The following is a 56,780-nucleotide window of genomic DNA, read 5'->3' on the forward strand; positions in this document are numbered from 1 at the left end:
ATTGCAGGTCATCGCCCAACCGGTGCTGGCGCTGCATGCCGATGACCACGGTTACCAATTGCAGCTGGGCGATGGCCAAACGCTGCATGCAGCGCAGGCGGTGATCGCTACCGGCAACAGCATGCGGCCGCTGCCAGTGGACGGCGCCGACGCGCTGCCCGCCGATGACGTGGTCGAAGCCTGGGATTACGACGGCGTGCGCACGCTGGCCGGTGGCCATGCACTGGCCATCGTCGGCTCCGGGCTGAGCATGGCGGACACCGTGTTGGCGCTCGTGGCCGCCGGTCACAGCGGGCCGCTGCACGTGATCTCGCGCCATGGCCTGCTGCCGTTGCCGCATGCACACGGTGGCCTGCCGGCGTTCGACCCGCAGGAGCTGCTGACGATGACCCTGCGCCAGCGTCTGCGTGCACTGCGCCAGCACGCACGGCAGGCACAGGCCGATGGCATCCCATGGCAGGGCGTGATGGATCGCATCCGCCCGCATGGCCAGGCACTGTGGCTTAGTCTGGGCGAGGCCGACCAGCGCCGCTTCCTGCGCCACGTGGTGCGCTACTGGGATGTGCACCGCCACCGCATCGCTGAACCGGTGGCCGAGCAGTTGCAGGCGCTGCAGGCCCGCGGCCAGCTGCGCGTCCACCGCGCCCGCCTGCAACGCGTGTGGCGCGACGGGGACGCCCTGTGGCTGTCGGGTCGCGAGGCGGGCGGCGGCAACGTGCAGTGGACGATCGGCGCGGTGGTCAATGCCACGGGCGTGGAAACCCGCGCCTCGGCGCTGCGCAACCCCTTGCTGCAGCAGCTGCAGGCCGATGGACTGGCCCGTCCCGGTCCGCATGGGCTGGGCCTGGACAGCAGTGTGCCCGGCGACCGGCTGTGCGCAGCGGGCGGCCAGTCGCAGGCGCGCCTGGGCGTACTCGGCAGCCTGCGCATCGGCAACCTGTGGGAAAGCCTGGCGGTGCCTGAACTGCGTCAGCAGGCACAGGCACTGGCCGCACAGGTGGTCGCAGGAGCTGCGACGTCGATGCCGTAAAATGGAGGCATGGATGTCTCCCACTTGCTTGATGGCCTGAACCCGGCCCAGCGCGAAGCCGTCTCCGCTCCCCTCGGTCACCACCTGGTGCTGGCCGGTGCCGGGTCGGGCAAGACGCGCGTACTCACCCACCGCATTGCCTGGCTGCATGAAGTCGAAGGCGTGCCGACCCACGGCATCTTCGCGGTGACCTTCACCAACAAGGCCGCCGGCGAGATGCGCCATCGCATCGACGCGCAGCTGCCGCATGGCAGCCGCGGCATGTGGATCGGCACCTTCCACGGCCTGGCCAACCGCCTGCTGCGCCTGCACTGGCAGGACGCCAAGCTGCCGGAAAGCTTCCAGGTGATGGATTCGGACGATCAGCTGCGGCTGGTCAAGCGCGTGGTGCAGGCGCTGGAGCTGGATGACGGCAAGTACCCGCCCAAGCAGATTGCCTGGTGGATCAACGCGCAGAAGGATGAGGGCCGCCGCCCGCAGCACATCCAGCCCGAGCCGAACGACGCGTGGCTGGAAACCATGCGCCAGGCCTATGCCGAGTACCAGGCGCGCTGCGACCGCGCCGGCCTGGTCGATTTCGCCGAGCTGCTGCTGCGCGCGCACGAACTGCTGCGCGACAACCCGCCGTTGCTGTCGCATTACCGTGCGCGGTTCCGCGAGATCCTGGTTGACGAATTCCAGGATACCAACGCCATCCAGTACGCCTTCGTGCGTGTGCTGGCCGGGCATGAGGGCCACGTGTTCGTGGTCGGTGACGATGACCAGGCCATCTATGGCTGGCGCGGCGCCAAGGTCGAGAACGTGCAGGGCTTCCTGCGCGATTTCCCGGGCGCGCAGACCATCCGCCTGGAACAGAACTACCGCTCCACCGCCAACATCCTCAACGCCGCCAACGCGGTGATCGCGCACAACCCGGACCGCATCGGCAAGCAGCTGTGGACCGACAGCGGCGACGGCGATCCGATCGACCTGTACGCGGCGTACAACGAGATGGACGAGGCGCGCTACATCGTCGAGCGCGCGCGGCAGTGGGTGCGCGATGGTGGCAGCTACACCGAAGTGGCCGTGCTCTACCGCAGCAACGCGCAGTCGCGCGCGCTGGAAGAGGCGCTGCTGAGCGAACAGGTGCCGTACCGCGTGTATGGCGGCATGCGCTTCTTCGAGCGCGCCGAAGTGAAGGATGCGCTGGCGTACCTGCGCCTGTTGTCCAACCGCAACGACGACGCTGCATTCGAGCGCGCGGTGAACACGCCCACGCGTGGCATCGGTGACCGCACGCTGGACGAAGTGCGCCGCGAAGCACGCGCCCAGGGCATCTCGCTGTGGGAAGCCACCATGCTGGTGACCCAGGGCAGCGCACTGGCGGCGCGTGCGCGCAACGCGCTGGCCGGCTTCCTGGTGCTGGTCAATGAACTGCAGGCGCAGACCCTGCAGATGACCCTTGCCGAGCGCGTGGACCATGTCCTGGTGCGCTCGCAGCTGCGCGAGCACTGGAGCAAGGAGAGCCGCAACGCGCTGGATTCGGAATCGCGCACCGACAACCTCGACGAACTGGTGTCGGTAGCCTCGCGCTTCGTGCGCCGTGCCGACGACATCGAGGAAATAGGCGAGGACATGGACGAGCTGGTCGCGTTCCTGGCCTATGCCGCGCTGGAAGCCGGTGAAGGCCAAGCGCAGGCGGGCGAGGAGGGCGTGCAGCTGATGACGCTGCACTCGGCCAAGGGGCTGGAATTCCCGCTGGTGTTCCTGGCCGGCGTGGAAGAGGGCCTGTTCCCCAGCGCGCGGTCGCTGGAGGAAAGCGGGCGGCTGGAGGAAGAACGTCGACTGGCCTACGTTGGCATCACCCGTGCGCGACAGAAGCTGGTGCTGAGCTACGCCGAATCGCGGCGCATCCACGGCCAGGACAACTACAGCCTGCCGTCGCGCTTCCTGCGCGAGATCCCGCGCGAGCTGCTGCATGAAGTGCGGCCGAAGGTGCAGGTCTCGCGACCGGCCTCGATGGGCGCAAGCCGGGTGATGGGTCACGCCGCCATCGAAGCGCCGCCGATCAAGCTGGGTGCGCTGGTCAACCATCCCAAGTTCGGCGAAGGCATGGTGACCGACTACGAAGGCAACGGCGCCCATGCACGCGTGCAGATCGAGTTCGCCGACGCCGGCAGCAAGTGGCTGGTGATGGCGTATGCCAACCTGACGGTGATCTGATCGCTGTCAGGGGGCCGGGACATCTGTAGAGCCGAGCCATGCTCGGCTGCGGTTGGCCGGAAAATTCAGCCGAGCATGGGCTCGGCTCTACAAAAACGGCTGGGCGTCACTTGGTGGTGAACGTCTCCACTGCTGCCACCAGCCGCACGCGCTCCATCATTTCCTCATCCTGCCGGTTGCGGATCAACACATAGCTGCCTTTTTCCGGCGACAACACCTCGATCACCTCGTCGCGATAATTGGTGATCTCGATGAAGCCGTCGCCTACGCCGCTCAGATTGTCGATTTCAGCCAGGAGTACCCGCAACGGCACGAGGGCGCCGGACTCGTCTGTGCCGCCGCCGGTGCGGGGGTTGTCGAAGTACACGCTGACCTTGGGTTGCACGGTTCTGTCCCACTCGTAGATCGGAACGACATGCGTCGTGGCCAGCCGGAACTCCTCTGCTGATTCCTCGCCGCTGAACTCGCACTGGAAGATCGGCACGCACAGGAACAGGTTCGCACGACCCTCAATCTGGTTGAGGAACCCGTGATACGTGCTGGGCACCGCCATTGCGTGGGTGAACCCATAAGCATTGGAAGAAATAGTGAAGATCGTTGGCCTGTCGTGAGACAGATGGCGCGGTGCTTCCAGTACAACGCTGGAGGCGAGTTCCGGATCGTTGATGTTCTTTGAGACAACCATCAGATCCTGGCCATCGGTGGTCCTCAAACAGCAATGAAGATCGAATGTCGCCACGGTGTACTTGGCGAAGTAGCAGCCGTGGACCTCGGTTACCTCCCCGAACTCCTGCAACAGGTCATCTCTGGTAATCATGGGCGTGTCCAAGATGCGATAGCCCAATGATCGCTGATGAAGTCTGCGGCGGCCATGCAACGTCTCTGAAGGTACTGCGCAGGGCCAGAGCCCTTTTCCGTTGGAAAAGGGATCCGACCCCGATACGCTGCTGTCATGACCCGCAAGGTTCTCTTCCTCTGCAGCCAGAACCGCCTGCGCAGCCCGACGGCCGAGCAGGTGTTCGCCGAGTGGCCGGGCATCGAGACCGCCTCGGCCGGGCTGCTCGCCGACGCCGAAGAGATCCTCAGCCCCGAGCTGTTGCAGTGGGCCGACCTGGTGTTCGTGATGGAGCGAGCCCACCGCAACCGCCTCTCCAGCCGCTATAAGCCGTGGCTGAAGGGCAAGCGCGTGATCTGCCTGGATATCCCGGACGACTACGAGTACATGGACCCGGTGCTGGTGGAGCTGCTGAAACGGAAAGTGCCGCCGTTCCTGCGCTGACCGCGGTCTTGTAGAGCCGAGCCCATGCTCGGCTGCTTTCCGCAGCAAAGCCAGTCGAGCAGGCGCGGCTCTACAATAGCGGCCACATCTCCCAGGAACGCCCTCATGACCGAGCCCACGCTGCATGTCACCGTGAAGTTGAACGCCAGGCTGCAGCCCGAGCATCGCCATGAGCTGTTCGAGGATCCGCTGGATGCGCTGCTGCAGGCGGCCGAGCTGGGTGGGATCACCGGTGGCGGTACCGCCATGTCCGACGAAGGCGAAGTCGAATACGGTGATATCGAAGTGGCGCTGGTTGATGCCGCGGGCGTGCCGAAGCTGGTCGACCTGCTGGAGCAGCTGGGTGCACCGAAGGGTTCGCAGATACAGGGCGCAGGCGAGGCCGATCGCAGCTTCGGCGTGACCGAGGGTCTGGGCATCTACCTCGACGGCCTGACCCTGCCGGATGAGGTGTACGAGCAGTGCGATTCGAACCATGTATTCGAACAGCTGTCCGAGCGCATCGATGGCCTGGGCGAGATCTGCAGCTGGTGGCAGGGCCCGAGCGAGACCGCGCTGTACATGTACGGACAGTCGTTCGAGGCGATGCGTGAGGCGATCGCTGAATTCGTCAGCAGCTACCCGCTGTGCCAGAACGCACGCGTGGTGCAGATCGCCTGAGCGTAGGCCTCTACCGGTAGGTGCCAACCTTGGTTGGCACGATGTCGTCGGTCGCGGAGAGCAGCCGAGCATGGCTCGGCTCTACAGAAGAGCGTTACCGACTTGCGGCCCCGCGGGCGTTGTCGCGCAGCGCCATGTCCTTGCCGACTTGGTAGGCACCGAACAGCACCGCCAATGCGATGATCGCGGCGATCAGGATGGACTTCTGGGAGCTCCAGACGGGTGGTCTGTTGTTTTGCATGCCTGTCATCCTTGGAGGCGGCGCGGTGCCGCGCGCCCAGCATGCGCCGTGGGTGGCAGTCGGAGCAAGCTCGGCGCTAGGACATGGCCGGACCCTGCACCTGCTCCCAGTCCAGCCCGAACTTGGCCAGATACTTGCGCAGGCGGTCGGCGTCGTTGGTGCTGGCGCGCTGCGTGCGCGAGACCGCAAACAGCTCGCGACCCGCAGCGGACAGCGATTTCGAGCGCGCACAGACCCGCACCACTTCTTCCAGCTGCACGCGATCGAAACGGTCCAGCGTGTCCACGGCATCGCCCAACAGTGCATCCAGCGGTGAAGGCGCATCGCCGCCGCGCCACTGCGCCCGCAGGCGCACGATCTCGTCCTCCACGCCCTCGATCTGGATGCGCCCGGCACTCGCCAAGGTGGCCAGGCGCATGATCGACGCGCCCAGATCGCGGAAGTTGCCGCGCCACGCGGCTTCCGGGCTGGTGGCGAATGCCAGATAACGCGTGCGTGCCTCGACGTTGAAACGTACCCGCGCATGCTGGTCCTGCGACCAGCGTTCCAGCTCGAACTCGATGTTCGGTTCGATGTCCTCCATGCGCTGGGCCAGGCCCGGCAGGCGGTAGGTCCACAGGTTGAGGCGTGCCAGCAGGTCTTCGCGGAAGCGGCCTTCCAGCACCGACTGCTGCAGGTCGCGGTTGGTGCCGGCGATCAGCTGGAAGTCGCTCTCCACTTCGCGGTCGCTGCCTACCGGCAGGAACCGCTTCTCTTCCAGCGCCCGCAGCAGCATCGCCTGTTCGTCCTGGCCGAGTTCGCCGATCTCGTCCAGGAACAGCAGGCCCTGGTGGGCTGAGCGCAGCAGGCCGGCACGGTCGCTGGAAGCACCGGTATAGGCGCCCTTGGTATGGCCGAACAGGGTGCTCATCGCACCGTCGCCGCGCAGGGTCGCGCAGTTCACCTCGACGAAGCGACCCGGCAACTGGTGCTTGAGCTTCTTCAGCTCGAACACACGCTTGGCCAGCTGGCTCTTGCCTGCACCGGTCGGCCCCATCAGCAGCATCGGTGCGCGCGAGCGCGTGGCCACTGTTTCGATCTGTTCGATCATGCGGTTGAAGGCGGCGTTGCGGGTGGCGATGCCGCCCTTCAGCAGGTCGCGGTCCTGCAGCTGCTGCTGGGCAAAACGCTGGGCGATGTGGTCGTAACGCGATAGATCGAGGTCGATGACCGCGTACGTGCCGGCGGCGCCGTCCTGCTTGCGCGGCGGCGAGGTCTGCAACAGGCGGCCGGGGAAGTGCCGGCTCTCGGTCAGCAGGAACCAGCAGATCTGCGCGACGTGCGTGCCGGTGGTGATGTGGACGTAGTAGTCCTCCTCCTCCGGCTGGAACGGATAGCTGGCGAGGAAGTCATGCAGGGTGGCGTAGACCCCCTCGAATTCCCACGGATCCGCCAGGTAGGTGTCGTGTCGCTGCACGCTGATGCCCGGCGCCGCCTGCACCAGATCCTCGCAGACCACCCGCGCCAGCTTGCTGTAGCGGCGCTCATCCAACAGCAGTTCGATGCGGTCGGGCAGGAAATCCTCATGCATGCCCAGTGACACCGTCGGGCGCCACTTCTGCCAGCGGCCCGGGCCTTCGCCCGCGTCGAGCTGGGTGCCGAGCATGCCGAAGACCACCTGTCGACGCTTCATATCCATTCCTATAAAATTGGCGCGAGAAATATATATCTTTTCGCCACGTCTCGCTGGTCAAGATAGCTCGATTCAAAAGAAATTCCATGAAAATCAATCGCATGGATACTTGCGAGAAAAGTTGGCACGGCCATTGCTCTATGTCCGGCAAGACACGACGCGGGCTGTTCCCGCCGAGGACATCAGCATGGCCAACCTTTCGCTCTTCTCCTGGATGCGCACGCCGCAGCCGCCGCAGGCAGACACCGTCAATGAAGCTGGTGGCCTGGCCTACCGCCGCGACCCGCGTGCAGCGCTGGCGCTGTATGCGGCCACCGGGTGCCTGAACAACACCTTCTACAGCGACGCCGAGGCGCAGCTGCAGCAGGTGCTGGCGCTGACCGCGCAGGTCGAGCCGCGCTTCATCGCCCGCACCGCGCTGTACGCCCGCCAGGTCGCACATATGAAGGACATGCCGGCACTGCTGCTGGCGGTGCTCAGCCTGCGTGATCCGGAGGCATTCGCCCTGGCGTTCCCGCAGGTGATCGACAACGGCCGCCAGCTGCGCACCTTCGTGCAGATCATGCGCAGTGGCCAGGTGGGGCGTCGTTCGCTGGGCTCGCTGCCCAAGCGCAGGGTGCGCGAGTGGATCCAGCAGGCGTCGGCGGAAACGCTGGTGCGTGCGGCAATCGGCCAGCAGCCGTCGCTGGCCGATGTGATCCGCATGGTGCACCCGAAGCCCGCCAACGCCGAGCGCAAGGCGTTGTACGCATGGATCATCGGTCGTCCGTACGACGAGGCGCAGCTGCCGGCGGTCGTGCAGGCCTACGAAGCGTTCAAGCGTGACCCGCGCGGACTGCCGCCGGACCTGCCGTTCCAGTACTACAGCACGCTGCCGCTGGATGCGGCGCAGTGGTCGGCACTGGCCCGCAATGCATCGTGGCAGTCGATGCGGATGAACCTCAACACGTTCGCCCGCAACGGCGTGTTCGATGATCCGGCGATGGTGCAGGTGATCGCAGATCGCCTGCGTGATCCGCAGCAGGTGCGTCGTGCCCGTGTACTGCCGTACCAGCTGCTGATGGCCTTCCACGCGGGTGCTGGCTTGCCGTCGCCGATCCTGGAAGCGCTGCAGGATGCGATGGAGATCGCGACGGCGTCGGCGCCGGCATTGCCGGGGCGGGTGGTGGTGGCGGTGGACGTGTCCGGTTCCATGCAGTCGCCGGTAACCGGCTACCGCAAGGGCGCCAGTACCGCGGCACGCTGTGTGGACGTGGCGGCGCTGGTTGCAGCCTGCGTGCTGCGCGGACAGCCGCAGGCCAAGGTATTGCCGTTCGATACCGAAGTGCGCCACGTGCGGTTGAACCCGCGCGACAGCGTGATGACGTTGGCCCGCCAGCTGGCGATCAACGGTGGCGGTACGTCGGTCAGCGCGCCGCTGCAGTACCTCAACCTGAAGCGCGAGCCGGTGGACCTGGTGGTGATGGTGTCGGACAACGAGAGTTGGCGTGACACCCGCCAGGGTGGGCAGACGGCCACGATGCTGCAGTGGGATGCACTGAAGCGTCGCTGCCCGCAGGCGCGGCTGGTGTGCATCGACCTGCAGCCGGTGGCCAGCAGCCAGACCGTGCAGCGCGGTGACGTGCTGCACATCGGAGGCTTCAGCGATGCGGTGTTCGACCTGATCGCGCAGTACGCCGCTGCGGCCGAGGACGGCAGCAGCTGGGTCCAGCGCATCCAGGACATGGCGTTGTAAGGCGGCAAGGATGTCGCCACGGACCGCCCGGCTGGCAATGGGGCCAGCCGGGCAGGGCCAGGAATTCGTTTTTGCGGTGAATGCTGGTGGAACTACATTGGTTGTCCCTTCGGGGTCGGGTTCGAGTCCCGCGTTTCCTGCCTGTCGTGAGGAAGCAGACGTTCCACTTCCCTTGTCACCGCACCTTTTCAAACGGCACCGGCAACGGTGCCACCGATTCACCGCCGGCAGCGCGAATGCCGGAGGAACTACAGCCTCTTAAGCTCCAGGTCGCGGGTTCGACTCCCGCCTGCCGCGGCAACGCGGCGGTAGCTCAGTGGTAGAGCAGGATGTTCCTCCAGATTCTTGTCGTGCTGCCGGCACCTTCGCTTTCGTTGCGCGGGGAATGCAGGTGGAACTACATCGGAAGCCCTTCGGGGTCGGGTTCAAGTCCCGGCCGCCCCCCACGGCAACGTGGGGGACGGAATGTTCCACCACCTTTGTCACCGCACCTTCTTTGTTTTTGCTTTGGATGAAAGGAAACATCACCATGACCACCCTCAATTACGACGTGATCCAGCAGCCGGGTGCTGCACCGATCAAGCTGTGGACCCGCGGCGTGCCGCTGGAAGACCAGGCGCGCGAGCAGCTGCAGAACATCGCCAGGCTGCCCTTCATCCACAAGTGGATTTCGGTGATGCCCGACGTGCACCTGGGCAAGGGCGCGACCGTGGGTTCGGTGGTGCCGACCATCGGCGCGATCATTCCAGCGGCAGTGGGCGTGGACATCGGCTGCGGCATGATCGCGGTGCGCACCACGCTGGTTGCCAGCGACCTGCCGGACAATCTGTCCGCTGTGCGCAGCGCGATCGAACGGGCGGTGCCGCATGGCCGCAGCGTCACCCGCGGTGGCCGCGACAAGGGCAGCTGGGACACGCCGCCGGAACTGGCGGTGGAAGGCTGGGCGCAGCTGGTGGACGACTTCGCATTGATCTGCGAGCGTCACCCGCGCCTGAAGAACACCAACAACCTCAAGCACCTGGGGACGCTGGGTACCGGCAACCACTTCGTCGAGGTCTGCCTGGACCAGGAGCAGCGCGTGTGGTTCATGCTGCACTCCGGTTCGCGTGGCGTGGGCAATGCCATCGGCACCTACTTCATCGAGCTGGCCAAGCAGGAAATGCGTCGCTGGATGATCAACCTGCCCGACCAGGACCTGGCCTACCTGCCCGAGGGCAGCCAGCACTACGGCGACTACGTGTTCGCAGTGGACTGGGCACAGCGTTTCGCACGCATGAACCGCGAGGTGATGATGCGCAACGTGGTGGCCGCAGTGCGTACGGTGATCAGCAAGCCGTTCGAGGCCGAGGCCGAGGCGGTGAACTGCCACCACAACTACGTGAACCGCGAGACCCACTTCGGCAAGGAAGTGATGCTGACCCGCAAGGGCGCGGTGAGTGCGCGCAAGGGCGAGCTGGGCATCATTCCGGGCAGCATGGGGGCCAAGAGCTTCATCGTGCGTGGCCTCGGCAACGAGGACAGCTTCCACAGCTGCAGCCACGGTGCCGGCCGCGTAATGAGCCGTACCCAGGCGCGCAAGCTGATCACGGTGGATGACCACGCCAAGGCCACCGCGCACGTGGAATGCCGCAAGGATGCGGAGGTGGTGGATGAATCGCCGGCGGCCTACAAGCCGATCGAGGCGGTCATGGAGGCCCAGCGCGATCTGGTCGAGATCGTGCACACGCTGCGCCAGGTGGTGTGCGTGAAGGGATGAGGCAGCCCGTGCGCGGCGTACACTGCGCCGCGCACGGCAGCAGGGCCCGGCATCGACACAACGGGCATGGAGGAACAGACAGATGGACATGATTGAACTGGATGGCGGGCATGGTGGCGGACAGCTGCTGCGCTCGGCGTTGACATTGAGCCTGTGCACAGGCACAGGCTTCACGCTGCACAACATCCGCGCGATCCGGCGTAAGCCGGGATTGATGCGCCAGCACCTGACCGCGGTGAACGCCGCGGCGCGGGTCGGCAACGCGTGTGTGCACGGTGCAGAACTGGGCGCTACCTCGCTTCGCTTCGAGCCGGGTGCGGTGAGCGCTGGCGACTATCATTTCGCGACCGGCAGCAGCGGCTCGGCAACGCTGGTGCTGCAGACCGTGCTGCCGGCGCTGTGGCGCGCGCAGGGGGCGTCGCAGCTGCGCCTGGAAGGCGGTACCCACAACCCGCTGGCGCCCAGTGCGGACTTCATCGCCGACAGCTATCTGCCGGCGCTGCAACGGATGGGCGTGCAGGCGTCGATGCAGCTGCTGCAGCACGGCTTTCACCCGGCAGGCGGTGGCGTGATGGAGGTGCAGGTGCAGCCGTGCGGGGCATTGCAGCCGCCGTCGCTGGAGGTGCGTGCGCCGTTGCAGGCGATCGAGGCACAGGTGCTGATGTCCGGTCTGTCCAGCGGCATCGGCCTGCGCGAACTGCAGGTACTGGCCGAGACGCTGGGCGTGGACCCGCATCCGCGCAACGTGCAGTCGATACGGCCGGCGCTGGGACCGGGCAACGTTGCCCTGGTGCGCGTGCGGCATGGCGACCACGTGGAGGTGTTCAGCGGGCATGGCGAGCGCAGTGTCTCCGCCGAGCAGGTCGGCGCGCGCCTGGCCGGGCAGGTGAAGCAGTACCTGGACGGGGCGGGTGCCGTTGGCGAGTACCTGTCCGACCAGTTGCTGCTGCCGATGGCGCTGGCGGGCGGCGGTGCGTTCACCACCCATGTGCTGAGCGATCACCTGGTCAGCAATGCGCGGTTGATCGAGAAGTTCCTGCCGGTGGAATTCGACTGGCAACCGCACGAGGGTGGCTGGCGGGTGACGGTGCAGGCCTGAGTGCCCGCCGGTCATGGCCCGGCGCTACCGGCGTATCGCAGCCGCGTGTCGATCCTGGGCATGTTGCGCCGGGCGATGCCCGGCCGCGCATTGGCCGGTCAACCCGCGCTGCGCAGGCATCGCTGCGCGCTGCCGGATTGATCCTGCGCAAGGCACGATCTCCACATCGGGTATGTAATGGTGTCGTTCCCACTGGGTAGATCACCGCGGAGCCCCACCATGTACAAGCGCATCCTGATCGCCACCGACGGTTCGGAGCTGGCCGACAAGGGCCTGGCCAAGGGCCTGGAGCTGGCCAAGGACCTCAATGCCGAGGTCGACATCGTCACCGTCTCCGAGCCATGGGCCGTCGGCATGTACGACGCCATGGGCTGGAGCGTGGGTTACATGAACAGCCCGGAGTACAAGGCCGACCGCGAGGAAGGCGCGCAGAAGGTGCTGCAGCCTGCCCTGGCCAAGGCGGCCGAGCAGGGCATCACCGCCAATCCGGTGCATGTGCTGGACCGCTATGCGGCCGACGGCATCATCGAGACGGCGGGCCAGCGCAACAGCGATCTGATCGTGATGACCTCGCACGGCCGCCGCGGTGTCACCCGCGTGCTGCTGGGCAGCCAGACCGCCGAGGTGCTGGCGCGCAGCACGCTGCCGGTGCTGGTCATCCGCTGATACAAAGCGTTCCCGGGGAGGGGACCCGACGCCGGCCGCAGGATGCGCGCCGGCGTTGTTTTTTCCGGCGCCCGGCGGATAAGGCCACCGAAACATCCAGTAGATCCACCCCATGGGTGGATGGACATCGCCGATCGCCTTGATGGGGTCAGAGCCCTTTCCTGCGGAAAGGGATCCGACCCTGCCTACATCACCAGCTGTACAGCTTCCAGTACACCGGCGACACACCGTCCTTGTCGTTGTCGAAGCGGCCATCGCCGTTCTTGTCGTACATGTAGAACGGGGCGCCGCGCGCCGGGGTCACCTTGACCATGCGCAGCTGGCCGGACACCCGGTACTCCTCGATGGTGTCACCGTTGTCCATCGTGCGCTTGGAGACATCCGCGCCCTTGACGTCCACCGGGGGAGCGCCTGCGCCGCCCATGCTGGCGCAGCCAGCAAGCAGGAGCAGGGAAGCCAGCATCAGGGTCTTCATCGGCGGGGCCTTTGCCTGGAAAGAGCCTTGATTATGCCCCAACGCCGCGTCGCTGCCGTGTCGCCGCGATGCAGGAACAGGCGCGTAGAATCGACACATGAGCAGATTAGTCCTGATCGACGGGTCCAGTTACCTGTACCGCGCGTTCCACGCGCTGCCGCCCCTGTCCAATGCACAGGGTGAGCCCACCGGCGCGCTGTTCGGCGTGGTCAACATGCTGCGCTCGACGCTGAAGGAACGCCCGGCCTACGTCGCGTTCGTCGTCGATGCCCCCGGCAAGACCTTCCGTGACGACCTGTACGACCAGTACAAGGCCAACCGCCCGCCGATGCCCGACGAACTGCGCAGCCAGGTCGAGCCGATGTGCCGCATCGTTGAAGCGCTGGGCATCAGCATCCTGCGCATCGACGGCGTGGAGGCCGACGATGTGATCGGCACCCTGGCCCTGCAGGGCGTGGCGCAGGACCTGAAGGTCACCATTTCCACCGGCGACAAGGACTTCGCCCAGCTGGTCCGGCCGGGCATCGAACTGGTCAACACCATGACCGGCAGCCGCATGGATTCGGACGCGGCGGTGATGGACAAGTTCGGCGTGCGTGCCGACCAGATCGTCGACCTGCTGGCGCTGATGGGCGACACCGTGGACAACGTGCCCGGGGTCGAGAAGTGCGGGCCGAAAACGGCGGCCAAGTGGCTGGCCGAGTACCAGCATCTGGACGGGGTGATCGCGGCCGCGCCGACCATGAAGGGCAAGATCGGCGAGAACCTGCGCGCCGCGCTGGAGCGGCTGCCGCTGAACAAGGAACTGGTGACCATCCGCACCGACGTCGCGCTGGACGCCAGCCCGACCACACTGGCCCTGCGTGATCCGGACGTGCCCACGCTGGGCGAGCTGTACCTGCGTTACGGCTTCACCCAGGCGTTGAAGGAGCTGGGTGGTCCGATCGCCGCTCCGGCGCAGGTCAGCGAGGCTACCCCGAGCCTGCGCGGCACCGCAGCCGGCTTTGCCCGTGGCAGCGCCGAAGCGCCGCCGGCGGGCGAGCTCGATCCTGCGCTTTCAGCGCCTGGCGAATACGAGACCGTGCTGACCACAGAGCAGCTGCAGGCTTGGGTCGCGCGCGTGCAGCAGGCCGATCTGATCAGCTTCGATACCGAGACCGACGCGCTGGATGCGATGCGTGCGCGACTGGTGGGCATCAGCCTGGCGGTGGAGCAGGGCAAGGCCGCCTACATCCCGGTCGGCCATGACTATCCGGGCGCACCGGCACAGCTGCCGCTGGCACAGGTGCTCGATGCGCTGCGGCCGATGCTGCAGGACCCGGCGAAGAAGAAGCTGGGCCAGCATGGCAAGTACGACCTGCATGTGCTGCGCCGTCATGGCGTGGACGTGCAGGGCTACCACGACGACACCATGCTCGAGAGCTTCGTGCTCAATTCCACCGCCACCCGCCACGACATGGATTCGCTGGCCCTGCGTTACCTGGGCTACAACACCATCAAGTTCGAGGAGGTGGCCGGCAAGGGCGCCAAGCAGATCTCGTTCTCGCAGGTGGGCATCGACGAGGCCAGCCGCTACGCCGCCGAAGACGCCGACATCACCCTGCGCCTGCACCACGCGCTGCAGCCGCAGCTGCTGGCCGAACCGACCCTGGACAGCGTGTACCGCAGCATCGAGATGCCGCTGGTGCCGGTGCTGACCAGCATCGAGGCCAACGGCGTGCGGATCGACACCGACGAACTGCGCCGGCAGAGCCAGGACCTGTCCTCGCGCATGCTGGCCGCGCAGCAGAAGGCCACCGAGCTGGCCGGGCGCAGCTTCAACCTGGATTCGCCCAAGCAGCTGCAGGCGGTGCTGTTCGACGAACTGAAGCTGCCGGCGGTGGTGAAGACCCCCAAGGGCCAGCCCAGCACCAATGAAGAGGCGCTGGAGGCGATTGCCGAGCAGCACGAGCTGCCGCGGGTGATCCTCGACTACCGGGGCCTGGCCAAGCTGCGCAGCACCTACACCGACAAACTGCCGGAGATGGTCAACCCGGACACCGGCCGGGTGCACACCAGCTACCACCAGTCCGGCGCCGCCACCGGCCGCCTGTCTTCGTCCGATCCGAACCTGCAGAACATCCCGATCCGCACCGAGGATGGCCGCCGCATCCGCCGCGCGTTCATCGCCCCGGAAGGTTTCCAGCTGCTGGCGGCCGACTATTCGCAGATCGAGCTGCGGATCATGGCCCACCTGTCCGGAGACCCGGGCCTGGTGCGCGCCTTCGAGCAGGGCGCCGATGTGCATCGCGCCACCGCCGCCGAGGTGTTCGGCCGCACCCTGGAAGAAGTGACCAGCAACGAGCGTCGCGCGGCCAAGGCGATCAACTTCGGCCTGATGTACGGCATGAGCGCGTTCGGACTGGCCCGCAACCTCGGCATCGACCGCGGCCAGGCGCAGGACTACGTGGCGCTGTACTTCAGCCGCTATCCGGGCGTGCGCGACTTCATGGAGCGCATGCGCGAGCAGGCCCGGGAGCAGGGTTACGTGGAGACGCTGTTCGGTCGCCGCCTGTACCTGAACGACATTCATGCACGTAACCAGGGCCTGCGTGCCGGCGCTGAACGTGCGGCGATCAATGCCCCGATGCAGGGCACGGCCGCCGACATCATCAAGCGCGCCATGGTCGCGGTGGATCAGTGGCTGCGTGACAGCGGTGCCCCGGCGCGGATGATCCTGCAGGTGCACGATGAACTGGTATTCGAAGCCGAGACCGGATTCATTGAAGAGCTGCGCAGCAATGTCGTGCAGCACATGTCGCAAGCAGCACAATTGCGCGTGCCGCTGGTGGTTGATACCGGCACCGGCAGTAACTGGGATGAGGCGCACTGAGTCGCATTCAGGCCGAAAACGCCGTGAATTCGTTCATTTGCGTGATATTTCTGACTCGAACATGAATGTTCCCCTGAGGGGTGCTTATTAAATTGGGCCCCTTCACGAACCGTTAGTGTTCGGAGTGCTTCTATAACTCCCGACAGGCGCAATGCCTGTTGTGGATCTCTCCCATCCCCTGGAGCAGATCTCGGAACGGGGGCTCCTCCCCAAGCACCCGTTCCCCGGCCCCGTTGACCTCCCCCTGGTCAGCGGGGCTTTTTATTTGTGCGCTGCTGCGCCACGCTGGGCCATCGCTCAGCAGGGGAATCCGCAATGCCCGATCTGTTCGCCCTGGCGATGCCGTGGTGGGAGTTCATCCTGCGCGCGGTGGTGGTCTACGCGGTGGTACTGGGCATGGTCCGGCTCAGTGGCAAGCGCGCGCTGGGGCAGGTCACGCCGTTCGATGTGCTGCTGATCGTGCTGCTCGGCAACGCGGTGCAGAACGCGTTGCTGGGCACCGATACGTCGCTGGCCGGTGGCCTGCTGCTGGCCGCCACGCTGATCCTGCTGAACTACGGCGTGGGCTGGATCACCGCCCGCAGCCGCCGCATGGAACGGCTGATCGAGGGCGAACCGGTGGTGATCGCACGCAACGGCAAGCTCTTCGACAGCGTGCTGCGGCGCGAGCTGGTCAGCCGCGCCGATTTCGAGGTCGCCATGCGCCAGCAGAGCTGCATCGGCGTGGAAGAGGTGGAACTGGCGCTGCTGGAAACCAACGGCCACATCACCATCATTCCCAAGCGCAAGGACGATTGAGGCGCGCCACAGCGTGGGCACGGAGGCAGTATTCCTCCGGCCCACGGCACTACGGTTTACTGTTCGGCCGCCTGCGCCTTCATGCCCGCCCAGTCGCGTGTGGCGTCCACATCGCAGGCCACATGCGTGCCCTTGCCGTCCTTGGCGCAGATCGCCGCCATCGTCTGCGGAACCTTGGGGTCGGCGGTATGCGCATAGCCTGCGGCGAGCCCCAGGCAGCCATCGCGCACGCCGGCGCTGCACAGCTTGATGAAATAGGGCTGGGCCTGTGCCCACTTCTCCGCGCTGTGCAGTTCCTCACCCGCGACCTTGCAGCCGAGCAGCTTGCCGTCGTTGCAGCATGACGCGGCGCCGCCCTTGCGGGCCAGGATCGGGCAGTCCAGCGGCTGCGGGATCTCCACGAATGCCGGCGGCGGCTGGCAGCTCGTCGCGGACTTGTCCATGCGCTGGTAGTAGCCGTAGCGGTTGTCCTTGTCCATCCCGGCCAAGGTTCCGTTGCTCAGTGGCTGCAGCACGAAATCGCTGCCGACGTCACGACTGATCAGGATCCTGCCGTCCTGCACGCGTGCGCGCAGGCGGGTGCCAACACCCTCCACTTCGACCAGGCCGGCATCCAGGAACCGCAGCGACGACAGCAGGCCAAGCTCGGCCTCGAAGCGGCCGCAGGGAAGCGCGGTAGCTGCGACCGGGGTCAGCGCCGACGACGCCAGCGGAGTCAGCATCGCCAGGCCCTTGGCCGGGCCGCAGGCGTAGCTGCCCTCGCGCTGCGTGCACGAGCGCTGCAGGGCCTGCTGCGCCTGCTGCAGGCGTCCACCGTTCCACAGCGCCTCGGCCACATTGCTGCAGAACGACTCGCCCTGTTGCTGCGCGCACAGCGCCGCCAGTTCATCCAGTTGTGCTGCGGGCAGCGGTGCGTCCAGCGTCTGCTCCAGACCCATCACCGCCCTGCCCATCAGTTCGCCGGCCATGGCCTTCATGACGGCCATGCAGGCTTCCCCCTCCTCGGGCGATGCATCATCGCGGCAGTAGGCCGGCATCTGCGGCTCGGCCTGGGCACGCTGCGGTTGCGCCTCCTTGGCCTGGCGCTGGTAGGTCTCCTGCAGTTGGGTGCAGGCTGCCTCCACGCCCTCGCTGCACCAGGCGTGCAGCTGCAAGGGCGCGGCCTCAGGCAGTGCCTCCAGGCAGTCGCTGGTGTCGGCCATGCAGCTGCCTTCGACCATCTCCGGTACCGGCTTGCAGGCGGCCGCTGCTTTCAGGTGGAACGTGTGGTATCCGCCGGTGACCGTGCGGTCGTTGTCGCTGAACTCCCAGTTCTCCAGGCGGCCGGTGGACAGGTTGCCGGTACCCAGCAGGTTGTCCTGGCGTACCAGCCGCAGCCGTTCCGTGGCCTGGTAGGGGCCCGAAAGGAAGCCGTGGGCTTCGCTCTCGATGGTCAGGCTGGCGTTGCCATCGTCCTGCAGGTAGGTGCCGCAGGCCATCGACTGCGCGGCCACCGGCAGGCTGGGCACGGCCAGCGCGAGCAGCAGCATGGCGCGCCAGGTGGTCATCCGGCGGCGTGGGGAAACAACAACGGGCATCACGGTCTTCCTTGATTCAAGACAAGAGGGGGAAATGAAGCAGAGCACGCCGCAGCCGGGCCACCGCCGCGCGGGCGGCGGTCCGCACAGCGGCAACGCGTGCAGCGTCCGGTACCCGAAGCGCCTACAGCCAGTCGCGTGGCACCAGGTAATCGGCCAGGCGCGCTTCGGCGCTGCCGTCTTCCGGGGTAAAGCCGTACTCCCAGCGCACCCGCGGCGGCAGGCTCATCAGGATGCTCTCGCTGCGGCCACCGCTCTGCAGGCCGAACAGCGTGCCGCGGTCGTAGACCAGGTTGAACTCCACGTAGCGGCCACGGCGGTACAGCTGGAACTCGCGTTCGCGTTCGCCGTACGGCGTGTTCTTGCGCTGCTGCACGATCGGCAGATACGCATCGAGGAAACCCTCGCCGACCGCGCGCAGGTAGGCGAAGTCACGCTCGAAATCGCCGTGCAGATCGTCGAAGAACAGACCGCCCACGCCGCGTGTTTCGTTGCGATGGCGCAGGAAGAAATACTCATCGCACCAGCGCTTGTGCGCGGCGTAGCGCTCTTCACCGAACGGCGCGCACAGATCGCGCGCCACCCGATGCCAGTGCTGCACGTCCTCGTCGAACGGGTAGAACGGGGTCAGGTCGAAGCCACCGCCGAACCAGCTGGCCACCACTTCGCCATCGCGCTGCGCCTGGAAGAAGCGCACGTTGGCGTGGGTGGTTGGCACATAGGGATTGAGCGGATGAAACACCAGCGACACACCGGTGGCGCGCCATGAGGCACCAGCCAGCTCTGGCCGGTTGGCCGAGGCAGACGGCGGCAGGCGGCTGCCCGCCACATCGGAAAAGCCGATGCCGGCCTGTTCGAACACCGTGCCATCGCGCAGCACGCGGGTGCGCCCACCGCCGCCCTCGGCACGCTGCCACAGGTCTTCCTGGAAGCGTGCGCGGCCATCGGCGGACTCGATCGCCGCACAGATGCGATCCTGCAGGTCGGTGAGGTAGGCGCGAACGCGCTCGAATTCGTTCATGGCGCGTACTTTACCGCAGGGCCTGCCCGAAGCTGCGGGCAGGCCCTGGCGGACTCAGCGCTTGCGGTTGGAACTGCGTGGCGCCGGGGTGTCTTCCACTGCCGCCTCATCGGCAGCCTTCTGCAGGGCGCCCCCCAGAACGATCAGCTTCCAGTTCTGTGTTTCGAGCACGTCGCAGGCCACGTGGAGGCCGTTCCGGTCGGCCTTGCACAGCTGTTCCAGGGTTGCACGTGCGTCCACACCGGCACCGTTGCCCTGCGCGGTGACCAGGTTCTCGCACCCTTCGCGCACTCCTGCGCGGCAGACCGTGGTGTAGTGTTCGGCGGCCTGCAGCCAGTTCCCGGACAGCGCAAGGCGGTTGCCGAGGATGTTGCAGCCCTGCAGCTTGCCCTGTGCGCAGCAGGCCTCGGCACCACCGCCATCGGCCAGTGCCTGCGGGCAATCCTGTGGCAGTGGCAGCACCGTGTACTGCTTCGGTGCGCTGCAGCCGGTTGCGCCCTCACCCGTGGGCGCGAACACCTGGAAGCGGGTCCAGCTGTCCAGGCCCAGCAATTGGCCGCCAGGCAGCGGACGCAGCACGAAGTCACCGCCCTTGTCATGGCGGATACGGATGTCGCCGCTCTCGACACGCGCACGCAGCTGGCTGCTCCAGCCAACACCGACCAGACCGGCGTCACCGAAATCCAGCGTGTCCATCAGGCCGCCGTCGGACCGGTAGTTGCCACAGGGCAGGGCCGTTGCGGGCTGCGGTCGCAGCGATGCGCCCACCGCCTGCAGCGCAGGCAGTCGCTCGCAGGCAGAGGTTTCATTGCCGGGTGTGCAGGCCGCAGCCAGTGCCTGCACCGCCTGCAGGGGATCTCCCGCCTCCCAGGAAAGTTCAGCCACGCGGGTACAGAAGCCGCCGTGCGGTACCTTCCGGCACAGCTGCAGCAGCGCTTGGCGGCGCTCCGCCGGCACGATCACCGGCGCGGTGGGCGCCGCCATCGTCACCACTGCTTCGGTCATGGCTGCGGTCATCGCTGCCTTGACCAGCTGCTCCTGCACCGCAGGGGCGGCCTCCAGGGCTGCGGCACAGGCCGGGGTTCCCTGCTCGAAGCCGCCGTCGCGGCAGGCGGCAGGGAGCTCAATGCCGGACAGGGCGGCGTCGAGCGCAGCCTTCTGCACGGCAGGATCGGCGTCGACCGCAGGTTTGGCCTCATCGTGCCAACGATCAGCCAACTGCAGGCACATGCCCGGCACGCCTTCCTGGCAGGCCGATTCAAGAACGGAAAGCGGGGCGATGGCGCGATTGTCCAAGCACGCCGCCGCATCGGCCAGGCAGCTGCCAGCGGCAGGTGTGGCAGCCGCAGCGCACTGTGCCGGCGTCTGCAGGGTGTAGACCGTGCCATCCACTTCGACGGTGCGGCCACGATCGCGCACCTGCAGCGCGCTGGGCAGGCCGTATTCCAGGCTCACCAGCTGCAGTTTTCCGTCGATCTGCTGGAAGACGACCGGAGACGGCGCGCTGCCGAAATTCTTCTGCTCGCCGCGATTGGGTGAGCTGATACGCAGCGTGCTGCTGCCTTCATCGGCCTTGAACAAGCCGCATTGTGGCGATTGTGCAGCAGCCAGCGGCGTGGCCAGCAGCAACGCCCAGGCCAGCCAGCGGCGGTGCGGTGCGGGTGAAGGCATGTCGTCTCCTTGACGATCGAACGGGACACTCCAGGCGCTATGGCGAACCACGGCCCTCGCGCGGGGGCGTGCATTGTGCCGTGCCGGGCACGGGCTGGTAACGCTGGTAGCCGGTCTGCGTGTCCATGCCTAGCAGGTCGCCGTTGCCGAGCAGGCGCAGCACAAGGGTTTCACCGTCCTGCTGCAGGTGGACGGCGCCTTCCTGCAAGCGGGCGCGTGTGCCATCGCCAAAGTCGAGCGTCTCGATCACGCCACCATCGGCCTGATAACGGCCGCACGGCACCTGCAGGAGCGGCACCAGGCGTAGATCGGCACCGAGTTCACGCAATGGTGCGGTACGTTCGCAGGCGCTGACGCGCCCCGCATCGCAGACCACCTGCAGGGCCTGCACCGCCAGCGCAGGTTCCAGCGCGATCAACTGTTGTTCGGCCACTTCGACGCAGAAGCGGCCATTGCGGTGCTGCAGGCACAGCTGCTGCAGGTGATCGCGTGCAGCGGCCGGAAGGGGCGAATCCAGTGTGTCTTCGTCTTCCCGTTGCAGACGTTCACCCACCCGCTGCATGGCGGCAGCCAGCGCATCGTCGGTCAGCGCCTCGCAGGCTGCTGTGTCATGTCCGGGCGTGTGTTCGCGGCAGACGGCCGGGCGCTCGAAGCGCGCGGGGCCGATGTCGTCGCTTCCCATCGCAGTCACTGCATCGCGCAGCTGTCGCAGCACCGTCGAGCAGCCCGCGCCAACGCCTTCGTTGCACGCGCGTTTGGCCTGGCCGGGCGAGGCCGTAGGCAGCTGCGCGATGCAGTGGCTGCCGGCGGCGCGGCAGCTGCCGTCCATCGCGCTGGGTTCGATGGCGCAGGCGCGGGACTGGCGGAGGGTGTAGGCCACGACGACGTCGTCCTCGATGCGCTGCCCATCAGCACTGATCCGGATCGGCTGCGCCACGCCATCGTCGAGCATGACCAGCCGGGTCTGTGCTGCACTGCGATCGACCCACAGCGGCTCCGGCTCACCGATGTCGTTGTGGCGGTAGCCGGTGCTGGAGGTGATGAACACGAGCGCCATGCCGCCATCGGTACTGCGGTATTCGCCACACCGCAGCGCATCGGCACCGGCCGGCAGTGCGATGAGCAGAAACAGGGTGGGCAGGAAGTTCAATAAACGCATGCGACGATCCTTGTCGTGCGGGAACGATGCAACTCAGTGGAAGCGCGCGCGGATATCCGGCCGCAGCAGGCGCCAGCCCAGCCAGCCCTGCAGGCCCGCGAACAACACCGAGGTGCCGACCAGTGTCAGGGTGAACAGCACGCGCTGCACCTGCAGCTCATGCTGCGCCGACGGGTCGCTGGCGAGCAGCGCGATGAATACCAGCAGCAGGCGGTCCATCCACCAGGCGATCACGAAGTTGGCCAACGCACTCAGGCCCAGCATCCACACGTAGGCCCACAGGCCCCATCGTCGCCCGCGCCACAGGCCCCAGCTGGCCAGGGTCGAGACCAGGCAGAGCAGGGCAACAAGCAGCGAGGTGGCCGCCGGGTGTTTCAGCATCCACCACAGGCTGCCGTCGAGCTGCTGCTCCCACGCCACTGTCACCAGCGTCATCCAGAACTCGGTGCGGGCCAGTGCAGCGGCCATCAGCGCCTGCGCGAGGAAGTAGAGGGTGACCAGCAGGCACAGCCAGAACGAGCCCTGCGCCACCGCGGCGACCCAGTTGTTGGGTGGCGGTGGGGTGGGCGCGGGAATCGGGGGAATCGAGGCTGACATCCGTTGTCCGGCTGGGCGGTGCCCGCTTCGTCAGCGAGCCGTCGCCAGGGCAGCGACCGCCGGCAGGATATGGTGTTCGCTCAAGGGTGCCAAGGGCTGGCCGTGCGGCGGCTGCAGCGGCACCCAGGCCAGTTCGGCGATCTCCGCACGTGCGCACGGCTCACCTTCGATCCACACCCGCCAGGCCTGTGCCTGCACGCGGTGGCCGGGCTCGTTCACCGCCCAGTCCTCGAACGTGCCCAACGGCAGCGCCGAGGCGGCATCCAACCGCACGCCCAGTTCCTCGTGCAGTTCGCGTGCCAGTGCCTGCAGCGGCGCCTCGCCCGGGTCGGGCTTGCCGCCCGGCTGGATGAAGCGGCTGGCACCGTGCTTGCGCACCACCAGCGCCCGGCCGCGATCATCGAGGATGACCGCGGCCACGATGTGGATCGTGGCCGCGGCAGCACTCACTTCAGGTTCTGCTCGAACAGCTTGAGGATGCGCTTGTACTGGTCCAGCCAGGAGTCGGCACGCACGTAGCCGTGGCGCTCCAGCGGGTACGGCGCGATCGACCAGTTGTCCTTGTGCAGCTCGATCAGGCGCTGGGTCAGGTTCACCGAATCCTGGAAGAACACGTTGTCGTCCATCATGCCGTGGGCGATCAGCAGGTTGTCCTGCAGGTTCTGCGCGTACTCGATCGGCGACGACACGCGGTACGCCTCCGGGTCGATGTCCGGGGTGTTGAGGATGTTGCTGGTGTAGCCGTGGTTGTACTGGTGCCAGTCGACCACCGGGCGCAGCGCGGCACCGGCCTTGAACGTGCCCGGCGAGCGGAACAGCGCCATGAAGGTCATGAAACCGCCATAGGAACCGCCGTAGATGCCGGCATGGTCACGGTCACCCTGCTGGGTGTCGACCAGCCAATCCAGGCCGTCCTTGTAGTCTTCCAGTTCCGGATGGCCCATGTTGCGGTAGATCGCCGTGCGCCAGTCGCGGCCATAGCCCTCGCTGCCGCGGTAGTCCATGTCCAGCACGATGTAACCCTTCTGCACCAGCAGGTTGTGGAACATCTGCTCGCGGAAGTAGGCCGGGTAGCGCTGGTGCACGTTCTGCAGGTAGCCGGCACCGTGCACGAACATCACGATCGGGTACTTCTTCCCCGGTTCCTTGTTTTCCGGCTCGTAGTACTTGGCCCAGACCACGCCGGCGCCATGCTTGGACGGCACCGCCACCAGCTTCGGCTGGATCCACTGGCGCGCCTTGTAGTCGGCGGTGCGGGTATCGGTCAGCACGCGCGCCTGGCCAGCGCCGGTGCTCGGCACCACCGCCAGCTGCGCCGGCAGGTAGGCGCCGGAATAGCGCACCAGCAACTGCTGGCCGTCCGGCGACAGCGAGAAATCTTCCACGCCATTGAGGTTGGTCAGCTCGCGCACCTGGCGGGCAGCAGTATCGACCGCGCAGACTTCGTAGTCATGCGGGGCCTGCTGGTTGCACAGGAAGTAGAAGCCCTTGCCGTCGGCCGACAGCACCGGCGCCGAGGTCTCCCACTTGCCACTGGTCAGCGCCTGCGGCTTGTTGCCACCGGCCTGGGTGTACAGGTGCGAGAAGCCCGATTCCTCGGACAGCAGCCACAGCGTGCGGCCATCGGCCATCCAGCCGAAATCGTTGAAGCCCCAGTTGATCCAAGCGTTGTCGGTCAGCCGGTGGCGGTTCTGCACGCGGCCGTCGGCAGCGGCAACGCTGACGATCCAGCGGTCCTTGTTGTCGTTGGCGCGCAGCATCACCGCGGCCTGCTGGCCATCAGCGCTCCAGCGGATGCCACCGCCCATGAAGTCGCTCATCACCTGCACGCTGCGCTCGCCCTTCAGCGCGTCCTTGCCGGCCTTGCGGCGCAGCTCGGCCAGCGGATCGGTGCCGATGCCCGGCAGGCTGGACAGCGACAGCTTCTCGGCCTTGCCGCTGCGTACATCCACGAACCACAGGGTGTGCGGCTCGAAGCCGTTGCGGCCGACGCGGGTGCGGGTGTCCTCGGTTTCCTCGTAGCCCGACTCGGTCACGTACAGCGGCATCTTGCCGCCGCGGCCGTCATCGAAGTCCTTCGGCTTGGTGGTCACGATCAGGTGGCCCAGGTCCGGCGACAGCACGCTGTCGACGATCTCCACGTCGGCGCCCAGGAACACCGGGCCCGGTGCGCGGGTCGGGTCGGCCTGGCGCCAGCGCTGGTTCTGGTCCTTCAGCGCCTCGCGCTGTTCGCGGTCGCGGCGCAGGGTTTCCAGCGTGCGCAGCTGCTGGTCGCGCAGCACGTCGGCCTTCGGCGGCGTGCTGGGATCCTTGTCGGCCTTCAGGCTGGCCACCTGCTGCACGCCGCTGGCGGCGGTCCAGTGGAACCAGTTCTGGCCGACGCGCCAGATCACCCCGTTGTCGGCGGCGAAGTTCACGCCGGCGGCGCGTTCGTTGCTGCGGGTCAGCTGGGTCAGCGCACCGCTGCGCAGGTCGCGGACGAACACGTCGCCGTTGCGCACGAAGGCGCTGCGGCTGCGGCTGCGGTCATAGACCGGATCGGCCAAGTCGAGGCTGCCGCGCTGGTCATCGGCCACCTGCGCGGCCACGCCACCGGCCAACGGCTGGCGGAAGGTGTCGCGCACCGGGCTGCCGTTGCGCTTGAGCTGGTATTCCACCTGCTGGCTGTTCCACGACCACCAGGCCTTCTCCACCGGCGGACCGATCCAGTCCGGATCGGCCATGGCCTGTTCGATGGTGATCGGCGTCGGCGCGGCCTGGGCGGCCGGAGCGGCCAGCACGGCAGACAGCAGGAGGGACAGGGGCAGCACTCGGGACATGGGCGGACAGCACCAGAAGAGGAAACCGGGCAAGCGTAGCAGCCGCAAGGGCCGGGGGAAGGGGCCACAGGTCATGGCAGCGGGATCGGCAAAGCGATGCAACCGGTCGGCAGGGTCGCGCATCCAATCTCCTGAACCCGCATCATCCAGCGGACAGGAGCACGACCATGCAGGAACTCATCCCGATCACCCTCTTCATCTGCACCGCCTATGCGATCCATGCCATCGCCGATGCGCGTGCGCGCAGCAAGCTGGTGGCGCCGCACGTGCCGGAAGAGGTGATCCGCTCGCTGGCGGTATTGGAAGAGGAGCGCCGCCGCCAGGGCGCGCTGCGCTGGGGCATCAGCCTGGTGTGCCTGGCACTGGCCATGGCGCTGCTGGAGGCGATCGGTGCACGCGACCTGACGTTCGGCGCCGCCGCCGCGATGGTCGGCAGCGCCGGCCTGGGTCAGCTGCTGGCCTGGCACTTCACCCGCCCCGCAGTGCGCAAGGGCTGAGCCGGCGCATGCTGCGGGCACAGGAGGAGCCCCACGCATGAGCCTGCTGGGGGAAGCGCTGGCCGCATTGCGGGGGCGGCATCGACAGGATGCCGCGGCGGCGACCACCCCTGCCGAGCCGCTGGATGCGGATCAGGCGCTGGTGCGCGCCATCATCGACGGCTCGCAACCGGCCTTCGCGCAGCTGGTGGAAACACATCAGCGCACCTGCGCGCATGTGATTGGCCGCATGGTCGGCGACCGCGACCAGGTGGCCGACCTGCTGCAGGAAACGTTCCTGGCGGTATTCCGCCAGCTGCACCGGTTCCGTTTCGAATCCTCGCTGCGTACCTGGATTTCGCGCGTGGCCTACACCACCGCGCTGCAGTACCTGCGACGGCGGCGGCTGGAGGCGCAGTGGATGGTGGCGGTGGAAGCGCCCGAGGAACTGGGCGTTGGTGACGACGGGCCGGGCCCGGCGGAACTCAGCGAGACATTGCAGGCCGGCCGCCACCTCGGGGCTGCGCTGGAACGATTGAGTGCGCCGCAGCGCCTGATCGTAGGCCTGCACTATCTGGAGGATTTCGATCTGGCCGAGATCGAACAGGTGACGGGCCTGGCCCGCGGTACCATCAAGAGCCACCTGTACCGTGCGCGCCAGGTCCTGAAGCAGGAACTGGTGCGGCACGCCACCGCCGGAGAACTGCTGTGAACCCACCGACCGACCCTCGCGATGCGGAAGAGCGCGCGCTGGCGCAGGCGTTGCGTGAGCAGGCGCAGCAGGAACAGACACCGGATGTGAGCGAGGCGCTGCAGAAGCGCATTGCCGCTGAGTCGCGCGACAGTGGGGTGGGCTATGTGGTGGTGCAGGTGGTGTTGTTCGGCGCGCTGCTGGCTGCAGCGGTCTGGTACTTCTGGCACTGATTGAAGATCAAACCTGGAGCCATTTATAGAACCGCAGTGCTTCGAACCAGATCGAACCAATCTGAAATCCGTCCACGGGATCTCTTGGATCAGGCCTTCGATTTTTCAATATCTTCAGGATTCAGATCGATGCTCTTGGACTTCCATTCGTCCAGCTGAAGTTGGCTGACGAACGCCCTGATCAGCGGATGATTGTCAATCTCTGCTTCGACCTCCTTCGTGACCAGCAGCGTTTGGCGTGTTGGACCCAGCTGATCGATCATCTCATCGGTCACCACTTCCTCGACAACTAATCTTTCGAATTCCTCAGGGATGAAATCAAGCGATTCTGCAGGTTCATCGGTCAGGAAAAGCACCAGGGAATCCAAGGCCAGAACGAACGCCTCGCCTTTATTGTCAGCGGCTGAAACACCGTACTGGTCGAGTGGAACGGCGTTCTCGAGATAGAGATGGGTCTCGCTCATTAGACGTTGTGAAGGCATGTCGCCTGTCGCAACCAAGTTCCACAACGAATCCAGAAAGTTGCGCGCTGGCTGCTCCTGGAAAATCGACGAGGCTGAGAAGCCAAGGTAGAGCCTTTCGGTGGAATAGAGTGCGCGCAGAAGTTCACGGCGTTGCGGAGTTGTGATCATTGGCTATCTGAATGATTTGGCTGATTTGAGCGATGTTCTGTGAGGATTCGGCAAGAACGGAGGTACCACCTGTCGAGCTTGGCCGACTGCAGTCAGCAACCCGGGGCTGCAAGAGCCTCGCACGTCAGAAGGCCCGCAGATATGGGACGAGTTGCAGTTTGTCCGGCCAATCTGAAATCGCGCCCGTTCCTGAATTCGCCTCCCCCTGCGACAAAGTGAAGCAGCGCGTCACCCGGTCGCATCCCGGCTTAACGATATCCCCCTAAAGTGGTCTGGTATCCCACCGGCTCCTGGCAGGAGGCGTCCCTTGGAAGCGTTGTTGTTGTCGCGGATCCAGTTCGGATTCGTCATCAGTTTCCACGTACTGTTCCCGGCCTTCACCATCGGCACGGCCAGCTGGCTGGCCTTCATCGAATGGCGCTGGCTGCGCACGAAGCTGCCCGTGTGGCGCGAGCTGTATTTCTTCTGGCAGAAGATCTTCGCCGTGTCGTTCGGCATGGGCGTGGTCAGCGGCATCGTCATGGCCTTCCAGTTCGGCACCAACTGGCCGCGGCTGAGCGAAGTGGCCGGCACGGTCATCGGCCCGCTGCTGACCTACGAAGTGCTGACCGCGTTCTTCCTGGAAGCCAGCTTCCTCGGCGTGATGATGTTCGGTTGGGGTCGGGTGTCGCCGCGCCTGCATTGGCTGTCCACCTGCATGGTGGCGCTGGGCACGTTGTTTTCGACGTTCTGGATCCTCTCGTCCAACAGCTGGCTGCATACGCCGGCCGGCTACGAGATTGTCAACGGCATCGTGCATCCGGTCGACTGGTGGCAGGTGGTGTTCAACCCATCCTTCCCGTACCGCCTGGCGCACATGGCGCTGGGCTCGTTCATCACCACCTGTTTCGTGATCGGTGGCGTCGGTGCGTGGTACCTGCGCAAGGGCACGCACGTGGAGGCCGGCCGGCGGATGCTGATCGCCGCCGTCGCGTTCGCCGCGCTGACCGTGCCGCTGCAGATCTTCGTTGGCGACATGCATGGCCTGAACACGCTCAAGCATCAGCCGATGAAGATCGCGGCGATGGAAGCGCACTGGCATGAGACCAAGGAGGGCGAGGGCGTGCCGCTGGTGGTGTTCGCGCTGCCGAACGAAAAGGAGGAACGCAACGACTTCGAAGTGGCCATCCCGAAGCTCGGCAGCGTGATCCTCACCCACAGCCTGGACGGCACCTTCGATCCGCTGACCTCGGTGCCGGCCAGCGAGCGGCCGCCGGTGACGCCGGTGTTCTTCGCCTTCCGCATCATGGTCGGGCTGGGCACGCTGATGCTGGTGCTGGCCTGGGTCTCGGCCTTCCAGCTGTGGCGGAAGAAGCTGCTGGATTCGCCGTGGCTGCTGCGCGGCTGGAACTGGATGTTGCCCAGTGGCTTCATCGCGCTGATATCGGGCTGGTTCGTCACCGAGATGGGACGGCAGCCGTGGGTCGTCTACGGTGTGCTGCGCACCGCCGATGCGGTCGGCCCGCAGAGCGCGTGGATGACCGCGCTGTCGCTGACGGTGTACGTGGTCGGCTACGCCTTCGTGTTCGGCTGGGGCATCTGGTACCTGGTGAAGATCCTGCGCCATGGCCCGCAGCCGTACGACGCAGGCCCGTCGCTGGACCATGGCAGCCACACCCCGGCGCGGCCGTTGTCGGCCGCCGACGAACCGCTGGAGGAGCGCTGACATGGACCTGATGACCTGGCTGCCGGTGGCATGGTTCGCAGTGATCGGCTTCGGCGTGCTGATGTACGTGGTGCTGGACGGCTTCGTGCTCGGCATCGGCATCCTCGCGCCATTCGCCGAGGACGAGGAACAGCTGGACCTGATGATGAACACCGCCGCGCCGATCTGGGACGGCAACGAGACCTGGCTGGTGCTCGGCGGCGCCGGCCTGATGGCGGCGTTCCCGAAGGCCTACGCGGTGCTGCTGTCGGCGCTGTACCTGCCGGTGCTGCTGCTGGTGGTGGCACTGGTGTTCCGTGGCGTGGCCTTCGAGTTCCGCTTCAAGGCGCACCGTTCGCGGCGGCTGTGGAGCGTGGCGTTCGGCCTCGGCTCGCTGCTGGCCACCTTTGCCCAGGGTGTGATCCTCGGCACGCTGGTGCAGGGCCTGCCGCTGGTCGATGGCGTGTACCAGGGCGGTGCGTTCGGCTGGTTCAGCCCGTTCGCCATGCTGACCGGTGCCGCGTTGGTGGCCGGCTACGCATTGCTGGGCAGCACCTGGCTGATCCTGAAGACCGAAGGGCGCGTGCAGGCGCTGGCCCGGCAGATGACCCGCCCGCTGGTGGTGGCGGTGATCGCGGCGATGGGCCTGGTCAGCAGCTGGCTGCCGTTCCTGCAGTCGCGGCTGATGGACCGTTGGTTCAGCGACGGCAACTTCTGGTGGCTGTCGCCGGTGCCGCTGCTGACCCTGGCGGTGGCCATCGCGCTGTGGCGCAGTGCCACCCATCCGCGTCGCGACCTGCCGCCGTTCCTGCTCAGCCTGGCCTTGTTCGTGCTCGGCTTCGCTGGCCTGGTGCTGGGCATGTGGCCGTACCTGCTGCCGCCGTCGATGACGCTGTGGCAGGCCGCCGCGCCGGCCTCTTCGCTCAGCTTCACCCTGGTCGGGCTGGTGCTGCTGTTGCCGGTGATCCTGGGCTACACGGCGTGGTCGTACCGGGTGTTCCGCGGCAAGGTGCGCGCCGACGCCGGCTACCACTGAATCCGTTCGCTGGTTCAGTCCACGCGGGGCGCGGTCACTGACCGCTCCCCGTTGTGTTTTGTGAAACATGTCATCCCTGTGTCGGACGTGCTAGCGTGCGCTCCTTTCCGGCAGCCAGGGGGGCAGCCGGCGACGTCCTGGACGGATGCATGGCTGCAGGAATGGGGGGCAGCCGCGTGTCGCCGTAATGGCTCGAGACTCTCGTTCGCCCATCGAAACATCACCGGTAATGATCGAATTTTCCGTTGTCGACTGGGCCGCCTGGGCGCCTGGCCTGACCGAGCGTAGCCAATGGATGGGCTGGGCCGGGTCGCCGTTCCTGCCGCAGGGCGAGGACACGCCGGCGCTGGCCGAGATTCCGGCCATGCAGCGCCGCCGTATCGAGCGCCTGGGCCGCATGGCGATCCAGGCGGCGTGCTGGTGCGAGGACGGGCAGGGCGCTGACAGCCAGGTGCCGCTGGTGTTCGCCAGCCGCCATGGCGATGTCGCCCGTTCGATGGACCTGCTGGGCTCGCTGGTGGCCGATCAGCCGCTGTCACCCACCGGCTTCGGCCTGTCGGTGCACAACGCCATCGCCGCGCTGTACTCGATCGCCCGCGGCCACCGTGGCAACTACCTTGCGTTGTCTGCCGGCCAGTCGACGGTGGAAGCGGCGTGCCTGGAGGCCGTCGGCCTGCTCGGTGATGGTGCACGCGAAGTGCGGATCGTGGTCTATGAGTCCCCATTGCCCGACGTTTACGCCGAATTCGCCGACGAACCCGACCCGTTCTTTGCCTGGTGCTGGCGTCTGGCACCCGTCGGCACCGCCGGTGCCACCGATCTTTCGCTTTCCTGGCAGGTCGCCGACGACGTCGATCCGACCGCGCCGGGCCTGTTGCCGCATGCGCTGGACCTGCACCGCTTCCTGCTGGCCGGGGATCCGCTGCTGCAGCATGTGACCCAAGGCCAGCGTTGGTCCTGGCGCCGCCGTGGCTGAAGCGCTGCGCCGCCTCGATCATGCCTGGCGGGTGTTCGGCACCGGCTTCAGCTTTGCTGCGTTCGGCGTAGGCGGGCTACTGCTGGGCGTGCTGGTGATGCCGGTGCTGCTGTTGATGCGCGACCCGGTCGCGCGTCGTCGCCGGGCCCGCCGGCTGGTCCAGCGCGCCTTCGCCAGCCACGTGTGGCTGATGTGCCGGCTGGGGGTGATGACCCTGCAGGTCGAAGGGCGCGAGCGCCTGCAGCGCGACGGCCTGCTGGTGCTGGCCAACCATCCGACCCTGATCGACGTGGTCTGCCTGATCGCCCTGCTGCCCAACGCCGACTGCGTGGTCAAGCGGGCGGTGGCCTGCAACCCGTTCATGCGCGGCCCGGTGCGCGCGGCGGGCTACATCTCCAATGATGACGGCGCTGGCCTGGTCGATGACTGCGCGGCGGCCGTGCATGCCGGCGGCACCCTGGTCATCTTCCCGGAGGGCACCCGCAGCGTGCCCGGGCAGCCGCTGCGGCTGCAGCGCGGCGCCGCCAACATCGCCGTGCGCGGGCGCCTGGACATCACCCCGGTGCGCATCACCTGCACCCCGCCGACGTTGACCAAGGGCCAGAAGTGGTATCGTGTGCCCTCACGTCGTTTTCACGTTCGGCTGCAGATCGGCGAAGATATCCCGATCGCGCCGTTTCTGGCCGAAGATGACTCGCCAAGGGGGGATGCCCTGGCGGCCCGTCGCGTCACCGACCACCTCACTCGTTATTTCGACCTGTCTGGAGATCCGACCCGTGCAAGCACTTGAGCACGAGATCAAGGAATTGATCATTTCCTCGCTTTCGCTGGAGGACATCACCCCGGAGGACATCGATCCGACCGCGCCGCTGTTCGTGGAAGGCCTCGGCCTGGACTCGATCGATGCGCTGGAACTGGGCCTGGCGCTGCAGAAGAAGTACGGTGTCAGCCTCTCGGCCGACTCGGAAGAAACCCGTCGCCATTTCTCCAGCGTGCGCGCGCTCGGCGAGTTCGTCGCCGCCCGTCAGTCGTAAGGCGCCAGGAACTGCCATGACCAAGAATGAATTGTTCGAGCGCATCGTCCGCATCCTGACCGACAGCTTCGAGATCGAGCCGGCGCGGATCAGCCCGGAGTCGCGCCTGTACGACGACCTGGACATCGACAGCATCGATGCCGTGGACCTGATCGTGCAGCTCAAGCCGCTGCTCGGCCGCAACCTGCAGCCTGAAGCGTTCAAGGCCGTGCGCACCGTGCAGGACATCGTTGATGTCGTGCATGGCCTGCTGCCCGGTCAGGCCGCTGCCTGACAGCAGCACGGACGCCGCGACCATGGCACGGGCACGCATGGTCGTGGTGGCAGCGATTTCGCTTGCCTATCCGGTGCTGGTCTACGCGGCGATGGGCCGCTTCGAGCCGCGCTGGCTGGCGCTGCTGCTGTTTGCGCTGGCCCTGCTGCGCGCGCTGAGCACCCGGCAACCCTTGTGGTGGGCCGCTGCCGCCGGCGCGGGCCTGCTGGCCGGGCTGGCCACCGTGCTCAACCAGGCGCTGCCGCTGAAGCTGTATCCGGCGCTGGTGAACGTGGTGATGTTGACGGTGTTCGCCACCAGCCTGCGCTTCGGTCCGCCCCTGGTGGAACGCCTGGCGCGCCTGCAGGAGCCGGACCTGCCACCGTTCGCGGTGATCTATACCCGTCGCGTCACCCAGGTGTGGTGCGGCTTTTTCGTTCTCAATGGTGGTCTCGCCCTGCTCACCGCGCTGTATGCGTCGGACCGGGTCTGGATGCTCTACAACGGATTGTTGGCGTACGTGATGATGGGATTGTTGTTCGGGGGCGAATGGCTGGTACGGCGTCGGGTCAAGGCAGCGCACGCGCATGGCTGACTGGATCGACCTGGATCGGCTGCTGATCACGGCGCAGCCCGGCCGCGACATCGGTGTCTGCGATGGCATTGCGGTCGACCACGTCGGCTTCCGCCTGTGCGTACTGGCCTGGCGTGACGCTTTCAGCACTGCCGAGGGCCGTGACTGGGCGCTCTACTTCGATGACACCGTGGCCTTCGCTGCAGCGTTGTTCGGTGCCTGGCATGCCGGCAAGCGGGTGTTCCTGGCCGCCGACAACCTGCCCGCGACATTGCAGGCGCTGCAGCCGCAGGTGAGTGGTTTTGCAGGTGACCTGTCGGCCGATTACCAGCCGTTGCAGGCGACCGCCGTCGCCGACGATGCGCCGCTGGAGCCGTTGGACGAGCGCGCCTGCGAACTGTGCGTGTTTACCTCCGGCAGCACCGGCCAGCCCAGCGCGATCAGCAAGCGGCTGGACCAGCTGGCGCGCGAGGTCGATGCGCTGCAGGCTGCCTTCGGCGCCCAGCTGGACGGCGCCCAGGTGCATGGCACCGTGTCCCACCAGCATATCTATGGCCTGCTGTTCCGCGTGCTGTGGCCGCTGGCGGCCGGTCGCGCAATCCAGCCCCGGCGCTTCTTCCACGAAGACCTGGTGGGCGCGCTGGCCGGTACCGATACGGTGCTGGTCGCCACCCCGGCCCATCTCAAGCGCCTGCCCGAGCAGCTCGACTGGGCCAGCCTGCACGGTCGCCTACGCGCTGTGTTTTCCTCCGGCGGCCCGCTGCCGGAGGACGCAGCGCGCCAGGTCCGCCAGTGGTTGGGCGTGGCGCCCACCGAGGTTTATGGCAGCAGTGAAACCGGTGGCATCGCTTGGCGGCGCTGGGACACCGATGCGCCGCCGTGGCAGCCGTTGCCGGGCGTGCAGTGGCGGATCGAGGAGGACTGCCTCGCAGTCGCTTCGCCGCACCTGGAGACGTCGGACTGGTGGCGCACCCAGGATCGCGTGGAAGCACTGGCCGATGGCCGCTTCCGCTTGCTGGGCCGCGCCGACCGCATCGTCAAGATCGAAGAACGTCGCGTTTCGCTGGACGCACTGGAGCGCGCGCTGCGCGAGGATCCAGAAGTCGACGACGTGCGCGTGCTGGTCCTGCAGGGCCAGCGCGAGCAGCTGGCGGCCGTGGTGGTGCCGGCCGATCCGGCGCTGGCACGTGCCGGTGACAGCGCACGGCGTGCGCTGGGGCAACGGCTGGGCACGCGGCTGGCGCAGGGCCACGACGCGGTCACCCGGCCGCGCCGCTGGCGCCTGGTCGAATCGCTGCCGATCAATGCGCAGGGCAAGGTCACCCAGGCGGCGCTGGTCGCGCTGTTCCAGCCGCTGATGCCGGTGCCGGTCTGGGACTGTCGCGAAGAGGCGGAGGCCACCCTGCGGATGAAGCTGGACCCCGCGCTGCGCGCGTTCCAGGGCCACTTCCCGCAGGCGGCGATCCTGCCCGGCGTGGCCCAGCTGGACTGGGCGGTGCGCTTCGGGCGCCAGGCCTTCGTGCTGCCGACCGGATTCCAGCGCATGGATGCAGTGAAGTTCCAGCGCGTGGCCCGCCCCGGCGACGAGCTGACCCTGCAACTGCAGTGGGACGCCGAACGCGGTGTGCTGACCTTCCGCTATACCTCCGTGCATGGCGTGCACGCCAGCGGCAGGGTGGTCTTCGCCGATGCGCATTGAGCCGGCCACCGCTGGCGGCGCGTTCGCGCCGCTGGTGGTCATTCCCGTGTACGACCACGAACATGCCATCGGCGCGGTGGTCGACGGCGTGCAGGCCGCGGGCCTGCCCTGCCTGCTGGTCGACGATGGCTCGCAGTCCTCCTGCGCGCGGGTGCTGCGGGAACTGGCACAGCGATCGGGCGTCGACCTGCTGCGGCTGGACGTGAACCAGGGCAAGGGTGGTGCGATGCTGGCCGGTTTCGCCGAAGCGCGGCGTCGCGGCTACACCCACGTGCTGCAGATCGACGCCGACGGCCAGCACGATACCGGCGACCTGCCGCGCTTCATCGATGCCGCACGCGCGCGCCCGGACGCGGTGATCTGCGGCATTCCTGCCTACGATGCCAGCGTGCCGAAGGCGCGCCTGTACGGTCGCTACGCCACCCACATCTGGGTGTGGATCAACACGCTGTCGCTGCACCTGCGCGACACCATGTGTGGATTCCGCGTGTATCCGCTGCCGCCGGTGCTGCGCCTGATCGGCGAAGAGACCATCGGCCGGCGCATGGATTTCGACACCGAAGTGATGGTCCGCCTCTACTGGCGGCAGGTACCGGTCGAGCACCTGGCCACGCGCGTGACCTATCCCGCCGACGGGGTTTCGCATTTCGATGTGTGGCGCGACAACGTGCGCATCAGCCGCATGCATACCCGGCTGTTCTTCGGCATGCTCTGGCGTGCGCCGCGCCTGCTGTGGCGCCGGCTGCAGGGGCAGGGCTGAGATGAGCCGCGCGCAGAACGCCACGCACTGGGCCGATATCGGCGAGTCCACCTCGGTGGCCGGCGTGCTGTTCCTGTGCTGGGTGCATCGCTGGTTCGGGCGCTGGCCGTTCCGCCTGTGCGTATGGCCGGTGGTGGCCTGCCATTGGCTCGGCAACCGCGTCGGTCGCCAGGCCTCGATGCAGTACCTGCAGCGGTTGCAGGCGCATACCGGCGCGCTGGGCCATGCGCCGACCCGGCGCGACAGCCTGCGCCACTTCTTCAGCTTCGCCGACACGATGCTGGACAAGATTCTCGGCCTCGGCGGCCGCTATCCGCCCGAACGCATTCACCTGCAGCGCGATCTGGTGCTGGGCAAGATCGCACGCCGCGAAGGCGGCCTGATCCTGACCGCGCACATCGGCTGCCTGGAGTTGTGCCAGGTGCTGGCCGAGCAGGTGCCGGGGTTCCGCATCACCGTGCTGGTCCACACCGCGCACGCGCAGCGCTTCAACCGCCTGCTGCAGCGGCTGGACCCGCTGGCTGCGGTGGAGCTGGTGCAGGTCACCGAAATGGGCCCGGCCACGGCTGTGATGCTCGCCGAAAAGGTTGCCTCCGGTGGTTTCGTGGCCATCGTCGGCGACCGCGTGCCGGTGCAGGGCGGGCGCAGTGTGATGGCCGATTTCCTCGGCCACCGTGCGCCGTTCCCGATCGGCGCCTACGTGCTGGCGGCAGCGCTGGGCTGCCCGGTCTACACGATGTCGTGCCTGCACCAGGGCGACGGCTATCGCGTGGCCTTCGAACAGTTCGCCGAGCGTGTGGTGCTGCCGCGCGGTTCGCGCGATGCCGCACTGGCCGAACAGGCGCAGCGCTTGGCGCACTGGCTGGAACTCCAGGTCATCCAGTCCCCGTTGGACTGGTTCAATTTCTTCCCCTTCTGGGATCAGGCTCCTCATGACGATTGACGCCGTACCCGTGTGCCGTTTCGGCGATGCACCGCTGACCATCGAAGACGTGGTCGCCCTGGCCCAGCGCACGTGCGAGGCCGCGCTGAGCGATGTGCCGGCATTCCGCGCCCATATCCAGCGTGGTGCCGACTTCCTCGACCGCCTGCTGCGCGAGGATGGCGTGATCTATGGCGTGACCACCGGCTACGGCGATTCGTGCACGGTGAACATTCCGCCGGCACTGGTCGCCGAGCTGCCGCACCACCTGTACACCTACCATGGCTGTGGCCTGGGCCGTTACCTGGACCCGGCCGAGACCCGCGCCGTGCTGGCTGCGCGCCTGGCCTCGCTGGTGCGTGGCATGTCCGGTGTCAGCGTGCCGTTGCTGGAAGGCCTGGCCACGCTGCTGCAGCACGATGTGCTGCCGTTGATTCCCGCTGAAGGCTCGGTGGGTGCCAGTGGTGACCTGACCCCGCTGTCGTACGTGGCAGCCGTGCTGTGCGGTGAACGCGAGGTGCTGCACGACGGCCGCGTGCAGCCGGCTGCCGATGTGCTGGCGAAGATCGGCATGACCCCGCTGAAGCTGCGGCCGAAGGAAGGCCTGGCGATCATGAACGGCACGGCGGTGATGACCGGCCTGGCCTGCCTGGCCTGGCAGCGCGCCGATTATCTGGCACGCATGGCGACGCGCCTGACCGCGTTCAACGTGCTGTCCAGCGACGGCAACGCGCACCACTTCGATGAAACCCTGTTCGCCGCCAAGCCGCACCCGGGGCAGTCGCGCATTGCCGCGCGCCTGCGCAGCGACCTGCACAGCGAGCGCCCGCCGCGCAACGAGCAACGCCTGCAGGACCGCTACTCGCTGCGCTGCGCGCCGCACGTGATCGGGGTGCTGGAAGACACCCTGCCGTTCCTGCGCCAGCTGATCGAAACCGAGCTGAACAGCGCCAACGACAACCCGCTGATCGATGCCGACGGCGAGCGCATCCTGCACGGCGGCCACTTCTACGGCGGTCACATCGCGCTGGCGATGGACACGCTGAAGAACACCGTGGCCAACATCGCCGACCTGCTTGACCGGCAGCTGGCGCTGGTGGTCGATGCCCGCTACAACCATGGCCTGCCGGCCAACCTGTCGGCGGCCAGCGGCCCGCGTGCGGCGATCAACCATGGCCTGAAGGCGCTGCAGATCAGCGTTTCGGCGTGGACGGCGGAGGCACTGAAGCAGACCATGCCGGCTTCGGTGTTCTCGCGCTCCACTGAATGCCACAACCAGGACAAGGTCAGCATGGGCACCATCGCCGCGCGCGACTGCCTGCGCGTGATCGAGCTGACTGAACAGGTGGTGGCGGCCATGCTGATCGCCGCCCGCCAGGGGCTGGCGCTGCGCGAACGGGTTGGCATGAACGCGCAGCTGCATGGCAGTCTGGCCGACATGTACGCCGACCTGGGGCAGCGCATCGCCCTGGTCGAAGAGGACCGCGCGCTGGATCGCGAACTGCGGGAACTCCTGGTGGAGATCCGCGCGCAACGCTGGGAGCTGTATGTCGGTGAATGAAGGCAACGAACTGGTCGGCGAAATCGAGCTGGCCCCCGCATTTCATGACTGCGATCCGATGAACGTGGTCTGGCATGGCAACTACTTCAAGTACTTCGAGATCGCCCGTTGTGCGTTGCTGAAGCGCTACGACTACGACTATCCGCAGATGCTCGAATCGGGCTACCTGTGGCCGGTGGTCGACGCACGGGTGAAGTACGTGCGGCCGTTGCTGTTCAACCAGGCGCTGCGCGTGCGCTCGCGCATCGTCGAGTGGGAGAACCGGCTGAAGATCGAATATGAGATCCTCGATGCGGAAAGCGGCCAGGTGCTGACCCGCGCGATGACCATCCAGGTCGCGGTCGACGCGGCCAGCAAGGAAATGCTGTACCAGTGCCCGCCGGTGCTGTGGCAGCGTCTTGGAGTGCCTGCCCCGTGATCCGATCCCTTCGTCTTCCGCGCGTGCTGCTGTGCGCGCTGCTGCTGGTTGCCGCGCCGCTGCTGCAGGCAGCTGATCCCACCGTCGATGCCATCACCCAGGCCGTCGCCCGACCGGACGTGCTGCGCGGGCAGTTCACTCAGGAAAAGCAGGTCAGCGGCTTCAAGAACCCGCTGCGCTCGCAGGGCCAGTTCGTGGTCGCGCGCAAGCATGGGGTGATCTGGTCCACGCTCAAGCCGTTCCCGTCCGAGGTGGTGGTCACCGCCGACCGCATCCTCAGCCGCCAGCGCGATGGCAGCACCCGCGTCGAACTGGACGCGCGCCAGCAGCCGGCGATGCGCTCGGTCAACGCGATCATGTTCGCGTTGATGAGCGGCGACGTGCAGGCACTGTCCAGCCAGTTCAATGTCGAGGCCACGCGTGAAGGGCAGGGCTGGCGACTGAAGCTGACGCCGAAGTCGGCGATGCTGGCCAAGGCCTTCCAGTCGCTGACCCTGCAGGGCGACCGTTACGTGCGCGTGGTCGAGATCGTCGAAGCCAACCAGGATCGCACCCGCATCCAGTTCACTGCGCTGAGCGAAGCGCCGGCCACGTTGAACGCCGACGAGGCGCGCCGCTTTGAGTGACAGCGCCGCGCCGGATCGCCTGCGTCGCTGGTGGCACTGGCTGGGCATCGCCTGGCTGCTGCTGTTGCTGGTGCTGGGCGCGCAGCAGTGGCGCCTGTGGAGCCAGGAATCACGGATCGATACCGACATCCTCGCCCTGCTGCCGCAGGACGCGCATGACCGCCTGCTCAGCGACGTCACCCGGCGCATCGCCGATGGCAGTTCGCGGCAGGTGGTGGTGCTGCTCGGCAGCGCCGACGGTGCCGCTGCCAAGCGCGCGCAGGCGGCGTTCGCTGCGGCAATGGCCAGTGATGCCGACAGCGCGCTGCTGGTGCCCAGTGGTTCGATCGAAGGCTGGTTCGATGACGCGCGTGCGTTCTACGCACCATACCGCGACCGCCTGCTGACCCCGGCCCAGCGCGAGCAGCTGCAGCAGGCCGAACCCGCTGCGCTGGCCGAACAGGCGCTGGGTGCGCTGTACGGACCGATGGGCGCGCCGCACCTGACCGAGTGGCGGCAGGATCCGCTGTCGCTGTGGCCGCAGTGGTGGCAGCAGCAGGCCCAGGGCTCCGGTCTGCGCCTGGGCGATGACGGTCTGCTGGAGGCCGAGGGCAAGCACTGGGCGGCACTGCAGTTCGATACACCGGGCTCGGCCTTCAGGCTGGATGGCGAGCGCCATCTCGATGGCCTGCTCGAACGCGCCGGAGAGGTGGCCAAGGCCGCTGCGCCGGACCTGGAGATCCTGCATGCCGGCGTGCCGCTGCATGCCGAAGCAGCCGCGGTGCAGGCCAATCAGGAAATCAACACCATCGGCTGGGGTTCGCTGGCGGCGGTGCTGCTGCTGGTGTGGCTGGCATTCCGCTCGCTGCGGCCGATCCTGCTGGTTGCCGCCTCGCTGCTGATCGGCTGTGGTGTGGCGCTGGCGGTGACCGTGCTGGTGTTCGACAAGGTGCATGTGCTGACCCTGGTGTTCGGTGCTTCGCTGGTTGGCGTGGCCGAGGACTACGGCATCCACTGGTTTGCTTCGCGCCAGGCCGAGCCGGCCGACCGCCGCTGGAAGCTGCTGCGGCATCTGTTGCCGGGGCTGTGGCTTGCCCTGCTGACCAGCGCGCTGGCGTACCTGGCGTTGGGCCTGGCGCCGTTCCCCGGCCTGCGGCAGATGGCGCTGTTCTCGGTGGTCGGTCTGGCCGCTGCCTTCCTCACGGTGATCTTCTGGTTCCCGTGGCTGGACGGTGGCGAGATCCGTACCACCCGCTTCGCGCAGTGGCTGGGCAATACGCTGGAGCGCTTCCCGCGCCTGCACGGGCGTCGCCCGGTGGCGATCTTCCTCGGCATGGCCGCACTGGTGTCGGCCATCGGCATCGCCCGCCTGCAGAGCAATGACGACCTGCGCAGCCTGCAGTCGTCGCCACCGGCGCTGATGGCCCAGCAGATCCGCCTCAGCCAGCTGCTGGGCATGCCCAGCCCGGCGCAGTTCTACCTGGTGCAGGGCAGCGATGCCGCACAACTGCTGCAGCGCGAAGAAGCGCTGACCACGCGCCTGCGTGAACTGACCAGCGACAAGCGCATCGGCGGTTACCGCGCGATCAGCGACTGGCTGCCGTCGCCTGCGCGGCAGCAGGCCGATGCGGCGCTGACCGCCCGGGTGGAACCGGGTGTACTGGCCGCCGTAGGCGAAGCGGTGGGCGAGCCCTTGCAGCGCCCTGCATTCGCGGCGGCGCCGCTGAGCGCAGAGGCCTTCCTCGCTTCGCCGGCGTCGCAGCCGTTCCGCCACCTGTGGGTGGGCAACGTAGGCGGGCAGATGATCAGCGTGGTGATGGTCGATGACCTGTCGCGTGCCGATGCGCTGGCCACCCTGCGTGGCGCTGCCGAAGGCCTGGACGGCGTGCGCTGGGTCGACCGCACCGCTGATTTCTCGCAGCTGCTGGGCCATTACCGCAAGCTGATGGGCGGCCTGCTGCTGGTCGGCATCGCGCTGGTGTTCGGCGCCCTGTGGCTGCGTTATCGGCGGCAGGCCTGGCGCGTATTCGCCCCCACCCTGGTGGCCGGTGCGCTCACCCTGGGCCTGCTTGGCCTGTTCGGCCAGCCGCTGCAGCTGTTCAATGTGCTGGCACTGATGCTGCTGCTGGGCATGGGCATCGACTACGGCATCTTCCTGATCGAGCACCGCGGCGACGCCAGTGCCTGGCTGGCGGTGTGCGTGGGTGCGGCCAGCACCTGGCTGTCGTTCGGCCTGCTGGGTCTTTCGCAGACGCCGGCGCTGCGCGCGTTCGGGCTCACCCTGCTGTTCGGCATCGGCCTGGTCTGGCTGATCTCGCCGCTGTTCCGGCCGCCACCGCATGATGTTCCGCCGGCCTGAGCGGACACGCTTCATTCCGATTCCTCCGCTTTTCCACCTGATCGAGCAACAAGGACGCACCGATGACTACTGCTGTGGATGCCGCTGATTCTTCCAGCCACGAAGACGTGGAACGTACCGAAATCCTGATCATCGGTGCCGGCCCGGCCGGTTCGGTGGCCGCGGCGATGCTGCGCCAGCAGGGCCGCAAGGTGCTGATGCTGGAACGCCAGCAGTTCCCGCGCTTTTCCATCGGCGAGAGCCTGCTGCCGCAGAGCATGGAATACATCGAGGCGGCGGGTCTACTGCAGGACGTGGTCGAGGCGGGCTTCCAGTACAAGAACGGCGCAGCCTTCGTGCACGGGGAAGCACGCACCGCGTTCGACTTCAGGAAGAAGTTCTCGCCGGGCTGGGGCACTACCTACCAGGTGCAGCGCGCCGACTTCGACAACGTGCTGGCGCGCGGCGCCGAGCGCATGGGCGCGACCCTGCGTTTCGGCGATGAAGTGCTGGCAGTCGAGCCGGGCGAACAGCCGGTGGTGAACGTGCGCCGCCCGGATGGCAGCGAGTACCGCATCGAAGCAGATTTCATCCTCGACGCGTCCGGCTTCGCGCGGCTGCTGCCGCGCCTGCTCGACCTGGAATCGCCGTCCAATTTCCCGGTGCGTGGCGCGATCTTCTGCCACGTGCGCGACAACATCCCGGCCGAAGCGGATTTCGACCGCAACAAGATCCTGATCACCACCCATCCCGAGCACATCGACGTCTGGTACTGGACGATCCCGTTCTCCAACGGCTGCTGCTCGCTGGGTGTGGTTGCCGAGCCGTCATTCTTCGAGCGCTACGAAGGCGACGATCTGCAGAAGCTGCAGGCCATCGTCGGCGAAGATCCGAACCTGACCTCGCTGCTGGCCAACGCCGAATGGGCAGTGCTGCCGGTACGCCGCATCACCGGCTATTCGGCCAACGTCAGCTCGCTGTGGGGCCCGGGCTATGCGCTGCTGGGCAACGCCGGCGAGTTCCTCGATCCGGTGTTCTCCTCCGGCGTCACCATCGCGTTCAAATCCGCGCAACTGGCCAGCGAATGCCTGAAGCGCCGCTACGCGGGCGAGACCGTTGACTGGGAAAACGACTTCTCGATTCCGCTGCGTGCCGGCGTGAAAACCTTCCGCCGCTTCGTCGAAAGCTGGTACCAGGGCGGCTTCCAGAAGATCATCTACCACCCCGACCAGCAGCCGCAGGTGCGCGACATGATCAGCTCCATCCTGGCCGGCTACGCCTGGGACACCAACAATCCGTATGTGGCCGACGACAGCGGCCGCCGCATGCGTGTGCTGGAGGAACTGTGCAGCGCCTGATCGTCCGCCTTTCTGCGGTCCTGCTGTGCCTGCTGCTGGCCGCCTGTGCCAGCCGCATGCCGCGGCCGCTGGTCGAACTGCCGCCGTTGCGGCTGGCACCGTCCAGCCTGCCGGCGCCGTTGGCCCTGCAGCAGCAGCTGCACTTCCGCTTCGGCAGCCACGAGCGTGATCTGGACGCGCTGCTGGAGGCTGACGCGCAGCAGGTGCGGCTGGCCGTGCAGGCGATGGGCCAGACCGGCGTGCGCCTGCAGTGGGATGGCCAGCAGCTGACCCAGCAGCGTGCACCGTGGCTGCCGCCACAGGTGCGCGCCGAACGCGTGCTGGACGACCTGCAGTTCGCACTGTGGCCGACCGACGCCATTGCCGCCGCGCTGCCGGCCGGCTGGCAGGTGAGCGATGACGGCCGCCTGCGCAGTCTGTCGCGCGACGGCACCGTGTGGCTGCAACTGCAGCGCCTGGCCGATGGCAGCGTGCAACTGGACAACCGCGCCGAGGGCTACACCCTGCGCATCGAATCGATCGACATGGCCGGCCAGCAATGAAGAGCGCGCCCATTTTCCTCAACGACCTCGGCGTGGTCTGCGCGTTGGGTGACGGCCGCGCCGCGGTGGCGGCTGCGCTGTTTGCCGATGCGCCTGGCGGGCTGAGCGACAACGCCACCCTGCTGCCAGGTCGCACCCTGGCGCTGGGCGAAGTGCACAGCCCCTTGCCGACGCTGGAAGCACTGCCGGTGTCCCTGCGTGGCCGCAACAACGCGCTGCTGGACGTGGCCCTGGCGCAGATCGCGCCGGCCGTTGCCGATGCCATCAGCCGTTACGGCGCCGAGCGCGTGGCCGTGGTGCTGGGCACCAGTACCTCGGGCATCGGTGAATCCGAACAGGCACTGCGTACCCGCGCCGAGCACGGCCATTGGCCCGAAGGCTTCGACTACGCGCAGCAGGAAATGGGTACCGCCGCGCAGTTCGTGCGCGAGCGCAGTGGCGCGCTGGGCCCAGCCTGGACGCTGTCCACGGCCTGTTCGTCCAGCGCCAAGGCGTTGATGTCGGCTGCGCGCATGCTACGTTCGGGCATCGTCGATGCGGTCATCGCCGGTGGTGCCGATTCCCTGTGCCGGTTCACCGTCGCCGGATTCAGCGCGCTCGAATCGGTCTCCGCCGTGCGCTGCAATCCGTTCTCGCAGCATCGCTGCGGGATCAACATCGGCGAGGGCGCCGCGCTGTTCCTGCTGACCCGCGAACCCGGTCCGGTCAGCCTGGCCGGTTGGGGTGAGTCAGCCGACGCGCACCATATGTCCGCACCGGACCCGCAGGGTCTGGGCGCCATCGATGCCCTGCAGCAGGCGTTGCAGCGTGCTGGCTGGGCAGCTTCTGAAGTGGATTATGTGAACCTGCATGGCACTGCGACCGGCCACAACGATGCGATGGAAAGCCACGCCGTGGCGCAGGTACTGGGCACCGATGTGCCCGCCAGCTCGACCAAACCACTGACCGGCCACACGCTGGGTGCGTCCGGTGCGATCGAAGCGGCGCTGTGCTGGATCCTGCTGGCCGAGAATCCGCAGCAGCAACTGCCGCCGCACTGGTGGGACGGCGTGGCCGATCCGGCGCTGCCGGCGTTGCCGCTGGTCGCCCCGGCGACCTTCCTGCCGCAGCTGCCGCGGCGGGTGCTGAGCAATTCGTTCGCCTTCGGCGGCAGCAATGCCGTGCTGGCACTGGAGCGCCGATGAACATGCCGTTGTATGCCATCGAAGAAGTGGTGCCGCACCGCCAGGACATGTGCCTGCTGGACCGCATCCTGCGCTGGGACCAGGACGGCATCGAAGCGGAACTGGTGGTGCCCGAGGCCGGCCTGTTCATCGAAGACGGCGCTGTTCCGGCATGGGTCGGCATCGAATACATGGCCCAGGCCATCGCCGCCTGGGCCGGCTGCCGTGCGCGCACGGCCGGCAACCCGCCGCAGCTGGGCTTCCTGCTCGGCAGCCGGCGCTATGCCAGCACGCGCAGCAGTTTCCCCAGCGGCACCCGCCTGCAGGTACAGGCGCGTTGCGAACTGTTGGGCGACAATGGATTAGGGATGTTCGCCTGCCGCATCCTGGCAGGCGAAGAAGAATGGGCGGTTGCCAACGTGTCGGTGTTCGAACCGGCCGACTCGATGGCCTATCTGGAGAGTGGACAGGCATGACAGGGAATCGAAGCGTGCTGGTGACCGGCGCGAGCCGGGGCATCGGCCGGGCCATTGCGCTGCGTATCGCGCGCGATGGCTTCGACGTGGTGGTGCATTGCCGCAGCCGTGTGGAAGAAGCACAGGCAGTGGCTGACGAGATCCGGGCACTGGGCCAGCAGGCCCGCGTGCTGGCCTTCGACGTGGCCGACCGTGCCGCCGCGCGTGCCGCGCTGGAAGCGGACGTGGAGGCACATGGCGCCTATTACGGCGTGGTGTGCAATGCCGGCATCGCCCGTGATGGCGCCTTCCCGGCACTGTCCGAGGACGACTGGGACCAGGTGATCCACACCAATCTGGACGGCTTCTACAACGTGCTGCATCCGCTGATCATGCCGATGGTGCGGCGGCGCAAGCCCGGCCGCATCGTCACCCTGTCCTCGGTGTCCGGCGTGGCCGGCAACCGTGGCCAGGTCAATTACAGTGCGGCCAAGGCCGGCATCATCGGTGCCAGCAAGGCATTGGCGCTGGAACTGGCCAGCCGCCAGATCACCGTCAACTGCGTGGCCCCTGGCCTGATCGAGACCGACATGCTCAACGAAGAAGTGGTCGAACACGCATTGAAGCTGATCCCGGCCGGCCGCGTCGGCCGTCCCGAGGAAGTGGCGGCGACGGTCGCGTTCCTGCTGTCCGAGCCGGCCGGCTACATCACCCGCCAGGTGATCTCGGTCAATGGAGGGATGATCTGATGGCCGCCGATCGTCGCGTGGTGGTCACCGGTGCCGCCGCCATCAGTCCGCTCGGCCACGACTGGCCGACCATCCAGGCCCATCTGCGCAGCTGCCGCAACGCGGTGCGTTCGATGCCGGAATGGGATGTATATGCGGGCCTGAACACCAAGCTTGCCGCGCCGGCGCAGGACTACGAGCTGCCGCCGAACTACAACCGCAAGACCACCCGCTCGATGGGCAAGGTCGCGATCATGTCGGTGCGCGCCACCGAGGTCGCCCTGCGTGAGGCAGGCCTGTTCGAGCACCCGGTGCTGCGCAGCGGCCGTACCGGCGTGGCCTACGGCTCATCGTCGGGCAGCCACGAGGCCACCGGCGAATTCGGCCGCATGCTGCATGAGTTCACCACCGACGGCATCAGCGCCACCACCTACCTGAAGATGATGAGCCACACCGCGCCGGTCAACATCGGCGTGTTCTTCGGCTTGTCCGGGCGTGTCTACACCACCTCCAGTGCCTGTACGTCGGGCAGCCAGGGCGTGGGCGCGGGCTACGAAGCGATCCGCAGCGGCAAGCAGACGGTGATGGTGGCCGGTGGCGCCGAGCAGCTCGACGCCACCGCCGCGGCCGTGTTCGACACCCTGTTCGCCACCAGCACGCGCAACGATGCACCGCACACCACTCCGCGCCCGTTCGATGCCGGCCGTGACGGCCTGGTGCTGGGCGAGGGTGCCTGCACGCTGATCCTGGAGGATCTGGAGCACGCGCAGGCACGCGGCGCGACCATCCTTGCCGAGATCGTGGGCTACGGCACCAACAGCGACGGCCAGCACGTCACCCAGCCCAGCGCCGACACCATGGCCCAGGCCATGCGCCTGGCGCTGGAAGACGCCGGCCTGCAGCCGGCGCAGATCGACTACGTGAACGCCCACGGCACCGCCACCGACCACGGCGACATCGCCGAGACCCAGGCCACCGCCCAGGTGTTCGGCAGCCGCGTGCCGATCAGCTCGTTGAAGAGCTACGTCGGCCACATGCTGGGCGGTTGCGGTGCGTTCGAAGCCTGGATGAGCATCGAGATGATGCGCGCCGGCTGGTTCGCGCCCACCCTGAACCTGGTCGAGGTGGACCCGCGCTGCGGCCAGCTCGACTTCATCACCGGGCAAGGCCGCGAGCTGCAGGCCGAGTACGTGATGAGCAACAACTTCGCCTTCGGCGGCATCAACACCTCGCTGGTGTTCCGTCGCTGGAGCGCGTGATCCCGCCGTACCCGCACCTCAACAAGGAGACGTTCCGATGCGCCGCACTCTGCTGATCGCCACTGCCACCGCGCTGCTGGCCCTGACTTCCACCGCTTCGGCGCGCGATACCCGCGTTGAGCAGTCCCTGCGCGAACTGATCAGTTCGCAGGCCGCCAAAGATGCCGGCATCGACGGCAGCGTGCGCTTCTACCTGGCCGGCCAGCCGGTCAGCGTGCAGCAGCGCCTGGGCGAAGACGTGACCAACAAGAAGACCAACGCCGCCAACAAGAGCGACGTCGAGGCCTGCAACTGGGTGGCCCTGTCGGCGCTGCTGGCCCTGCAGGACGGTGCCAAGTCGCGCGGCGCCAACGCCGTGGTCGACATCGTCAGCTACTACAAGAAGAACGAATTCAAGAGCGCGACCAACTACGAGTGCTGGGCCGGCACCTTTGTCGCCGGCGTGGCCTTGAAGGGCACCTACGCCAAGGTCAAGTAAGCCATCGCTGCCCCCGGCACCGGGTGCCGGGGCAACGTTCCACAGGGGGAACAGCATGAAAGTGATGACTGCCGCTGCCTTGGCAGCGGCTTTTGCGTGCGCGCCTGCACTGCAGGCCCAGGCCGCGGATGCACCCATCCGCATCGCGGCCGATATTCCCTACCGCACCGACGTGGGCGGCGAACTGATCCGCAGCGAATGCCGGTTCGGCAGCTATCTCAGCGACAGCATCGTGCGCCATGCGGCCGGCAGGGTCGTGGCCGCGCCGCTGGATGGCAGCGAGAGCAGGCGCCTGGACATCGTGGTGACCAAGGCCCATGCCGCCGGTGGCGGTGCCATCTCCGGGCCGAAGTGGGGCCGCATCTATGGCGAACTGAAGGAGGACGGCCGCGTGGTCGGCAATTTCAGCTTCAAGCGCACCACCAGCCGGCCCTTCACCTTCCGCGCCTGCACCACGCTGAAGCTGATCGCCGAAGCGCTGGGCGGCGATGTGGCGCGCTGGCTCGAACAACCCACCCTGGATCCGCTGATGACCGAAGACGTGGCGGCCAACTGAGCGTGCCCGCTGGCTGAACGGCGTCGCCACATTGCTGAACCTCACCGGGGAAACGCCGTCGATCGCGCCGCCATCGTCGCGTGACGGCTTTCCCCGGTGTCGGCTTTCCGACACAATCACGGCTCTTCCCGGGTTATCGTCCCGTGGACATGCACGCCTACGTCTATAAAAGCCAACTCAAGCCGGACACCTACGTCTATCTCGCCCGACGCGATGACTTCAGCGCTTTGCCTGCGCCGCTGTCCGCGTCGTTGGGTGCGCTCGTCTTCGTGCTGGAAGTGACCCTGGACGCGCAGCGCCGGCTGGCCCAGGCCGACCCGGCCAAGGTGCGCAGCGAACTGACCGAGCGCGGGTTCTACCTGCAGGTGCCACCGTCGGTGAGCAGCATGATGCTGCGCCACTATGACTGAGCTTTCCCGATCCCGCGCCCTGTCGCTGGCCTTCACCCTCGGTGCCTTGCTGGCGCTGGGTTCTGCGCTGGGTGGCCTGCCCGGTGCGGTACTGGCGGCCCTGGCGCAACCGGCGTTCGCACTGGGAATCTCGTGGTGGCGACGCAGCCGCACGCTGCTGCCGCCGAAGGTGATCGCCCGCCAGGACCTGCCGGCGCTGCTGGCACTGTGGACCGCAGCGCCGTTGCTGCTGGCCCTGCTGCTGGCCTGGCCACTGGCCGCGCTGCGCGACAGCGGCAGTCTTGCCGCGGTGCTGGGCCTGAGCGTGCTGGTCAGCGCCGGCCTGCTGGCGGCCTGGCGCACCTGGCCGCTGTGGAACGATGTCGAGCGTCTCGATGGTGGCCTGGCCCAACATTGGCAGGCGTTGGCCGGTCGTGACCTCAGCGCCTGGCGTGGCCTTGGCGCGGCAGCACTGGTGATGGCCCTGGCGGCACTGGTGGTACTGCCGACCTGGCCGGACCTGCTGCCGGAAAGCGCACGTTGGCCGTCGGCACTGGCGGTGCTGCTGCTGTCGCCGCTGCTGCACCTGCTGCTGCAGCGCATTGCACCGGCGCCGCTGGTCTCGCTGCGCAGCCCGCTTGGCGCGGAACTGCCAGTCGATCGCGAAACGCTGTTCAGCGCGGTCGTGGACACCACGCCGCTGGAAGCTCTGGCGCCGCAGGAGCTGACCCCGGCCCTGTACGAAGCCGCGCGCCACGGCCGCATCGATCGTGCGCTGCAACTGCTGCAGGCCGGCGCCGATCCGTATTCCCTGCCTGACCCGAACTGGCGCGACCAGCGCAGCTTGGCAGTGCTCGCCGCCGTCCTGCCGGACCTGCGCCTGCTGCGTGAGCTGATCGGCCGCGGCGTCGATGTGAACGCGCCGCATCGCGGCATGACCCCGCTGCTGGCCGCGACCCGCGACAGCTGGCATGGGCGGCCGGAAGCGGTGATGACCCTGCTGGCCAACGGTGCCGATTCGCGCGCCACCGACAGTGAGGGCAATACGCCCCTGCACCATGCCGCGCGCAGTTCCGACCCGGGCGTGGCTGCGCTGCTGCGTGACGCGGCCGCTGAAGTCGACGCACTGAACCGTGATGGCTGGTCGCCGTTGGCGGTGGCCTGCCAGGTCGGCAACTGGCGCCTGGCGCGCTTCCTGCTGGAGCGCGGCGCCCGCAGCGAACCGGCTGACGGCACCCCGGTGCTGCTGGCCGCGGCCGCTACCGAAGACGATGATCCGGCCGGCGTGCAGCTGCTGCTGAAGCACAAGGCACGTGCCGACGCACGTGACCGCCAGCGCCGCAGCGCGCTGCACGAAGCGGCATTGGCTGGCCACGTGGACATCATCGGCGTGCTGCTTGCCGCCGGTGCCAACCTGGAAGCGCGCGATGCGCTCGGCCGTACCCCGTGGCTGGAAGCTGCACGTGCCGGTCGCGCGGCCGTGGTCGAGCACCTGCTGCCGCACAAGCCCGACCTGGTTGCAGTCGACACCGATGGCCGCAACGCGGTGCTGCTGGCAACGATGGCCGAGGACGTTTCGCCGCTGTTGATCAAGCGCCTGCTGGAACTGGGCATCGCCGCCGATGGCAGCGATCCGGCCGGCCGACGCGCGGTGGACTACGCCGCCGAAGCCGGTCGCTGGGCGATCGTCGCCCTGCTGGATCCGTCTTACCCGTTGCCTGCCGCCGTCAGCGATGGCCTGACCGAGCGCGGTGAGACGGCCAGTGCCAGCGGTCTGCTGCCCGATCGCCCGCCGCTGACCCTGCTGCGCGAGGCGCTGGGGTTCGGCAATACCGATGGCATGGCCGCACTGGCCAGGCTGTGCCAGCCGGAAGAACTGGGTGGTCTGCTGCTCGATCCGGAGCTGGCGCTGGAGCCGCGCGCGGTCGACTGGCTGCTCGCCCACGGTGCCGATCCGTACGTGCGTGACGCCTGTGCCGATACACCGATGTTCGCGCTGCTGTCGCGTGGCATCGATGCCGTGCCGGCCCTGCAGGTGATGCTGCAGCATGGCCTGTCGCCGGCCGGCCGTGGTGGCCTGGCGCGTTTCCTGGCCGCCTGTGCGCAGCACGACCAGGCGGCGCGTGGCCTGGAACAGCTGGCGCTGGAGCTGCTGGAACGCGGCGCCGATCCGTTTGCTGCCTCGCCGGCCGGTGATCCGCCGCTGTCACTGGCCGTGCGTCTGGGCTGGCTGCGCCTGCAGCAGGCGCTGCTTGCCACTGGCGTGGACCGCGAAGCACGCGACAGCCATGGCATGACCGCCTTGCATCTGGCCACCGCACTGGCGCGCGAAAGCGCCCTGAAGCTGCTGGTGCAGCACGGCGCCTCGCCCGAAGCGCGTGCTGCCGACGGGCAGACGCCGCTGGGCGTGGCGCTGTCGATCGGTCGTCGCGATCTGGCTGATTGGCTGGACTGGCGGGTCTGGCCGCTGCCGCGCAGGACCCTGCGCGAAGGCGATCTGCCGGCCGCCGCGATGGCCGGTGATGTCGATGCCGTGCGTCGTTTGAATGATCTGGGCTTTGCCATCGACGCCGTCGACGCGCAGGGCTGCACCGCGCTGCTGCGTGCTGCCGGCGGTGGCCATCTGGCCGTGGTCGACCTGCTGCTGGCGCGCGGTGCTGATCCGCAGCATGCCGCTGCCAGTGGTGCGACGCCGTTGTCGGCGGCGGTCAGCATGCGCCAGGTCGATATCGTCTCAGCCCTGCTCGATGCCGGGGCGCAGCTCGAACACCGCCTGCCAGGCGGGGTCACCGTGCTGATGCTGGCCTCGGCGCTGGGCCTGCCGGACATCGTGGCGCGCCTGCTCACCGCCGGTGCCGACGTGCATGCCGGCGATGCCCAGCAGCTGGCGCCGCTGCACTGCGCAGCCCTGTATGGCTTCAGTGCGCGCGACCGTTCGCGCCTGCTGGCGCTGCTCGATACCCTGCTGCTGGCCGGTGCAGAGCCGGACCAGGCCGCTGCCGGTGCGGTCACGCCGCTGCTGCTGCTGATGGGCGCGCGCGCCGAACCGGGCACCGCCTGCGACGAGCAGGTGGTGATGGCCGCTGTCGAGCGCCTGCTGGATGAAGACGTGAGCCTGGATGTGCGCGATCCGCGTGGCTTCGGTCCGTTGCACCTGGCCGCCCTGCACGGGTTGCCGCTGCTGGTGCAGCGCCTGCTGCGCGCCGGTGCCGATCCGGAAGCGCGCGATGGCTTGAACCGCAGCCCGCGCGAGATCGCGGTGATGCGCGGCTTCATCGACGTCGCCGCCGAGTTCGAGCCGCGCGTGCCGGGCGTATCGTCGATGGCCAGGTTCCTGCGCGACAACGGCTGAAGGTCGCACTCCATAGGGTGGGTGCCGACCGTTGGTCGGCAGGATGCTTTCAGTAGATCCACGCCATGCGTGGATGATCGCCGCGCACGGAAACAAAAACATCCACGCATGGCGTGGATCTACTTGTCGTCGCTTTCCGCGTCCGCTTCGAACAGGTGCATCAGGTCGTTGCGCGCATCGCGCGAAGTCTGGATCACCGCCGCCTCGTCGTCGTAGACCAGGTACTGGTCGCGCAGCAGCTTCTCGTCGTGTTCGCGGAACTGCTGCACATGGCGCTCGGCCACGTTCGGGGCCACGCCCAGCGCGGTCAGCACGCGCCCGCTCATTTCCAGGCTGGTACCGAACACTTCGCGGAACGGTTCGGCCGACATGTCCATCAACCGCCACGCATGCTGGCGGTTGCGTGCGCGTGCCAGCACCGTCGCATCTGGATACAGGCGGCGCACCATGCGCACCGCGCGCAGGTTGGTCTCCGGATCGTCCACGGTGATCACGAACACGTCGATGTGCTCGCCACCGGCGGCGCGCAGCATCTCCGGCCGGGTCGGGTCGCCGTAGTACAGCTGGTTGCCGAAGCGGCGCAGGTCGGCCACGGTGTCCGGGTTCGCTTCCAGCGCCACGAACGGCACCTTCTGCGCGGTCAGCAGGCGCGCGATCACCTGGCCGAAGCGGCCCATGCCGGCAATCAGCACCTTCGGCCGATTGTCCGGCGCCACCTTGTCGGCCTCCGCCGCCTGCCGTGGCGCGACCTTCTCCTCGCCGAGCAGGCGCAGCAGGGCGATCATCAGCAACGGGGTGATCGCCATCGACAGGCCGACGATCGCCACCAGCCGGTCATGGTTGGCATTACCCAGCAGGTGCGCGCGCTGCGCTTCGTTGAACACCACGAAGGCGAATTCGCCGCCCAGCCACAACACGCTGCCCAGCAGCAGCGACTGCCGGGAACTGAGCTTGGCGATGCGGCCGATGGCGTACAGCAGGCTGAACTTCACCACCAGCAGGATCGCCACACCCGCGGCGATCATCCACGGTTCGGCGGCGATGCGGTCCAGGTCGATGCCCATGCCCACCGCGATGAAGAACAGGCCCAGCAGCAAGCCCTTGAACGGCTCGATCTGCGATTCCAGCTCGTGCCGGAATTCCGAATCGGACAGCAGCACGCCGGCCAGGAACGCCCCCAGGCTGGGGCTCAGGCCGGCTTCCTGCATGAACCAGGCGGTGCCCAGCACTACCAGCAGCGCCGTAGCGGTGAACACTTCCGGGCTGCGGGTGCGAGCGATGATGCCGAACAGACGGCGCAGCACCGGCCGTCCACACAGGATCACCACTGCCAGCGCGCCCAGCGCCACAGCTGCATCTTCCCAGCGCAGTGTCTCGTTCTTGACCCCACCCAGCAGCGGAATCGCGGCCAGCAGCGGAATGGCGATCAGGTCCTGGAACAGCAGGATGGCAAACCCCAGCCTGCCATGGTCGCTGTTGATCGCTTTGTGCTCGGACAGCAGCTGCAGGCCGACCGCAGTCGACGACAGCGCCAGCGCCACGCCCACCACCAGCGCGCTCTTCCACTGGAAGTGATCGAGCAGCAGCAGGCCGCCCAGCACCAGCCCGGACAGCGCCACCTGCGCTGCGCCCGCACCGAACACCGAGCGCCGCATCACCTTCAGGCGGGCAGGGGACAGCTCCAGCCCGATCACGAACAGCAGCATGACCACGCCGATCTCGGCCGCGCCGAGGATGCGGTCGGCATCCTGGACGAAGCCGAGGCCATCCGGCCCCAGCACCACGCCGGCCGCCAGGTAGCCCAGCACCGCGCCGAAGCCGAACTTCTTGAACACCGGCACCGCGATCACCGCGGCCAGCAGCAGCACCAATGCCAGTTCCAGACCACCGCTATGCATGGGAATACCTGGTCATCGGGAGGCCGGCTGTGCGTCCGTTCGGCGGGGGGAAGCGCGGCGGATGCCACCTGGCCATTATGCGCGCGCGGCTGTGTACGCACGAGAACGGCAGTGGGCCGCTTGCCCGGTCACCGGCCGCGGGTTGACCTGCACCGACCGCAGGTCCAGACTGCCCGCCGCTGCCGGCATGTCCGTCAGTACACCCTTCCGGAGTCCCCAACCCATGTCCAGCGACAGTAGAAGTCGACCTCGGTCGACGCCAGCGATGGCCACCGCCTGACATCGGGACGGTTTGCCTGCGTTGGCGTTGCGCGATGTCGCACCCCATGAAGGCGAATCACCATGAACCAGAAGCAATTGCTGCGTCCGGTGGCCGATGCCGCAGCATTGTCGGCACCGCTGGCGAACTACAACACCGCCGACGCGGTGGAATTCCTCAACACGCTCGAACTGCAGCGCGCCGCCGAGACGCTGGCCGCGCTGTCGTTGCCACGTGCAGTGAAGATGCTGGAGGCGCCGGAGCTGCACCGCAGCGGCGAACTGGTTGCCGCGCTGCCGCCGGCACGCGCCGCCGCGCTGCTGGGGTTGATGGCCGACGACCGTGCCACCGACATTGTCCACGAGCTGGATGAAGAAGAACGCGCGCGGCTGATTCCGCTGCTGGGCAACGAAGCCCGGCAGACCATCCAGAAGCTGCTGAGCTACCCGCCGAATACCGCCGGCGCGCTGATGACCACCGAGTTCGTCGCCGTGCCCGCCACCTGGACCGTGGCCCAGACCCTGCAGCACATCCGCCAGGTCGAGCGCACGCGCGAGACCGTGTATGCGATCTACGTCCTCGACCCGGCCAACCAGCGGCTGCAGCAGGTGGTGACCATGCGGCGGCTGATCACCGGTCTGCCGGAGGAATCGATCCTGGACGTGGCCCAGGTCAATCCGCCGGTGATGGTGGATGCGCAGATGGACCAGGAAGACGTGGCACGGCTGATCCGCCGCCACGATCTGCTGGCGATTCCGGTGGTGGACGCGCAGCAGCACATGCTGGGCATCGTCACCGTCGATGACATCCTCGATGCGCTGATCGAAGAGTCCACCGAAGACGCGCACAAGTTCGGCGGCATGGAAGCGCTGGACAAGCCGTACATGCAGATCGGCTTCTTCGAGATGCTGCGCAAGCGCGCCGGCTGGCTGAGCGTGCTGTTCGTGGGCGAGATGCTGACCGCCAGCGCGATGCAGCACTACGAGGACGAACTGGCGCGTGCGGTGGTGCTGACCCTGTTCATTCCGTTGATCATGAGCTCGGGTGGCAACTCCGGTTCGCAGGCCACTTCGCTGCTGATCCGCAGCCTGGCCCTGCGCGAGCTGCGCCTGCGCGACTGGTGGAAGGTCGCCCTGCGCGAAGTGCCCACCGGCATGGTGCTCGGTGCCATCCTCGGCTGCCTGGCCATCGTACGCATCGTGATCTGGCAGCTCGGTGGATTCCATGACTACGGCGAGCACTGGATCCTGCTGGCGATCACCATCGGCGCTGCGCTGGTGGGCATCGTTACCTTCGGCTCGCTGTCCGGGTCGATGCTGCCCTTCATCCTCAAGCGGCTGGGCTTCGACCCGGCCAGCGCCTCGGCCCCGTTCGTCGCCACCCTGGTGGATGTGACCGGCCTGGTGATCTATTTCAGCATCGCTGCGATGATTCTGCACGGCACCCTGCTGTAACGGGGGCGTCATCCACGCATGGCGTGGATCTACTGTAAGGGGGGCGTCATCCACGCATGGCGTGGATCTACTGGTCCTGGCCGCCGTAGTAGATCCACGCCATGCGTGGATGCGATGCCAGGTTCCTGCGCACGATCATGCCGCCGCAGCGCCGGTCCGTGTACCGTAGGCACATGAGTACCTACCACCTGCAGTCCGTGTTCCGTCCGCAGTCGGTCGCGGTGATCGGCGGCAGCCCGCGTGAGCGCTCGGCCGGCCGCGCAGTGATGCGCAACCTGCGTGGCACCGGCTTCCCCGGCAAGGTGGCATGGATCAACCCGCGCCACGCCGAGATCGATGGCATCCGCACGGTAAAGCGGTTGAAGGACCTGGACTGGGTGCCGGAACTGGTGGTGATCACCGCGCCGGCGGCGATCGTGCCGCAGGTGGTACGCACCGCTGCCGAACGTGGCGTGCAGGCCGCGATCATCCTCACTGCGCATCTGGGTGAGGGCCCAGGCTCGCCGTGGGCACAGGTGGAGGCCGCCGCGCGCGCGCATGGCCTGCGCATCCTCGGCCCGCACTGCCTGGGTGTGATCGCACCGCATGCACGGCTCAATGCCAGTATCGCCGCGCATTTCCCGCAGGCCGGCGACCTCGCGCTGATCTCCGAATCCTCGGCGATCGCCGCCGCCCTGGTGGAGTGGGGCGTGGCACGTTCGGTGGGGTTCTCCGCCGTGGTCTCGCTGGGCGACACCATGGACGTGGACTTCGGCGACCTGCTGGATTATTTCGCCACCGACTACCGCACGCGCGCCATCCTGCTCTACGTCGAGCAGATCAAGGACGCCCGCAAGTTCATGTCGGCCGCACGTGCCGCGGCGCGTGCCAAGCCGGTAGTGGTGGTGAAGTCCGGCCGCGCCGAACGGGTGCAGCCGGGCAGCGCCGATACTCACGTGCAGGCCCTGGCGCGTGCCGATGATGTCTACGGCGCGGCATTCAACCGTGCCGGCCTGCTGCGGGTGAGCGCGCTGGACGAACTGTTCACCGCGGCCGAATCGCTGGGCCGCCTCGGTACCTTCCCCGGGCGTCGCCTGGCCATCCTCAGCAATGGCGGCGGTGTCGGCCACCTGGCGGTGGACCAGCTGATCGCCCTGCATGGCACGCTGGCGCAGCTGTCCGACAGCACCGTGCAGAAGCTCGATGCGGTACTGCCGCAGGGCTGGTCGCGCAGCAACCCGGTCGACATCGTGGTCGATGCCGATGGTGATCGCTATGCCACGGCCATCGAGGCGCTGCTGGCCGACAACGAGAACGACGCGGTGCTGGTGGTCAACGTGCCCACGGCGTTCACCTCCTCGGCCGACGCCGCGCAGGCGCTGACCCGCACGCTCGGCCTGCGCCCGCGCCATCATCGTGACAAGCCGGTGTTCGCGGTGTGGCTGGGCAACGACGACCAGGCCACCGCCACGCTCAATGCGGCACGCGTGCCGACCTATCCCACCGAAGCTGAGGCCGTGCGCGGTTTCCAGCATCTGGTGCGTTACCGCGAAGCACAGAACGCGTTGATGGAAACGCCACCCAGCCTGCCGCAGGACTTCAGCGTGGACACCGTGCGTGCACGTGCGCTGGTCGAGGCCGCGCTGGCCAACGGTCAAGGCTGGCTGGATCCGCTGGCCACCCATGAAC

Annotated in this window: 52 protein-coding genes (2 of these 52 cut by a window edge); 39 read left to right on the forward strand and 13 right to left on the reverse strand. The window is 67.4% G+C overall.

Going from position 1 to position 56,780, the window contains the following annotated elements; all coding sequences use genetic code 11:
- A protein-coding gene (locus H3005_RS04145; protein WP_191077607.1) for an FAD/NAD(P)-binding protein crosses the window boundary here: on the forward strand, nt 1–1,030 show its 3' portion. It extends 392 nt beyond the left edge of the window; only the last 1,030 of its 1,422 coding nucleotides appear in the window; its start codon lies beyond the left edge, outside the window; its stop codon occupies nt 1,028–1,030.
- Nucleotides 1,031–1,039: 9 nt separating this feature from the next.
- A complete protein-coding gene (gene uvrD / locus H3005_RS04150; protein WP_100554013.1) occupies nt 1,040–3,232 on the forward strand; it encodes a DNA helicase II in 2,193 nt (730 codons plus the stop codon).
- A 106-nt stretch (nt 3,233–3,338) separates the two neighbouring features.
- On the opposite strand, the gene H3005_RS04155 is transcribed toward uvrD, so the two are convergent.
- Nucleotides 3,339–4,049: a hypothetical protein gene (locus H3005_RS04155; RefSeq protein WP_191077608.1), complete on the reverse strand. Its 711-nt coding sequence runs from the start codon at nt 4,047–4,049 to the stop codon at nt 3,339–3,341.
- 135 nt (nt 4,050–4,184) lie between these two features.
- Here H3005_RS04155 and H3005_RS04160 point away from each other — a divergent pair, with 135 nt between their 5' ends.
- Both H3005_RS04160 and H3005_RS04165 read left to right on the forward strand, forming a co-directional pair.
- Nucleotides 4,185–4,511, forward strand: coding sequence for a low molecular weight protein tyrosine phosphatase family protein (locus H3005_RS04160; RefSeq protein ID WP_100461988.1), 327 nt, complete (start codon nt 4,185–4,187; stop codon nt 4,509–4,511).
- 105 nt (nt 4,512–4,616) lie between these two features.
- Complete coding sequence (locus tag H3005_RS04165) at nt 4,617–5,171, forward strand: hypothetical protein (RefSeq protein WP_100554012.1); 555 nt, start codon at nt 4,617–4,619, stop codon at nt 5,169–5,171.
- Nucleotides 5,172–5,265: 94 nt separating this feature from the next.
- On the opposite strand, the gene H3005_RS04170 is transcribed toward H3005_RS04165, so the two are convergent.
- Both H3005_RS04170 and rtcR read right to left on the reverse strand, forming a co-directional pair.
- Entirely contained in the window at nt 5,266–5,412 is a 147-nt protein-coding gene (locus H3005_RS04170; protein ID WP_165781013.1) for a hypothetical protein, read from the reverse strand.
- A gap of 76 nt (nt 5,413–5,488) precedes the next feature.
- On the reverse strand, nt 5,489–7,084 hold the full coding sequence (gene rtcR, locus H3005_RS04175) for an RNA repair transcriptional activator RtcR (protein WP_100554011.1): 1,596 nt from the start codon (nt 7,082–7,084) through the stop codon (nt 5,489–5,491).
- 187 nt (nt 7,085–7,271) lie between these two features.
- Between rtcR and H3005_RS04180 the strand changes: the two genes are divergently transcribed.
- From H3005_RS04180 to H3005_RS04195, 4 genes are all read left to right on the forward strand, one after another.
- Nucleotides 7,272–8,819: a TROVE domain-containing protein gene (locus tag H3005_RS04180; protein WP_100554010.1), complete on the forward strand. Its 1,548-nt coding sequence runs from the start codon at nt 7,272–7,274 to the stop codon at nt 8,817–8,819.
- A 529-nt stretch (nt 8,820–9,348) separates the two neighbouring features.
- Nucleotides 9,349–10,575, forward strand: coding sequence for an RtcB family protein (locus H3005_RS04185; protein WP_032976791.1), 1,227 nt, complete (start codon nt 9,349–9,351; stop codon nt 10,573–10,575).
- An 82-nt stretch (nt 10,576–10,657) separates the two neighbouring features.
- Nucleotides 10,658–11,674 (forward strand): RNA 3'-terminal phosphate cyclase, encoded by a 1,017-nt coding sequence (rtcA, locus tag H3005_RS04190; RefSeq protein ID WP_100554009.1) that lies wholly within the window; start codon nt 10,658–10,660, stop codon nt 11,672–11,674.
- A 219-nt stretch (nt 11,675–11,893) separates the two neighbouring features.
- Nucleotides 11,894–12,340 (forward strand): universal stress protein, encoded by a 447-nt coding sequence (locus H3005_RS04195; protein ID WP_025878044.1) that lies wholly within the window; start codon nt 11,894–11,896, stop codon nt 12,338–12,340.
- A gap of 190 nt (nt 12,341–12,530) precedes the next feature.
- Here the strand turns inward: H3005_RS04195 and H3005_RS04200 are convergent, their stop codons facing one another.
- Nucleotides 12,531–12,815 carry a DUF2782 domain-containing protein gene (locus H3005_RS04200; RefSeq protein WP_025878043.1) on the reverse strand — a complete coding sequence of 95 codons (285 nt, stop codon included), beginning with the start codon at nt 12,813–12,815 and terminating at the stop codon, nt 12,531–12,533.
- A gap of 97 nt (nt 12,816–12,912) precedes the next feature.
- On the opposite strand from H3005_RS04200, the gene polA reads away from it, so the two are divergent.
- A complete protein-coding gene (polA, locus tag H3005_RS04205; protein WP_100554008.1) occupies nt 12,913–15,687 on the forward strand; it encodes a DNA polymerase I in 2,775 nt (924 codons plus the stop codon).
- Between the two features lie 315 nt (nt 15,688–16,002).
- Complete coding sequence (locus H3005_RS04210) at nt 16,003–16,485, forward strand: YetF domain-containing protein (protein WP_089237785.1); 483 nt, start codon at nt 16,003–16,005, stop codon at nt 16,483–16,485.
- Between the two features lie 56 nt (nt 16,486–16,541).
- Here the strand turns inward: H3005_RS04210 and H3005_RS04215 are convergent, their stop codons facing one another.
- The 7 genes from H3005_RS04215 to H3005_RS04245 all read right to left on the reverse strand — a co-directional run bounded on the left by H3005_RS04215 (nt 16,542) and on the right by H3005_RS04245 (nt 25,329).
- Nucleotides 16,542–18,062, reverse strand: a complete 1,521-nt coding sequence (locus H3005_RS04215; protein ID WP_100554007.1) for a hypothetical protein — start codon at nt 18,060–18,062, stop codon at nt 16,542–16,544.
- Nucleotides 18,063–18,186: 124 nt separating this feature from the next.
- Nucleotides 18,187–19,083: an oxygen-dependent coproporphyrinogen oxidase gene (gene hemF, locus H3005_RS04220; RefSeq protein ID WP_100554006.1), complete on the reverse strand. Its 897-nt coding sequence runs from the start codon at nt 19,081–19,083 to the stop codon at nt 18,187–18,189.
- A gap of 54 nt (nt 19,084–19,137) precedes the next feature.
- Complete coding sequence (locus H3005_RS04225) at nt 19,138–20,754, reverse strand: hypothetical protein (RefSeq protein ID WP_191077609.1); 1,617 nt, start codon at nt 20,752–20,754, stop codon at nt 19,138–19,140.
- Between the two features lie 37 nt (nt 20,755–20,791).
- Nucleotides 20,792–21,913: a hypothetical protein gene (locus tag H3005_RS04230; RefSeq protein ID WP_191077610.1), complete on the reverse strand. Its 1,122-nt coding sequence runs from the start codon at nt 21,911–21,913 to the stop codon at nt 20,792–20,794.
- Between the two features lie 33 nt (nt 21,914–21,946).
- Nucleotides 21,947–22,510 carry a hypothetical protein gene (locus tag H3005_RS04235; RefSeq protein ID WP_100554003.1) on the reverse strand — a complete coding sequence of 188 codons (564 nt, stop codon included), beginning with the start codon at nt 22,508–22,510 and terminating at the stop codon, nt 21,947–21,949.
- Between the two features lie 30 nt (nt 22,511–22,540).
- On the reverse strand, nt 22,541–22,960 hold the full coding sequence (locus tag H3005_RS04240; RefSeq protein ID WP_100554002.1) for an NUDIX domain-containing protein: 420 nt from the start codon (nt 22,958–22,960) through the stop codon (nt 22,541–22,543).
- Nucleotides 22,957–25,329, reverse strand: a complete 2,373-nt coding sequence (locus H3005_RS04245; RefSeq protein ID WP_191077611.1) for a S9 family peptidase — start codon at nt 25,327–25,329, stop codon at nt 22,957–22,959. Before H3005_RS04245 ends, H3005_RS04240 begins: the two co-directional genes overlap by 4 nt.
- Nucleotides 25,330–25,496: 167 nt before the next feature.
- Between H3005_RS04245 and H3005_RS04250 the strand changes: the two genes are divergently transcribed.
- From H3005_RS04250 to H3005_RS04260, 3 genes are read left to right on the forward strand one after another with little or no spacing between them, the layout of a single operon-like run.
- Entirely contained in the window at nt 25,497–25,826 is a 330-nt protein-coding gene (locus H3005_RS04250; protein WP_100554000.1) for a hypothetical protein, read from the forward strand.
- A gap of 37 nt (nt 25,827–25,863) precedes the next feature.
- Entirely contained in the window at nt 25,864–26,517 is a 654-nt protein-coding gene (locus H3005_RS04255; RefSeq protein WP_100553999.1) for a sigma-70 family RNA polymerase sigma factor, read from the forward strand.
- Entirely contained in the window at nt 26,514–26,729 is a 216-nt protein-coding gene (locus H3005_RS04260; RefSeq protein ID WP_100553998.1) for a hypothetical protein, read from the forward strand. The genes H3005_RS04255 and H3005_RS04260 overlap by 4 nt, the downstream gene beginning before the upstream one ends.
- An 89-nt stretch (nt 26,730–26,818) precedes the next feature.
- On the opposite strand, the gene H3005_RS04265 is transcribed toward H3005_RS04260, so the two are convergent.
- Nucleotides 26,819–27,361 (reverse strand): hypothetical protein, encoded by a 543-nt coding sequence (locus H3005_RS04265; RefSeq protein WP_100553997.1) that lies wholly within the window; start codon nt 27,359–27,361, stop codon nt 26,819–26,821.
- Nucleotides 27,362–27,668: 307 nt separating this feature from the next.
- On the opposite strand from H3005_RS04265, the gene H3005_RS04270 reads away from it, so the two are divergent.
- The 24 genes from H3005_RS04270 (at nt 27,669) to H3005_RS04385 (ending at nt 51,501) form a co-directional block, all read left to right on the forward strand.
- Complete coding sequence (locus H3005_RS04270; protein WP_191077612.1) at nt 27,669–29,066, forward strand: cytochrome ubiquinol oxidase subunit I; 1,398 nt, start codon at nt 27,669–27,671, stop codon at nt 29,064–29,066.
- A gap of 1 nt (nt 29,067) precedes the next feature.
- Nucleotides 29,068–30,081 carry a cytochrome d ubiquinol oxidase subunit II gene (gene cydB / locus H3005_RS04275; RefSeq protein WP_100462007.1) on the forward strand — a complete coding sequence of 338 codons (1,014 nt, stop codon included), beginning with the start codon at nt 29,068–29,070 and terminating at the stop codon, nt 30,079–30,081.
- A 229-nt stretch (nt 30,082–30,310) separates the two neighbouring features.
- Nucleotides 30,311–31,057, forward strand: coding sequence for a beta-ketoacyl synthase chain length factor (locus H3005_RS04280; protein WP_100553995.1), 747 nt, complete (start codon nt 30,311–30,313; stop codon nt 31,055–31,057).
- A complete protein-coding gene (locus tag H3005_RS04285) occupies nt 31,050–31,847 on the forward strand; it encodes a lysophospholipid acyltransferase family protein (protein WP_100553994.1) in 798 nt (265 codons plus the stop codon). Before H3005_RS04280 ends, H3005_RS04285 begins: the two co-directional genes overlap by 8 nt.
- On the forward strand, nt 31,834–32,091 hold the full coding sequence (locus H3005_RS04290; RefSeq protein WP_005411610.1) for a phosphopantetheine-binding protein: 258 nt from the start codon (nt 31,834–31,836) through the stop codon (nt 32,089–32,091). Before H3005_RS04285 ends, H3005_RS04290 begins: the two co-directional genes overlap by 14 nt.
- Before the next feature lie 16 nt (nt 32,092–32,107).
- Nucleotides 32,108–32,365, forward strand: a complete 258-nt coding sequence (locus tag H3005_RS04295) for an acyl carrier protein (RefSeq protein WP_025878014.1) — start codon at nt 32,108–32,110, stop codon at nt 32,363–32,365.
- Between the two features lie 22 nt (nt 32,366–32,387).
- A complete protein-coding gene (locus H3005_RS04300) occupies nt 32,388–32,939 on the forward strand; it encodes a hypothetical protein (RefSeq protein WP_089238175.1) in 552 nt (183 codons plus the stop codon).
- Nucleotides 32,932–34,617 carry an AMP-binding protein gene (locus tag H3005_RS04305; protein WP_100553993.1) on the forward strand — a complete coding sequence of 562 codons (1,686 nt, stop codon included), beginning with the start codon at nt 32,932–32,934 and terminating at the stop codon, nt 34,615–34,617. The genes H3005_RS04300 and H3005_RS04305 overlap by 8 nt, the downstream gene beginning before the upstream one ends.
- On the forward strand, nt 34,607–35,377 hold the full coding sequence (locus tag H3005_RS04310; RefSeq protein WP_100553992.1) for a glycosyltransferase family 2 protein: 771 nt from the start codon (nt 34,607–34,609) through the stop codon (nt 35,375–35,377). Before H3005_RS04305 ends, H3005_RS04310 begins: the two co-directional genes overlap by 11 nt.
- A 1-nt stretch (nt 35,378) precedes the next feature.
- Nucleotides 35,379–36,320, forward strand: coding sequence for an acyltransferase (locus H3005_RS04315; protein ID WP_100553991.1), 942 nt, complete (start codon nt 35,379–35,381; stop codon nt 36,318–36,320).
- Entirely contained in the window at nt 36,310–37,860 is a 1,551-nt protein-coding gene (locus H3005_RS04320) for an aromatic amino acid ammonia-lyase (RefSeq protein ID WP_100553990.1), read from the forward strand. Before H3005_RS04315 ends, H3005_RS04320 begins: the two co-directional genes overlap by 11 nt.
- Entirely contained in the window at nt 37,847–38,278 is a 432-nt protein-coding gene (locus H3005_RS04325) for an acyl-CoA thioesterase (protein ID WP_100553989.1), read from the forward strand. The genes H3005_RS04320 and H3005_RS04325 overlap by 14 nt, the downstream gene beginning before the upstream one ends.
- The gene (locus tag H3005_RS04330; protein ID WP_100553988.1) at nt 38,275–38,904 is read left to right on the forward strand and encodes an outer membrane lipoprotein carrier protein LolA; all 630 of its coding nucleotides are present in this window, start codon (nt 38,275–38,277) and stop codon (nt 38,902–38,904) included. The genes H3005_RS04325 and H3005_RS04330 overlap by 4 nt, the downstream gene beginning before the upstream one ends.
- Nucleotides 38,897–41,242, forward strand: a complete 2,346-nt coding sequence (locus H3005_RS04335) for an MMPL family transporter (protein WP_191077613.1) — start codon at nt 38,897–38,899, stop codon at nt 41,240–41,242. The genes H3005_RS04330 and H3005_RS04335 overlap by 8 nt, the downstream gene beginning before the upstream one ends.
- 62 nt (nt 41,243–41,304) lie before the next feature.
- On the forward strand, nt 41,305–42,579 hold the full coding sequence (locus H3005_RS04340; RefSeq protein WP_100553986.1) for an NAD(P)/FAD-dependent oxidoreductase: 1,275 nt from the start codon (nt 41,305–41,307) through the stop codon (nt 42,577–42,579).
- Nucleotides 42,567–43,121: a DUF3261 domain-containing protein gene (locus H3005_RS04345; protein ID WP_100553985.1), complete on the forward strand. Its 555-nt coding sequence runs from the start codon at nt 42,567–42,569 to the stop codon at nt 43,119–43,121. Before H3005_RS04340 ends, H3005_RS04345 begins: the two co-directional genes overlap by 13 nt.
- The gene (locus tag H3005_RS04350) at nt 43,118–44,305 is read left to right on the forward strand and encodes a beta-ketoacyl-[acyl-carrier-protein] synthase family protein (RefSeq protein ID WP_191077614.1); all 1,188 of its coding nucleotides are present in this window, start codon (nt 43,118–43,120) and stop codon (nt 44,303–44,305) included. Before H3005_RS04345 ends, H3005_RS04350 begins: the two co-directional genes overlap by 4 nt.
- Nucleotides 44,302–44,760: a hotdog family protein gene (locus H3005_RS04355; protein WP_191077615.1), complete on the forward strand. Its 459-nt coding sequence runs from the start codon at nt 44,302–44,304 to the stop codon at nt 44,758–44,760. Before H3005_RS04350 ends, H3005_RS04355 begins: the two co-directional genes overlap by 4 nt.
- Nucleotides 44,757–45,488: a 3-ketoacyl-ACP reductase FabG2 gene (locus tag H3005_RS04360; RefSeq protein WP_191077616.1), complete on the forward strand. Its 732-nt coding sequence runs from the start codon at nt 44,757–44,759 to the stop codon at nt 45,486–45,488. The genes H3005_RS04355 and H3005_RS04360 overlap by 4 nt, the downstream gene beginning before the upstream one ends.
- Nucleotides 45,488–46,726: a beta-ketoacyl-ACP synthase gene (locus H3005_RS04365; protein ID WP_025877989.1), complete on the forward strand. Its 1,239-nt coding sequence runs from the start codon at nt 45,488–45,490 to the stop codon at nt 46,724–46,726. The genes H3005_RS04360 and H3005_RS04365 overlap by 1 nt, the downstream gene beginning before the upstream one ends.
- A gap of 37 nt (nt 46,727–46,763) precedes the next feature.
- Nucleotides 46,764–47,204 carry a hypothetical protein gene (locus tag H3005_RS04370; RefSeq protein WP_025877987.1) on the forward strand — a complete coding sequence of 147 codons (441 nt, stop codon included), beginning with the start codon at nt 46,764–46,766 and terminating at the stop codon, nt 47,202–47,204.
- 55 nt (nt 47,205–47,259) lie between these two features.
- Entirely contained in the window at nt 47,260–47,760 is a 501-nt protein-coding gene (locus tag H3005_RS04375; RefSeq protein WP_191077617.1) for a hypothetical protein, read from the forward strand.
- A gap of 149 nt (nt 47,761–47,909) precedes the next feature.
- A complete protein-coding gene (locus H3005_RS04380; RefSeq protein WP_165378427.1) occupies nt 47,910–48,170 on the forward strand; it encodes a YcgL domain-containing protein in 261 nt (86 codons plus the stop codon).
- Nucleotides 48,163–51,501 (forward strand): ankyrin repeat domain-containing protein, encoded by a 3,339-nt coding sequence (locus H3005_RS04385; RefSeq protein WP_191077618.1) that lies wholly within the window; start codon nt 48,163–48,165, stop codon nt 51,499–51,501. Before H3005_RS04380 ends, H3005_RS04385 begins: the two co-directional genes overlap by 8 nt.
- 119 nt (nt 51,502–51,620) lie before the next feature.
- Here the strand turns inward: H3005_RS04385 and H3005_RS04390 are convergent, their stop codons facing one another.
- Complete coding sequence (locus H3005_RS04390; RefSeq protein ID WP_191077619.1) at nt 51,621–53,399, reverse strand: monovalent cation:proton antiporter-2 (CPA2) family protein; 1,779 nt, start codon at nt 53,397–53,399, stop codon at nt 51,621–51,623.
- 342 nt (nt 53,400–53,741) lie between these two features.
- Between H3005_RS04390 and mgtE the strand changes: the two genes are divergently transcribed.
- Together mgtE and H3005_RS04400 are read left to right on the forward strand one after the other, a co-directional pair.
- Nucleotides 53,742–55,112, forward strand: coding sequence for a magnesium transporter (gene mgtE / locus H3005_RS04395; RefSeq protein ID WP_100553978.1), 1,371 nt, complete (start codon nt 53,742–53,744; stop codon nt 55,110–55,112).
- A 173-nt stretch (nt 55,113–55,285) separates the two neighbouring features.
- Nucleotides 55,286–56,780, forward strand: the 5' portion of a protein-coding gene (locus H3005_RS04400) for a bifunctional acetate--CoA ligase family protein/GNAT family N-acetyltransferase (protein ID WP_191077620.1). The gene runs 1,226 nt beyond the window's last position; the window shows 1,495 of its 2,721 coding nt (coding positions 1–1,495); the start codon lies at nt 55,286–55,288; the stop codon falls past the right edge of the window.

It is taken from the genome of Stenotrophomonas sp. Br8 (assembly GCF_014763005.1).
Taxonomy (GTDB): domain Bacteria; phylum Pseudomonadota; class Gammaproteobacteria; order Xanthomonadales; family Xanthomonadaceae; genus Stenotrophomonas; species Stenotrophomonas lactitubi.

What these genes read in the sequence shown, in the direction of transcription:
- H3005_RS04340 (WP_100553986.1), top strand. Translation starts at nt 41,305, where the DNA reads ATGACTACTGCTGTGGATGCCGCTGATTCTTCCAGCCACGAAGACGTG.
- H3005_RS04385 (WP_191077618.1), top strand. Translation starts at nt 48,163, where the DNA reads ATGACTGAGCTTTCCCGATCCCGCGCCCTGTCGCTGGCCTTCACCCTC.
- H3005_RS04365 (WP_025877989.1), top strand. Translation starts at nt 45,488, where the DNA reads ATGGCCGCCGATCGTCGCGTGGTGGTCACCGGTGCCGCCGCCATCAGT.
- H3005_RS04265 (WP_100553997.1), bottom strand. Translation starts at nt 27,361, where the DNA reads ATGATCACAACTCCGCAACGCCGTGAACTTCTGCGCGCACTCTATTCC.
- H3005_RS04320 (WP_100553990.1), top strand. Translation starts at nt 36,310, where the DNA reads ATGACGATTGACGCCGTACCCGTGTGCCGTTTCGGCGATGCACCGCTG.
- H3005_RS04185 (WP_032976791.1), top strand. Translation starts at nt 9,349, where the DNA reads ATGACCACCCTCAATTACGACGTGATCCAGCAGCCGGGTGCTGCACCG.
- H3005_RS04305 (WP_100553993.1), top strand. Translation starts at nt 32,932, where the DNA reads ATGGCTGACTGGATCGACCTGGATCGGCTGCTGATCACGGCGCAGCCC.
- H3005_RS04245 (WP_191077611.1), bottom strand. Translation starts at nt 25,329, where the DNA reads ATGTCCCGAGTGCTGCCCCTGTCCCTCCTGCTGTCTGCCGTGCTGGCC.
- H3005_RS04250 (WP_100554000.1), top strand. Translation starts at nt 25,497, where the DNA reads ATGCAGGAACTCATCCCGATCACCCTCTTCATCTGCACCGCCTATGCG.
- uvrD (WP_100554013.1), top strand. Translation starts at nt 1,040, where the DNA reads ATGGATGTCTCCCACTTGCTTGATGGCCTGAACCCGGCCCAGCGCGAA.
- H3005_RS04390 (WP_191077619.1), bottom strand. Translation starts at nt 53,399, where the DNA reads ATGCATAGCGGTGGTCTGGAACTGGCATTGGTGCTGCTGCTGGCCGCG.
- H3005_RS04375 (WP_191077617.1), top strand. Translation starts at nt 47,260, where the DNA reads ATGAAAGTGATGACTGCCGCTGCCTTGGCAGCGGCTTTTGCGTGCGCG.
- H3005_RS04200 (WP_025878043.1), bottom strand. Translation starts at nt 12,815, where the DNA reads ATGAAGACCCTGATGCTGGCTTCCCTGCTCCTGCTTGCTGGCTGCGCC.
- H3005_RS04230 (WP_191077610.1), bottom strand. Translation starts at nt 21,913, where the DNA reads ATGCGTTTATTGAACTTCCTGCCCACCCTGTTTCTGCTCATCGCACTG.
- H3005_RS04255 (WP_100553999.1), top strand. Translation starts at nt 25,864, where the DNA reads ATGAGCCTGCTGGGGGAAGCGCTGGCCGCATTGCGGGGGCGGCATCGA.
- H3005_RS04295 (WP_025878014.1), top strand. Translation starts at nt 32,108, where the DNA reads ATGACCAAGAATGAATTGTTCGAGCGCATCGTCCGCATCCTGACCGAC.
- H3005_RS04170 (WP_165781013.1), bottom strand. Translation starts at nt 5,412, where the DNA reads ATGCAAAACAACAGACCACCCGTCTGGAGCTCCCAGAAGTCCATCCTG.
- H3005_RS04165 (WP_100554012.1), top strand. Translation starts at nt 4,617, where the DNA reads ATGACCGAGCCCACGCTGCATGTCACCGTGAAGTTGAACGCCAGGCTG.
- cydB (WP_100462007.1), top strand. Translation starts at nt 29,068, where the DNA reads ATGGACCTGATGACCTGGCTGCCGGTGGCATGGTTCGCAGTGATCGGC.
- H3005_RS04155 (WP_191077608.1), bottom strand. Translation starts at nt 4,049, where the DNA reads ATGATTACCAGAGATGACCTGTTGCAGGAGTTCGGGGAGGTAACCGAG.
- H3005_RS04215 (WP_100554007.1), bottom strand. Translation starts at nt 18,062, where the DNA reads ATGCCCGTTGTTGTTTCCCCACGCCGCCGGATGACCACCTGGCGCGCC.
- rtcR (WP_100554011.1), bottom strand. Translation starts at nt 7,084, where the DNA reads ATGAAGCGTCGACAGGTGGTCTTCGGCATGCTCGGCACCCAGCTCGAC.
- H3005_RS04350 (WP_191077614.1), top strand. Translation starts at nt 43,118, where the DNA reads ATGAAGAGCGCGCCCATTTTCCTCAACGACCTCGGCGTGGTCTGCGCG.
- H3005_RS04380 (WP_165378427.1), top strand. Translation starts at nt 47,910, where the DNA reads ATGCACGCCTACGTCTATAAAAGCCAACTCAAGCCGGACACCTACGTC.
- H3005_RS04325 (WP_100553989.1), top strand. Translation starts at nt 37,847, where the DNA reads ATGTCGGTGAATGAAGGCAACGAACTGGTCGGCGAAATCGAGCTGGCC.
- H3005_RS04160 (WP_100461988.1), top strand. Translation starts at nt 4,185, where the DNA reads ATGACCCGCAAGGTTCTCTTCCTCTGCAGCCAGAACCGCCTGCGCAGC.
- H3005_RS04235 (WP_100554003.1), bottom strand. Translation starts at nt 22,510, where the DNA reads ATGTCAGCCTCGATTCCCCCGATTCCCGCGCCCACCCCACCGCCACCC.
- H3005_RS04195 (WP_025878044.1), top strand. Translation starts at nt 11,894, where the DNA reads ATGTACAAGCGCATCCTGATCGCCACCGACGGTTCGGAGCTGGCCGAC.
- hemF (WP_100554006.1), bottom strand. Translation starts at nt 19,083, where the DNA reads ATGAACGAATTCGAGCGCGTTCGCGCCTACCTCACCGACCTGCAGGAT.
- H3005_RS04360 (WP_191077616.1), top strand. Translation starts at nt 44,757, where the DNA reads ATGACAGGGAATCGAAGCGTGCTGGTGACCGGCGCGAGCCGGGGCATC.
- polA (WP_100554008.1), top strand. Translation starts at nt 12,913, where the DNA reads ATGAGCAGATTAGTCCTGATCGACGGGTCCAGTTACCTGTACCGCGCG.
- H3005_RS04280 (WP_100553995.1), top strand. Translation starts at nt 30,311, where the DNA reads ATGATCGAATTTTCCGTTGTCGACTGGGCCGCCTGGGCGCCTGGCCTG.
- H3005_RS04180 (WP_100554010.1), top strand. Translation starts at nt 7,272, where the DNA reads ATGGCCAACCTTTCGCTCTTCTCCTGGATGCGCACGCCGCAGCCGCCG.
- H3005_RS04370 (WP_025877987.1), top strand. Translation starts at nt 46,764, where the DNA reads ATGCGCCGCACTCTGCTGATCGCCACTGCCACCGCGCTGCTGGCCCTG.
- H3005_RS04225 (WP_191077609.1), bottom strand. Translation starts at nt 20,754, where the DNA reads ATGCCTTCACCCGCACCGCACCGCCGCTGGCTGGCCTGGGCGTTGCTG.
- H3005_RS04210 (WP_089237785.1), top strand. Translation starts at nt 16,003, where the DNA reads ATGCCCGATCTGTTCGCCCTGGCGATGCCGTGGTGGGAGTTCATCCTG.
- mgtE (WP_100553978.1), top strand. Translation starts at nt 53,742, where the DNA reads ATGAACCAGAAGCAATTGCTGCGTCCGGTGGCCGATGCCGCAGCATTG.
- rtcA (WP_100554009.1), top strand. Translation starts at nt 10,658, where the DNA reads ATGGACATGATTGAACTGGATGGCGGGCATGGTGGCGGACAGCTGCTG.
- H3005_RS04310 (WP_100553992.1), top strand. Translation starts at nt 34,607, where the DNA reads ATGCGCATTGAGCCGGCCACCGCTGGCGGCGCGTTCGCGCCGCTGGTG.
- H3005_RS04355 (WP_191077615.1), top strand. Translation starts at nt 44,302, where the DNA reads ATGAACATGCCGTTGTATGCCATCGAAGAAGTGGTGCCGCACCGCCAG.
- H3005_RS04315 (WP_100553991.1), top strand. Translation starts at nt 35,379, where the DNA reads ATGAGCCGCGCGCAGAACGCCACGCACTGGGCCGATATCGGCGAGTCC.
- H3005_RS04300 (WP_089238175.1), top strand. Translation starts at nt 32,388, where the DNA reads ATGGCACGGGCACGCATGGTCGTGGTGGCAGCGATTTCGCTTGCCTAT.